The 57,113-nt window shown below is 63.4% G+C and carries 49 protein-coding genes and 1 tRNA gene (2 of these 50 cut by a window edge); 22 read left to right on the top strand and 28 right to left on the bottom strand.

What is annotated here, in order from left to right; translation table 11 throughout:
- On the bottom strand, positions 1 to 607 hold the 5' portion of the coding sequence (locus DDE20_RS09650) for an IclR family transcriptional regulator (RefSeq protein ID WP_116558262.1). The gene continues 191 nt to the left of window position 1, outside the view; only the first 607 of its 798 coding nucleotides appear in the window; the start codon lies at positions 605 to 607; the stop codon falls past the left edge of the window.
- Positions 608 to 804: 197 nt separating this feature from the next.
- Here DDE20_RS09650 and DDE20_RS09645 point away from each other — a divergent pair, with 197 nt between their 5' ends.
- A complete protein-coding gene (locus DDE20_RS09645; RefSeq protein ID WP_205961645.1) occupies positions 805 to 1,926 on the top strand; it encodes an FAD-dependent monooxygenase in 1,122 nt (373 codons plus the stop codon).
- A 135-nt stretch (positions 1,927 to 2,061) separates the two neighbouring features.
- Here DDE20_RS09645 and DDE20_RS09640 read toward each other — a convergent pair.
- A tRNA-Arg gene (locus DDE20_RS09640) sits at positions 2,062 to 2,138 on the bottom strand.
- A 221-nt stretch (positions 2,139 to 2,359) separates the two neighbouring features.
- On the opposite strand from DDE20_RS09640, the gene DDE20_RS09635 reads away from it, so the two are divergent.
- Complete coding sequence (locus DDE20_RS09635; protein WP_116558261.1) at positions 2,360 to 3,394, top strand: LacI family DNA-binding transcriptional regulator; 1,035 nt, start codon at positions 2,360 to 2,362, stop codon at positions 3,392 to 3,394.
- 73 nt (positions 3,395 to 3,467) lie between these two features.
- On the opposite strand, the gene DDE20_RS09630 is transcribed toward DDE20_RS09635, so the two are convergent.
- Positions 3,468 to 4,796 carry an ammonium transporter gene (locus DDE20_RS09630; RefSeq protein WP_116558260.1) on the bottom strand — a complete coding sequence of 443 codons (1,329 nt, stop codon included), beginning with the start codon at positions 4,794 to 4,796 and terminating at the stop codon, positions 3,468 to 3,470.
- Between the two features lie 22 nt (positions 4,797 to 4,818).
- Complete coding sequence (locus DDE20_RS09625; protein ID WP_116558259.1) at positions 4,819 to 5,157, bottom strand: P-II family nitrogen regulator; 339 nt, start codon at positions 5,155 to 5,157, stop codon at positions 4,819 to 4,821.
- 348 nt (positions 5,158 to 5,505) lie between these two features.
- On the opposite strand from DDE20_RS09625, the gene DDE20_RS09620 reads away from it, so the two are divergent.
- Entirely contained in the window at positions 5,506 to 7,719 is a 2,214-nt protein-coding gene (locus DDE20_RS09620; RefSeq protein ID WP_116558258.1) for a transglycosylase domain-containing protein, read from the top strand.
- Between the two features lie 291 nt (positions 7,720 to 8,010).
- On the opposite strand, the gene DDE20_RS09615 is transcribed toward DDE20_RS09620, so the two are convergent.
- Together DDE20_RS09615 and DDE20_RS09610 are read right to left on the bottom strand one after the other, a co-directional pair.
- Complete coding sequence (locus DDE20_RS09615) at positions 8,011 to 8,622, bottom strand: MlaC/ttg2D family ABC transporter substrate-binding protein (protein ID WP_116558257.1); 612 nt, start codon at positions 8,620 to 8,622, stop codon at positions 8,011 to 8,013.
- Positions 8,603 to 9,406, bottom strand: a complete 804-nt coding sequence (locus DDE20_RS09610) for an MlaA family lipoprotein (protein ID WP_116558256.1) — start codon at positions 9,404 to 9,406, stop codon at positions 8,603 to 8,605. The genes DDE20_RS09615 and DDE20_RS09610 overlap by 20 nt, the downstream gene beginning before the upstream one ends.
- 135 nt (positions 9,407 to 9,541) lie before the next feature.
- Here DDE20_RS09610 and DDE20_RS09605 point away from each other — a divergent pair, with 135 nt between their 5' ends.
- The 7 genes from DDE20_RS09605 (at position 9,542) to DDE20_RS09575 (ending at position 16,010) form a co-directional block, all read left to right on the top strand.
- Positions 9,542 to 11,260, top strand: coding sequence for a type I secretion system permease/ATPase (locus DDE20_RS09605; RefSeq protein ID WP_165814471.1), 1,719 nt, complete (start codon positions 9,542 to 9,544; stop codon positions 11,258 to 11,260).
- Positions 11,257 to 12,543, top strand: a complete 1,287-nt coding sequence (locus tag DDE20_RS09600) for an HlyD family type I secretion periplasmic adaptor subunit (protein ID WP_116558254.1) — start codon at positions 11,257 to 11,259, stop codon at positions 12,541 to 12,543. The genes DDE20_RS09605 and DDE20_RS09600 overlap by 4 nt, the downstream gene beginning before the upstream one ends.
- A gap of 81 nt (positions 12,544 to 12,624) precedes the next feature.
- Positions 12,625 to 13,089 (top strand): RidA family protein, encoded by a 465-nt coding sequence (locus DDE20_RS09595; protein WP_116558253.1) that lies wholly within the window; start codon positions 12,625 to 12,627, stop codon positions 13,087 to 13,089.
- Positions 13,089 to 13,868: a glycerophosphodiester phosphodiesterase family protein gene (locus tag DDE20_RS09590; protein ID WP_116558252.1), complete on the top strand. Its 780-nt coding sequence runs from the start codon at positions 13,089 to 13,091 to the stop codon at positions 13,866 to 13,868. Before DDE20_RS09595 ends, DDE20_RS09590 begins: the two co-directional genes overlap by 1 nt.
- Before the next feature lie 63 nt (positions 13,869 to 13,931).
- Positions 13,932 to 15,098, top strand: a complete 1,167-nt coding sequence (locus DDE20_RS09585) for a GNAT family N-acetyltransferase (RefSeq protein ID WP_116558251.1) — start codon at positions 13,932 to 13,934, stop codon at positions 15,096 to 15,098.
- Between the two features lie 11 nt (positions 15,099 to 15,109).
- Entirely contained in the window at positions 15,110 to 15,718 is a 609-nt protein-coding gene (locus tag DDE20_RS09580; protein WP_116558250.1) for a glutathione S-transferase family protein, read from the top strand.
- Entirely contained in the window at positions 15,708 to 16,010 is a 303-nt protein-coding gene (locus tag DDE20_RS09575) for a 4a-hydroxytetrahydrobiopterin dehydratase (protein WP_240607955.1), read from the top strand. The genes DDE20_RS09580 and DDE20_RS09575 overlap by 11 nt, the downstream gene beginning before the upstream one ends.
- Positions 16,011 to 16,070: 60 nt before the next feature.
- Here the strand turns inward: DDE20_RS09575 and DDE20_RS09570 are convergent, their stop codons facing one another.
- Positions 16,071 to 16,556 (bottom strand): peroxiredoxin, encoded by a 486-nt coding sequence (locus DDE20_RS09570; protein WP_116558248.1) that lies wholly within the window; start codon positions 16,554 to 16,556, stop codon positions 16,071 to 16,073.
- 108 nt (positions 16,557 to 16,664) lie between these two features.
- Between DDE20_RS09570 and DDE20_RS09565 the strand changes: the two genes are divergently transcribed.
- Both DDE20_RS09565 and rsmD read left to right on the top strand, forming a co-directional pair.
- Entirely contained in the window at positions 16,665 to 17,867 is a 1,203-nt protein-coding gene (locus DDE20_RS09565) for an NAD(P)/FAD-dependent oxidoreductase (protein ID WP_116558247.1), read from the top strand.
- The gene (gene rsmD / locus DDE20_RS09560; protein ID WP_116558246.1) at positions 17,867 to 18,427 is read left to right on the top strand and encodes a 16S rRNA (guanine(966)-N(2))-methyltransferase RsmD; all 561 of its coding nucleotides are present in this window, start codon (positions 17,867 to 17,869) and stop codon (positions 18,425 to 18,427) included. The genes DDE20_RS09565 and rsmD overlap by 1 nt, the downstream gene beginning before the upstream one ends.
- An 88-nt stretch (positions 18,428 to 18,515) precedes the next feature.
- Here the strand turns inward: rsmD and DDE20_RS09555 are convergent, their stop codons facing one another.
- From DDE20_RS09555 to DDE20_RS09530, 7 genes are all read right to left on the bottom strand, one after another.
- Complete coding sequence (locus DDE20_RS09555) at positions 18,516 to 20,744, bottom strand: xanthine dehydrogenase family protein molybdopterin-binding subunit (protein WP_116558245.1); 2,229 nt, start codon at positions 20,742 to 20,744, stop codon at positions 18,516 to 18,518.
- Complete coding sequence (locus DDE20_RS09550; RefSeq protein WP_116558244.1) at positions 20,741 to 21,211, bottom strand: (2Fe-2S)-binding protein; 471 nt, start codon at positions 21,209 to 21,211, stop codon at positions 20,741 to 20,743. Before DDE20_RS09550 ends, DDE20_RS09555 begins: the two co-directional genes overlap by 4 nt.
- 271 nt (positions 21,212 to 21,482) lie before the next feature.
- Complete coding sequence (gene kynU, locus DDE20_RS09545) at positions 21,483 to 22,679, bottom strand: kynureninase (protein WP_116558243.1); 1,197 nt, start codon at positions 22,677 to 22,679, stop codon at positions 21,483 to 21,485.
- Between the two features lie 157 nt (positions 22,680 to 22,836).
- Positions 22,837 to 22,974, bottom strand: coding sequence for a hypothetical protein (locus tag DDE20_RS19000; protein ID WP_165814470.1), 138 nt, complete (start codon positions 22,972 to 22,974; stop codon positions 22,837 to 22,839).
- 186 nt (positions 22,975 to 23,160) lie between these two features.
- Positions 23,161 to 23,559: a (deoxy)nucleoside triphosphate pyrophosphohydrolase gene (locus tag DDE20_RS09540; protein ID WP_116558242.1), complete on the bottom strand. Its 399-nt coding sequence runs from the start codon at positions 23,557 to 23,559 to the stop codon at positions 23,161 to 23,163.
- Positions 23,560 to 23,668: 109 nt separating this feature from the next.
- Positions 23,669 to 24,955, bottom strand: coding sequence for a bifunctional glutamate N-acetyltransferase/amino-acid acetyltransferase ArgJ (argJ, locus tag DDE20_RS09535; protein WP_240607967.1), 1,287 nt, complete (start codon positions 24,953 to 24,955; stop codon positions 23,669 to 23,671).
- A 169-nt stretch (positions 24,956 to 25,124) separates the two neighbouring features.
- Positions 25,125 to 25,973, bottom strand: coding sequence for a peptidylprolyl isomerase (locus tag DDE20_RS09530; protein ID WP_165814469.1), 849 nt, complete (start codon positions 25,971 to 25,973; stop codon positions 25,125 to 25,127).
- Positions 25,974 to 26,151: 178 nt separating this feature from the next.
- On the opposite strand from DDE20_RS09530, the gene secA reads away from it, so the two are divergent.
- Together secA and DDE20_RS09520 are read left to right on the top strand one after the other, a co-directional pair.
- The gene (gene secA, locus DDE20_RS09525; RefSeq protein ID WP_116558240.1) at positions 26,152 to 28,872 is read left to right on the top strand and encodes a preprotein translocase subunit SecA; all 2,721 of its coding nucleotides are present in this window, start codon (positions 26,152 to 26,154) and stop codon (positions 28,870 to 28,872) included.
- A gap of 114 nt (positions 28,873 to 28,986) precedes the next feature.
- Positions 28,987 to 30,168 carry a hypothetical protein gene (locus tag DDE20_RS09520; protein WP_133240334.1) on the top strand — a complete coding sequence of 394 codons (1,182 nt, stop codon included), beginning with the start codon at positions 28,987 to 28,989 and terminating at the stop codon, positions 30,166 to 30,168.
- Positions 30,169 to 30,445: 277 nt separating this feature from the next.
- Here DDE20_RS09520 and radC read toward each other — a convergent pair whose 3' ends face one another.
- The 8 genes from radC to DDE20_RS09480 all read right to left on the bottom strand — a co-directional run bounded on the left by radC (position 30,446) and on the right by DDE20_RS09480 (position 39,990).
- Positions 30,446 to 31,228, bottom strand: a complete 783-nt coding sequence (gene radC, locus DDE20_RS09515) for a RadC family protein (RefSeq protein WP_116558238.1) — start codon at positions 31,226 to 31,228, stop codon at positions 30,446 to 30,448.
- Between the two features lie 92 nt (positions 31,229 to 31,320).
- Positions 31,321 to 32,472, bottom strand: coding sequence for a molecular chaperone DnaJ (dnaJ, locus tag DDE20_RS09510; RefSeq protein WP_116558237.1), 1,152 nt, complete (start codon positions 32,470 to 32,472; stop codon positions 31,321 to 31,323).
- Between the two features lie 71 nt (positions 32,473 to 32,543).
- Positions 32,544 to 34,463: a molecular chaperone DnaK gene (gene dnaK / locus DDE20_RS09505; RefSeq protein ID WP_116558236.1), complete on the bottom strand. Its 1,920-nt coding sequence runs from the start codon at positions 34,461 to 34,463 to the stop codon at positions 32,544 to 32,546.
- 223 nt (positions 34,464 to 34,686) lie between these two features.
- Positions 34,687 to 35,613 carry an AEC family transporter gene (locus tag DDE20_RS09500; RefSeq protein WP_116558235.1) on the bottom strand — a complete coding sequence of 309 codons (927 nt, stop codon included), beginning with the start codon at positions 35,611 to 35,613 and terminating at the stop codon, positions 34,687 to 34,689.
- A gap of 104 nt (positions 35,614 to 35,717) precedes the next feature.
- A complete protein-coding gene (locus DDE20_RS09495; protein WP_116558234.1) occupies positions 35,718 to 37,106 on the bottom strand; it encodes a TRAP transporter large permease in 1,389 nt (462 codons plus the stop codon).
- A 5-nt stretch (positions 37,107 to 37,111) separates the two neighbouring features.
- Complete coding sequence (locus tag DDE20_RS09490) at positions 37,112 to 37,663, bottom strand: TRAP transporter small permease subunit (protein ID WP_116558233.1); 552 nt, start codon at positions 37,661 to 37,663, stop codon at positions 37,112 to 37,114.
- 137 nt (positions 37,664 to 37,800) lie between these two features.
- On the bottom strand, positions 37,801 to 38,907 hold the full coding sequence (locus DDE20_RS09485) for a TRAP transporter substrate-binding protein (protein WP_116558232.1): 1,107 nt from the start codon (positions 38,905 to 38,907) through the stop codon (positions 37,801 to 37,803).
- Between the two features lie 204 nt (positions 38,908 to 39,111).
- Positions 39,112 to 39,990, bottom strand: coding sequence for a DMT family transporter (locus DDE20_RS09480; protein WP_116558231.1), 879 nt, complete (start codon positions 39,988 to 39,990; stop codon positions 39,112 to 39,114).
- A gap of 174 nt (positions 39,991 to 40,164) precedes the next feature.
- Here DDE20_RS09480 and DDE20_RS09475 point away from each other — a divergent pair, with 174 nt between their 5' ends.
- Positions 40,165 to 41,040, top strand: a complete 876-nt coding sequence (locus DDE20_RS09475; RefSeq protein WP_116558230.1) for a phosphate acyltransferase — start codon at positions 40,165 to 40,167, stop codon at positions 41,038 to 41,040.
- Between the two features lie 20 nt (positions 41,041 to 41,060).
- Here DDE20_RS09475 and xsc read toward each other — a convergent pair whose 3' ends face one another.
- Both xsc and pdxR read right to left on the bottom strand, forming a co-directional pair.
- On the bottom strand, positions 41,061 to 42,836 hold the full coding sequence (xsc, locus tag DDE20_RS09470) for a sulfoacetaldehyde acetyltransferase (RefSeq protein WP_116558229.1): 1,776 nt from the start codon (positions 42,834 to 42,836) through the stop codon (positions 41,061 to 41,063).
- Between the two features lie 119 nt (positions 42,837 to 42,955).
- Positions 42,956 to 44,431 (bottom strand): MocR-like pyridoxine biosynthesis transcription factor PdxR, encoded by a 1,476-nt coding sequence (gene pdxR, locus DDE20_RS09465; protein ID WP_116558228.1) that lies wholly within the window; start codon positions 44,429 to 44,431, stop codon positions 42,956 to 42,958.
- A 159-nt stretch (positions 44,432 to 44,590) separates the two neighbouring features.
- Between pdxR and DDE20_RS09460 the strand changes: the two genes are divergently transcribed.
- Positions 44,591 to 45,970 carry an aminotransferase family protein gene (locus DDE20_RS09460; RefSeq protein ID WP_116558227.1) on the top strand — a complete coding sequence of 460 codons (1,380 nt, stop codon included), beginning with the start codon at positions 44,591 to 44,593 and terminating at the stop codon, positions 45,968 to 45,970.
- A gap of 157 nt (positions 45,971 to 46,127) precedes the next feature.
- Positions 46,128 to 46,955 (top strand): alpha/beta hydrolase, encoded by an 828-nt coding sequence (locus DDE20_RS09455; protein ID WP_116558226.1) that lies wholly within the window; start codon positions 46,128 to 46,130, stop codon positions 46,953 to 46,955.
- A 100-nt stretch (positions 46,956 to 47,055) separates the two neighbouring features.
- Here DDE20_RS09455 and DDE20_RS09450 read toward each other — a convergent pair whose 3' ends face one another.
- The 3 genes from DDE20_RS09450 to DDE20_RS09440 form a co-directional block, all read right to left on the bottom strand.
- On the bottom strand, positions 47,056 to 47,961 hold the full coding sequence (locus DDE20_RS09450) for a LysR family transcriptional regulator (protein ID WP_116558225.1): 906 nt from the start codon (positions 47,959 to 47,961) through the stop codon (positions 47,056 to 47,058).
- 162 nt (positions 47,962 to 48,123) lie between these two features.
- The gene (locus DDE20_RS09445) at positions 48,124 to 49,035 is read right to left on the bottom strand and encodes an AEC family transporter (protein ID WP_116558224.1); all 912 of its coding nucleotides are present in this window, start codon (positions 49,033 to 49,035) and stop codon (positions 48,124 to 48,126) included.
- A 3-nt stretch (positions 49,036 to 49,038) separates the two neighbouring features.
- A complete protein-coding gene (locus tag DDE20_RS09440) occupies positions 49,039 to 51,054 on the bottom strand; it encodes an NADPH-dependent 2,4-dienoyl-CoA reductase (RefSeq protein ID WP_116558223.1) in 2,016 nt (671 codons plus the stop codon).
- 116 nt (positions 51,055 to 51,170) lie between these two features.
- Here DDE20_RS09440 and DDE20_RS09435 point away from each other — a divergent pair, with 116 nt between their 5' ends.
- Both DDE20_RS09435 and DDE20_RS09430 read left to right on the top strand, forming a co-directional pair.
- Positions 51,171 to 52,067, top strand: a complete 897-nt coding sequence (locus DDE20_RS09435; protein WP_116558222.1) for a DMT family transporter — start codon at positions 51,171 to 51,173, stop codon at positions 52,065 to 52,067.
- A 136-nt stretch (positions 52,068 to 52,203) separates the two neighbouring features.
- Positions 52,204 to 53,427, top strand: coding sequence for a bifunctional alpha/beta hydrolase/OsmC family protein (locus DDE20_RS09430; protein WP_116558221.1), 1,224 nt, complete (start codon positions 52,204 to 52,206; stop codon positions 53,425 to 53,427).
- A gap of 15 nt (positions 53,428 to 53,442) precedes the next feature.
- Here DDE20_RS09430 and DDE20_RS09425 read toward each other — a convergent pair whose 3' ends face one another.
- On the bottom strand, positions 53,443 to 54,066 hold the full coding sequence (locus tag DDE20_RS09425) for a hypothetical protein (RefSeq protein ID WP_116558220.1): 624 nt from the start codon (positions 54,064 to 54,066) through the stop codon (positions 53,443 to 53,445).
- Between the two features lie 669 nt (positions 54,067 to 54,735).
- Here DDE20_RS09425 and DDE20_RS09420 point away from each other — a divergent pair.
- The 3 genes from DDE20_RS09420 to DDE20_RS09410 all read left to right on the top strand — a co-directional run.
- Positions 54,736 to 55,935: an aspartate aminotransferase family protein gene (locus DDE20_RS09420; RefSeq protein ID WP_116558219.1), complete on the top strand. Its 1,200-nt coding sequence runs from the start codon at positions 54,736 to 54,738 to the stop codon at positions 55,933 to 55,935.
- A gap of 92 nt (positions 55,936 to 56,027) precedes the next feature.
- The gene (gene argF / locus DDE20_RS09415; RefSeq protein WP_116558218.1) at positions 56,028 to 56,954 is read left to right on the top strand and encodes an ornithine carbamoyltransferase; all 927 of its coding nucleotides are present in this window, start codon (positions 56,028 to 56,030) and stop codon (positions 56,952 to 56,954) included.
- Between the two features lie 154 nt (positions 56,955 to 57,108).
- Positions 57,109 to 57,113, top strand: partial view of a M3 family metallopeptidase gene (locus tag DDE20_RS09410; RefSeq protein WP_116558217.1) — the 5' portion only. 2,002 nt of this gene lie beyond the right edge of the window; only the first 5 of its 2,007 coding nucleotides appear in the window; the start codon lies at positions 57,109 to 57,111; its stop codon lies off the right edge, out of view.

The following is a 57,113-nucleotide window of genomic DNA, read 5'->3' as shown; positions in this document are numbered from 1 at the left end:
TCCCCTCGCTCCAGGCATAGCCCGCGGCGCGGTCCTGCTGCGCCTGCGCCAGCACCGCCTCGATGCTGGGCGGGGTTTTCTCGGTGACCATCTCGATTGTCACATCCGAGAATAGCCCGCGAATCGCCACCTCATCCATCTCGGCCAGTATCGCCCGCCCGCCCGAGGATGAATGCGCCGGTAGCCGCGAGCCCGAGCGCATATTGCTGACCAGATGCGTGTTCGGGGTTTCACGGCTCAGATAGACCAGATCGGTGCCATCCAGAATGCCCAGATGCGCCGACATGCCGGTGCTTTGCGCCAGTTCCGCCAGCAGCGGTTGACAAACCTGCACAATATCGCGGCCATGGATCGCCTGCGCCGCAAGGCTGATCATCCCCGCGCCCAGCCGGTATCCCGCGCCCTCGTCGATCTCTTCGATCATCCGGTTGGCCTCAAGCGTGTGGATCAGCCGGATCAGCGTGGTGCGGTTGATGCCCAGCTCTTTCGAGGTGCGGCTGAGATTGCGGCATTTATGGCCGTTGCCGATATGACGCAGCAACCGCAGCGCGCGCTCGACCGGCGGCACGGAATAGGTGGTGATCTCGGTTTTCGCTGCGTCTGCCATGATGCCCTCCGCTGTTGCTTCGTCAAAATAGAACAGTTTACGCTAATTTGAACAGTCCCTAGTTCTGAATCCAGTGGAAACCTTGAAGAATTATCGCCGCAACGCGATTTCCTCAGCATTTTCTTGACCCGTTCTCACTGCGCTCCTATACTATGAACATATAGTTCAAAATAGAACGGGATGTGGCGATGGTTGGGTTGAAGATTGGAATCTCCGGCGGCGGGATCGGCGGGTTTAGCGCTGCTATCGCGCTGCGCAAGGCCGGACATAAGGTCGAGGTTTTCGAACGCGCACCGGCCTTCAACCGTGTCGGCGCCGATATCAACCTAACGCCCAACGCGGTTTTCGCGCTCGATCAACTGGGCGTTGGCGAATATCTGCGCAAGACCGCCGCGCGCCCGACCTTCCGCATCAGCCGCGACGGTGTCAGCGGCGAGGAAACCTCGCGCCTGCCGATGAGCGCCGCCGCCGAAGAGAAATACGGCGCCCCGCAGCTGACCATCCACCGCGCCGATCTGCTCAATGCTTTGCAAGACCAACTGCCGAAAGAGACGGTGCATTCGGGCATGGCCACTAGTGATGTCGAGCTGAATGACAGCGGTGCAACGCTGGTCTTTGAAGATGGCAGCCGCCGCGACTTCGATCTGGTGATCGGCGCCGACGGTATCCATTCGGCGGTGCGCACGGCGCTGTTCGGCGCGGATGATCCCAAATTCACCGGCATTGTATCCTATCGCGCGGTGTTCCCGCGCAGCAAAGCGCCCAAATCCGGCGAGAGCGACGCTTTCACCAAATGGTGGGGCGAAGTGCCGGAAAAGCAGATCGTGACCTTCCCGCTGACCCTCGGCGAAGAGATTTTCGTCTTTGCCACCACCCCGCAGCAGGGCTGGACCGAAGAGGGATGGACCCTGCCCGGTGATGTCGAAGAACTGCGCGCCGAATACAGCAATTTCCACCCCGATGCGCGCGCGCTTCTCGACGCCTGCGAGAGCGTGACCAAATCGGCGCTACATGTGCGCGAACCGATGGAGGTCTGGTCGAAGGGCCGCGCCACGATCCTTGGCGACGCGGCGCATCCGATGGTGCCCTTTATGGCGCAGGGCGCCTGTATGGCGATCGAGGATGCGGTGATCCTGTCGCGCGCGCTGAACGGTGTCGAGGCGCAGGGCGTCGAGGCAGCTCTGGCGCGCTATGAAGCAGCGCGCAAACCGCGCACGGCACAGGTGCAGGCGAATTCGCTGGCCAATGACTGGCTGAAAAAGGGCGGCAATGCCGATTGGGTCTATGGCTATGACGCCTGGTCGGTGGCCTTGGGCTGAGGCGCCAAGCTGGGTAACATGCACCAAAAGCTAAACCACCGCCGCGATCTCGCATGACCATGCAATGAACGGGGTGAGCCGCGCCGCGTGGTCGTGCCTGCAATCAAATGCGCGCCGATAGGCTGCCGTTCAAAATGGTGACCCCGGCAGGGTTCGAACCTGCAACCTGCCCCTTAGGAGGGGGCTGCTCTATCCAGTTGAGCCACGGGGCCAATACTGCCGCTTTCGACGTCGGTGACGTTGAGGCAGACGCCCTTCTATCGGGCAAAACCACCGGGTATGGCAAGCCCGTGTGCGCGTTTTCTGCATCCGAACCCTACCGCCTGCGCTTGCGCTTTTGCGGCGGCGCGGGCTAGGATGATATGGCTAACATTTTTGAATCACCGTATTGGGCGCACGGCCGCTGTGCTGCCTGCAAGGAGCGCTATTTTTCATGAGTCACACGCGTCCAACCGACCTCCGCCGCCCGTTGACCCTGCGCGACGTGTCCGAAGCCTGCGGCGTCAGCGAAATGACCGTCAGCCGTGTGTTGCGCAATCGTGAAGACGTCTCGCCCGCGACCCGCGAAAAGGTGCAGACCGCCGCCCGCGCGCTGGGCTATGTGCCGAATAAAATCGCCGGTGGTCTGGCCTCGCAGCAGGTCAATCTGGTGGCGGTGATCGTGCCGTCCCTCTCCAATATGGTGTTTCCCGAGGTGTTGAGCGGGATCTCGGCGGCGCTGGGGGATACCGGATTGCAGCCGGTCTTTGGGGTCACCGGCTATAAGGCGGAAAAAGAAGAAGAAGTGCTCTATGAGATGCTCTCGTGGCGGCCTTCGGGGGCGATCATCGCCGGGCTCGAGCATACCGATGCCTCCCGCGCGATGCTGGAAAATGCCGGCATCCCAATTGTCGAGATCATGGACAGCGACGGCACCCCGATTGATTCGGTGGTGGGGATTTCGCACCGCGCCGCGGGCATGCAGATGGCCGAGGCGATTGTCGCCGCTGGCTACCGCCGCATCGGATTTCTGGGCACCAAGATGTCCGACGATCACCGCGCGCGCAAACGCCTGCAGGGGCTGACCGACGGGCTGGCCGAACACGGGCTGGAGTTGATCGACACCGAATTCTACACCGGCGGCTCGGCGCTCAAAAAGGGCCGCGAGATGACCGAGACCATCCTTGCGCGCAATCCTGATCTGGATTTCCTGTATTATTCCAATGACATGATCGGCGCGGGCGGTTTGCTCTATTGCCTTGAGAAAGGCTATGACGTGCCCGGCAAGCTGGGACTGGCGGGATTCAATGGCGTCGATTTCCTTGAGGGTCTGCCGATGCAATTGGCGACGATTGATGCCTGTCGCTATGAAATCGGTGTGCAGGCGGCCAATCTGATCGCGGGTAAGGAAACCGGCGGTTTGATCGGTGGCCACCGGATCGAACTGACGCCGGAACTGGTGCCGGGCGATACCATTCGCAAGGCCTGAACTCACCGGTTTTCGCAGACAGAAAAAGGCCCCGAGGCATCCCTCGGGGCCATTGCGTTTTCTAGGATCAGCCTCAGGTATTGGCGAACTCGGGATAGGCTTCCATGCCCAGTTCGGCCTTGTCCAATCCGGCGATTTCATCATCCGCCGAGACCCGCAGGCCCATCACCGCCCGCAGCAACAACCACAGCGCCGCCGAGGTGCCGAAGACGAAGGCACCGACGATCGCGACCGAAGCCAACTGGCCGAACAGCGTCGCTTCGGGGTTGGTGATCGGGACCGCCAGCGTGCCCCAGATGCCGGCCATCAAGTGCACCGGAATCGCGCCGACCACATCGTCAATCCGCAGCTTGTCGAGGAAGGGCACCGCAAAGACCACAATCGCGCCGCCGATCATGCCGATCAGCGTGGCACTGCCCAGCGAGGGCATCAGCGGCTCGGCGGTGATCGACACCAGACCGGCCAGCGCACCATTCAACACCATCGTCAGGTCGGGCTTTTTATAGAGCAGTTGCGTCAGCAGCATCGCGGTCAGCGCGCCACCCGCGGCGGCGGTGTTGGTATTGGCGAAAATCCGGCTGATATCGGCGATATTGCCCGCCGTATCCATGTAGAGCTGCGAGCCGCCGTTAAAGCCGAACCACCCCATCCACAGGATGAACGTGCCCAGCGTCGCCAGCGTCAGATTGGAGCCGGGGAAGGGGTTCACACGGCCATCCTTGGTGTATTTCCCGATCCGCGGGCCAAGGATCAGCGCACCGGCCAAAGCCGCCCAGCCGCCGACCGAATGCACCACGGTGGAGCCGGCGAAATCCAGAAAGCCGAAGTTGGTGTCCAGAAACCCTGCGCCCCATTTCCACGAGGCCTGGATCGGATAGATGAATCCGGTCAGCACCACGGTGAAAATCAGGAACGGCCAGAGCTTGATCCGCTCGGCCAGAGTGCCCGAGACGATCGAGGCGGTGGTGGCGCAGAACATCAGCTGGAAAAAGAAGTCCGAGCCGACCGAGGCATAGGTCAGATCGGGTTCGGCTCCGGCCAGACCGACCGGCTCCATCGTGGCGGTGCCAAAGGCGCCCAACACATTGGAAATCGTCCAAGCATCGCCCGGATACATCAGATTATAGCCGACGAGGTAATACATCAGCGCCGCCAGCGAAAACAGCGCGATATTCTTCATCAACTGCATGGTGACATTCTTTGACCGCACCAGACCCGCTTCGAGCATCGAGAAACCGGCGGCCATCCAGAACACCAGAAAACCGGTGACCAGAAACATGAAGCTGGTGAAAATAAAGCCGACATCCTGCGGCGGCGGCGTCAGATCGGCCTCTTGGGCGAGCACCGCGACGGGAAGCACCGTCAGGGCCAGCGCGAGGGGCGTGAGTTTTTTGAAAGTCATGCGTTTTATCCTTTGTGAGCGCTTAAATCGCGTCTTCGCCGATCTCGCCGGTGCGCACCCGCACCGCCTGTTCCAGATCCAGCACGAAAATCTTGCCGTCGCCGATCTTGCCGGTGCGTGCAGCCGTCGCCAGAACCTCGGTGATCTGTTCGGCCAAAGCGTCCGGCGCGGCGATCTCCAGCTTGAGTTTCGGCACGAAACTGATCGCGTATTCGGCGCCACGGTAAATCTCGGTATGACCCGATTGCGCGCCGAACCCTTTGATCTCGGAGACCATCAATCCGCGCACGCCCAATTGCGTGAGCGCGTCTTTGACCTCGTCGAGCTTGAAGGGTTTGATCGCTGCTATGATGTATTTCACCTCGTTATCCCCTATGCGATGTTCGGACGGCGACCTAGCAGGCGCCGATGGGGATATTGCGAATGCTGCAGGTGCAAAGCGCAACGCGGCAGGCGCGCAACTGGCGCGAAAAACCGCAATCGCCGCGAATTTAGGGGGATTTGCCGGCGGTTGCTCACGAATTAATCATTTCACAAAGGCAAACCGTGAGGGTTGCGCACTCCACAATTGAACGGTTGCGCTTTATGCTGCATGCAAGACGCAGCGAGATTGACGGCGATTTCGGCTGCGAAACCGACCGCGACCCACGAGATACGCACCGCAAAAGCGACACGCACGGCATACACGACAGACAGGGCAGAGACAGGCATGGCTTCCACGGGCAATCGGCGACCGCGCTTGGTGGCGGACCGGCGCACTCCGGCACCCCGCACGCAGGCATCGCGCGCGCGGTCTGGCGGCGGTGGCAAGGGCGGCGGCAAAGGTGGTGGCGGGCGTGGTCCGAACGGGCGCAAACCGGCCAAGCGGCGTCAGGTGAAAAAGACCGGCAATTGGTTCACCCGTTTCTTTGGCGGTATCCTGCGGTTTATCTGGCGCGTGGTCTGGGGCGTGTTCTGGCGGGTGACGGCGATTGCCACGCTGGTGATGGCCGCCGCGACATTCTATTTCTACACCACCATGCCCTCGGATCTGACCGAGATGCTGGACGGGCGGGCGCGTGGCTCGGTGACGATGCGCGATGCCGATGGCGAGGTTTTCGCGTGGCGCGGTGAGACTTTCGGCGGCTACACCAGTTCTGACTCCGTCTCGCCGCATCTGCGCAACGCGATTGTTGCCACCGAGGACCGGCGGTTCTATTGGCACTTCGGGGTCAGCCCGCGCGGCATCGCCGGTGCGATCCGCTCGAATCTGGCGCAAGGGCGCGGCCCGTTCAGCGGCGCTGGCGGCTCGACGATCACCCAGCAGGTGTCGAAGCTCCTGTGTCTTGGCGTGGCCTTTGATCCCGAGGTTTGGGATTCCGAGGCCGATTATGAAAGCGACTGCCGCGAGGGCACGATCTGGCGCAAAATTCAGGAACTGCCCTACGCCTTCGCGCTGGAACTGCGCTTTACCAAGGCGGAAATCCTGACGATCTATATCAACCGCGCCTTTCTCGGGGCCGGTTCGCGCGGGTTCGAGGCCGCCGCCGAGCGCTATTTCGGCCATTCCGCCGCGCAGGTGGATGCCGCCGAAGCCGCGATGCTGGCCGGATTGCTGGTCGCGCCTTCCTATTACGCGCCGACGCGCAATCTGGGGCGCGCGCAGGAGCGGGCGAATATCGTGCTCGGGCTGATGGCCGAGGAAGACTATCTCACCGATGCCGAATTGGCCGAAGCGCGCGCCAATCCGGCAGAGCTGCATGAGGCCGCCGAAACCTCGACCGGCGGGTTTTTCGCCGATTGGGTGATGCAATCCGGCCCCGCATGGCTGACCCGCGACACCACCGAGGATGTGCTGATCCAGACCACGCTGGACCAGCGCGTGCAACTGGCCGCGCAAGACGCTTTGCAACAGGTGTTCATGGAACGGGTGCGCGACGATTCCGTCGCTGAGGCCAGCGTATTGGTGATGTCGGCGGATGGCGCGGTGCGGGCGATGGTCGGCGGGCGCAGCTATACGGTCGGCGGTTTTAACCGCGCGACACAGGCGCGACGGCAAACCGGCTCGGCGTTCAAACCCTTCGTCTATGCGCTGGCGATGGATGTCGGCTATCAGCCCTATGATCTGGTTGAGGATGCGCCGCTGACCATTAATGTGCCCGGCTCCGGCCCGTGGTCGCCGCGCAATTACTCGCGGCGCTATCTGGGCTTCATGACCCTGACCGAGGCGCTGGCACGGTCGCAAAACGTTCCGGCGGTGCGGATTTCCGAGGCGATGGGCCGCGAGAATGTGCGGCAGGCGGCGAATGCCTTTGGCTTGCACTCGGATCTCGCCGAAGGTCCGGCCTTGGCTCTCGGCGCCTCCGAGGCGACCCTGCTCGAGATGACCGCCGCTTTCGCCGGTATCCTCAACGGCGGCAGTTCGGTGCAGCCCTACGGGTTCACCTCATTGACCCTTGCCGGTGAGCGCGAGCCGCTGTTGCGCATCGGCAGCGGTATCGGCGAGCGGGTGATCTCGGAGGAAGCGGCGCAGCAATTGATCTGGATGATGTCGCAGGTGATCGAAGCGCCCTATGGCACCGGTCGCCGCGCCGCACTGCCCGACGGGCGCGAGGCGGCGGGCAAGACCGGCACCACACAGGGCGCGCGTGACGCTTGGTTTGTCGGGTTTACCGCCGATTACGTGGTCGGCGTCTGGATGGGCAACGACGACAATTCACCGCTGAGCGGGGTGACCGGTGGCGGTCTTCCGGCGGAGATCTGGCGCGAGACGATGGTGCGGATCCACGACGGTCTGCCGCAGCGCCCGCTGCCGATGGTGGTGCCCGAACGTCCCGAACTCGACCCGCCGACCACGCGCGATAGTGGCGGCGGTCAAAGCGGCGGCGGCTCGCTGTCGGATTCGATCATGGGCGTGCTCAACGGTATTCTGGGCGGGAATTGAGCCGCGGGATGATTGCGGAGGTATAGAACCCTTGCGCCTTCGACTCTTCGAGCATTGCGCTAAGGGCCGCGCCCGACCCTGGGAGGGCGCTTCCAGCCTTTGAATAGCGCGCTGCGCTCAAAAGCACGCATGTCGGATGTGCTGTGAAGGCCATCGCCAGTGCGCCCTCCCGGGGGGAGGGTCGGGCGCGGCCCGGGCTGATGCCCGTGCCTGACGGGGTTCAAGGTTGGGAGAGATGAACTCCCGTGTTTGCATCTGGAGGTTTCAACGAGGGAGGTTAGCGAGCCCCCCTCACCCCGACTGCTGCAAATCTTGTATCATCCGGTCCAGATTGCCGCCGCGACGCTCCAGCATGGTGCCGATTTCCTGCCGCTCGGCGGCCAATACATTCACCCCTTCGATGATCAGGTTGAAAAACCGCGCCCGTCCGCTGCGGTCCGAGACATGCCAGCGCACCTCGAAAGGGGCACGCCCGCGCAGGGTCATCGTCGACTCGACCTCCCAGAAGCTTTGCACCTGCCGCGCGGTATCGACCTGCACCGTGGCGCCGATGAACTGGCGGAACTGCCCGCCGTATTTGCGCGACAGATAGGCGCGAAAGCCGGCGGTGAAGGCCTGCATCTGGCTGGCGCTGGCGCTGCGCGCGGGCGGGCCAAGCACCGAACGCGCGATGATCGGCACATCACCATATTGATCGAACAGCCCTTCGAACCGCGCGATCATCTGCCCCTCGGAGCCACCGGAATTGATGATCCCGTGGATGTCGGCCATCACACTGTCAATCAGGCTGCGCGCCTGCCCCTGGGTGAGGGCGGCGGCGGGCAGCACCGGCAGCAGCGCAGCACCACCGGTTGCGGCGATACCCAGCAAGACGCGGCGGCGGTCAATCATATAGATCGGCATAGGGGTCAATAATCTCGTCCTCGATTTCCACCCCCAGATGATAGCGCCGGGTTTGCAAATAAAGAAGCCTCGCCTGCGCATAGGGATCGGCGGTGTTGATCACATTCGCGTCGAGTATTTCGGCGTATTCCGCGCGATCCGCAAAGCGCGCGGCACCCCTCGCCACCAGCGTGCCGCCGAACTCGCCGCGGGGCAGGGCAAAGCGCAAGGGATCAAGCACCAGATCGACGGCCAGCCCGAGCGCATCGCGTTCGGTCGAGGGACCGAGGAGCGGCAACACCACATAGGCGCCCTCGCCAACGCCCCAACGGTGCAGGGTTTCGCCGAAATCCGAGCGCCGCCCGTGAATGCCGATGCGGCCCGCCGGATCAAACAGCCCGCCCAGCCCGACGGTCGAATTGATCACCAAGCGCAGGGTGTTTTCCGCCGCACGGTCGGGTCGGATCTGCAAGAGATCATTGGCAATCGTCGAGGGCAGTCCCAGATTTGCGCCAAAATTACTGACAATGCGACGCAAAAATGAACCACGCTGCGGCGTCACCGCATCCGGCGCCACAACGGTTTCGCCCTCATCATCCAGAGCGACCAAAGCTGGATCTGTCTCTGCCTCGGTATCGCCGGACAGCGCCTGATCCAGTGCTAAGTTATTGTTAAACCACGCACGATTGACCGATTCGTAAGGGTCATTTGTGCCCGAAGGTAGCGGCGCCTGCGCGCAACCCGCCGCCAGAGCGCCGATCAGCAAGACTGCAACGATTGATCTCGCACGGCGCGGTGCGGGCATTCTGGTCTCCTGTATCGTTTACCGAATACTAGCAAGTTGCAGGCTATCACCTTCTTTATAAGGAGCGCTGAAGCAATGGCAACCACGAGGCACCGCAGGCAGGGAGGGCAAGCGAGATTCGATGAAGCAGCGCGTGTGCATTGGCATGCGCGGCGGCTCTGGCTGGCGGTGTTGCTGTTCAGCGGCTTGATGAATCCGCTGATGCTGACCGGCCCGCTGTTCATGCTGCAGGTCTATGACCGGGTGATCCCCTCGAACTCCAGCGCGACGCTGGCGGTGCTCTTTGCGCTGGTCGTGTTCATGTATGCGATGATGACGCTGCTGGATTCGGCGCGTATCCGCATTCTGGTGCGCATTGCCGCGCAGTTCCGGCTGCGCGTCGAGGCGCCGGTGTTCGAAGCGCGCACCCGTGCCCTGACGCTGGATCGCAACAACCCGATGGCGCTTTCGGCGCTGCAGGATATCGACGTGGTGTTCCGAGCGATTTCCTCACCCGCGATGCTGGCGCTTCTGGATACGCCCTGGGCCTTCGGGTTCTTCATCCTGATGTTCTTTCTGCATCCGCTTCTCGGCGCTTTGGCACTGATTGGCGGGGTGATCATGGTTGCAATTGCGCTTTGGGGCCAATGGCGCACGCGGCCCTATCTGGGGCAGGCGCAGGCCAGCGCGCGCACCGCCGATACCATCGCCCGCCTGACCGCCGAGGATGCGGATACGATGACCGCGCTGGGCATGGATGTTACCGCCTCGAAACTGTGGAACGCGCGCCGCAAAGAGGCGCTGAGCGCGACTTTGGCGGTGCAGGACCGTGTCGGCATCGACGGCGCGGCGGCGCGCGCGTTTCGGATGCTGATGAATTCGGCAATGCTGGGCGCGGGCGCGTGGCTGGTGCTGCAGGGCAGCCTCTCGCCGGGGTTGATCGTCGCCGCCTCGATCATCACCGGCCGCACCTTGGTCCCTATTGAACTGCTGGCCACCCAATGGACCGATATGCGCGCCGCGCTGGCCGCCGACCAGCGGCTGAAAAAACTGGTGTTGATGAATGCCGAGAAACCGCTGACCGTTGCCAGCGCCGACCAGCCAAGTGGCGCGCTTGAGGTGCAGCAGTTGGTGATCACCCCGCCGGGTGGTGGCGTGCCCTTGCTGCGGGTGCAGGGGTTCAAGATCCAGCCGGGGCGCGCGATGGGGGTGATCGGGCCCAGCGGTTCGGGCAAGACCACTTTGGCGCGGGCGCTGATTGGCTCGGTGACGGTTGCGGTGGGCACCATGCGGCTGGGCGATGATGTGCTGCCGCTGACCCCGCCGGTGGACACGAGGCTGGGTTATCTGCCGCAGCGGATCATCCTGCTTGATGGCACCATCGGGCAAAATATCTCGCGGTTTCGCCGTGATGTGCCGATGAGCGCGATCGAAGCCGCGGGGCGGGCGGCGGGCGTCCATAACCTCGTGGTGTCGCTGCCCAAGGGCTATGACACGGTGATCGAGAGCCACGCGCACCGTCTCTCGGGCGGGCAGACGCAGCGTATCGGGTTGGCGCGGGCGCTGTTTGACGACCCGCTGCTCCTGATCCTCGATGAGCCGATTGCCAATCTTGATGCCGAGGGCTCGGCGGCGCTGAACCGTGCGGTGCGTATGGCCAAGGCCCGCGGCGCGGTGGTGGTGGTGATGGCGCACCGGCCCGCCGCGATCACCGAATGCGAGGATTTGCTGGTCCTCGACAATGGCGCGCAGGTTGCCTTCGGGCCGCGCGACCGCGTGCTGCGCGATATGGTGCGCAACCGTACCGCCGTGGTGCGTTCGATCGCGCCGCAGCAAGGGGTCGATCCGCGCGCCGATAATGAGGCGGGCAGATGAAGAACGTCGAAGGTCTCAACCCGCAGGGTGCGATTATGATGGGCGCGGTCACCGCGATGGTGATGGTCTTCGGCTTTGGCGTTTGGGCCGCCTTTGTGCCGATAGACGGCGCGATCATCGCCAGCGGTGAGATTGACGATGCCGCCTATCGCCATGTGATCCAGCACGCGCAGGGCGGCGATGTCGCCGAACTCGCGGTCGCAGAGGGGCAGCAGGTCGAGATGGGTGACCTGTTGTTCCGGCTCGATGATTCGGCGCTCGAATCGGAATGGGCGCTGGTGTCCTCGCAGCTGATCGAGGCGCAGGCGCGCAGTCTGCGGCTGCTTGCCGAACGCGATGGGGTGCCGATGGGGCGGCTGGTCGCCGCGCCCGGAGGCGGCGATGACATGCGCAGCGCGGTGGTCGCGCAACGCCGCCTGTTCGAAGCGCGACACCGCACGCAGGACCGCCAGCTGGCGCAATTGGAGCAGCGCAATCTGCAACTGGCGGCGCAATTGGTTGGGCTGCAGGCGCAGATGGAGGCACTACAACAAGAGCAGGCGCTGCTGGAGGACGAGATTGAGACCCAGACCGAATTGCAAAGCCGCGGGCTGACACAAGCGTCGCGGGTGGCGGTGCTGGCACGCGAGGCGGCGCGGCTGGACGGCAGCCGCGCCTCGGTGGTGGCGCAGATCGCCGAAGCCCGCGGCCAGATTGTCGAGATCGATCTACAGGCGGAAGCGCTGACCGCAGCGCGGCGCGAAGAGGCCGAGCAGCAACTGGCCGAGAATAACGCACTGCTTCTGGAACTGACCGCGCGGCGCACGATCTTGGCCGACCGGCGGGCGCAGATGGTGTTGCGCGCGCCGGCCAGCGGGCGGGTGCATGGTATGGCAGCCATCGAGAATGGCGGCATCTTGCAACCCGCGACCACCGCGATGCAGATTGTCGAGCGTCCCGACCAGCCGGTGATCGCGCTGCTGGTCAGCCCCGGTGATATCGACCATGTCTATGTCGGCCAACAGGTGCAGGTGCAATTCCCCGCCCTGATGCCCGAGGTCAGCAGTCTCGAGGCACAGGTGACACTCCTGTCGGCCGCACCGTTTCTGAATGAAAGCAGTGGTGAGCGTTATTACCGTGTCGAGGCCGCGCTGAGCGCTGCGGCGCTGGATACGGTCGGTGCAAAATCCCTGCTGCCGGGGCTGGCGGTGCAGGCGTTTCTGCGCACCGGCGCGCGCACCCCGTTGGCCTATTTGCTATCGCCGATCACCCAATATCTGCATGGCGCGATGCGCGATCCATAGACAGGGATTTTCAGCCGCTCCGGGGCTTTTCGTTGCCGCCTAAACATGATTTGGTTCGCGCAACACAAAAGGAGTTACCCGATGCCTCACGCCCTCGAAACCCGTCTCGCCGAATTGGGCCTCTCGCTGCCGGACGCACCGGCACCGGCGGCCAATTATGTGCCATGGATCATCAGCGGCAATCAGGTGTTTGTCTCGGGGCAGATCAGCCAGAATGATGCAGGCTTGATCCGCGGTAAACTCGGCGGCGATATCAGCACCGAACAGGGCGCCGAGGCCGCCTCGCATTGCGCGCTCTCCTTGCTCGCGCAGTTGCGCGCGGCGCTGGACGGTGATCTGTCGCGGCTGGTGCGGTTGGTCAAACTGACCGGTTTCGTCAATTGCACGCCCGATTTCACCGACCAGCCGAAGGTGATCAACGGCGCCTCTGACCTGATGGTCGAACTCCTCGGCGATGCCGGACGCCATGCGCGCTCGGCGGTCGGCGCGCCGTCGCTGCCCTTCGGCGTTGCGGTTGAAATCGAGGCAATTTTCGAGATTTCCTAATGCTCCCGACGCTGCATGAGACGTTTTTGACCCGACCGCTGGCGCATCGCGCCCTGCATGATGCCAGCGCTGGAAGACCGGAAAACTCCCTTGCGGCGGTGCGCCATGCCGTCGCGCTGGGCTATGGGATCGAGATTGATCTACAGCCCAGCGCCGACGGGCAGGCGATGGTGTTCCACGATTATGATCTTGGGCGCCTGACCCATGCCACGGGGCAGGTGAAGGCGCTGGATGCGGCGCAATTGCAAGCGCTGCAGGTGCGCGGCGGCGATGCGCCGATCCCCACTCTGCCCGAGGTTCTGGCCGAGGTCGCAGGCCAAGTGCCGCTCTTGATCGAGCTCAAGGACCAGTCGCGGGCCTTAGGTCATGCCCAATCGGTGCTCGAAAGTGCCACCGCGCAGGCGCTACAGGGGTATGACGGGCCGGTCGCGCTGATGTCGTTCAATCCGAAAATGATCGGCAATCTGGCGCAGATGGCGCCGCATGTGCCGCGCGGGTTGACCACCTATGCGTTCCCCGAGCGTGACGTGCCGCCGGACACTCCGCCCGAGATGCAGGTGCACCGCGAGACCTTGGCGCAGATTGCCGCCTATGACGCGGTCGGCGCCTGTTTCATCTCGCATGACTGGCATGATTTGAACCGCCCGCGGGTGGCCGAACTCAAGGCACAGGGGGCGGCGATCCTCAGCTGGACGATCCGCACCCCCGCCGAAGAGATGATCGCCCGCCAGATCGCGCAGAATATCACCTTCGAGAGCTATCTCCCCGAACGGCCTTGATATTCCCGCTTTGGTGAACAGGTCATTGGGTCTAGCTGTCGGGCAGGTTGAAAAGGGGCCGGAATGGAGATCGCTGTCATCGATGCCATTGCCGAGGTGGAGGCACAGGCTTGGGATGCGCTGGCTATGGATGGTGCCTCTGATCAGGCCCTGCGCCCGATTGATCCCTTCACCAAGCACCGGTTTTTGCACGCGCTCGAGGCTTCGGGCTCGGTTGGCCCCGGCACCGGCTGGGAGGCCAAACATCTGACCGTGCGCCAGAATGGCACCCTGCTGGCGGCAATGCCGCTTTACGCCAAATCGCACAGTCAGGGCGAATACATCTTTGACCATGCGTTTGCCGAGGCATGGCAGCGTGCGGGCGGCGATTACTACCCGAAATTGCAATCCGCCGTGCCCTTCACCCCGGCCACCGGTCCGCGGCTCTTGGGTCCGCCCGAATTGCGCCCGATCCTGCTGCGAGCATTGCGCGAAATTACCGATGGCAACCAATTGTCCTCGGCGCATATCACCTTTTGCACCGAAGACGAGGCGGCAGCAGGGCGCGCCGAAGGCTATCTGCACCGCACCACCCAGCAGTTTCACTGGCAGGATGACGGGTTCGGCGATTTCGACGGGTTCCTTGCCGCGCTCTCGTCGCGCAAACGCAAGGGCATTCGCCGCGAGCGGGCGCAGGCGCAGGCATTCGGCGGGCAGATCCGCGCGCTCACCGGCGATGCGCTACAGCCCGAGCATTGGGATGCCTTCTGGCAGTTCTATCAGGACACCGGCAGCCGCAAATGGGGCCGCCCCTATCTGACGCGGGCATTTTTCGACCTCGTGCAGGAATATATGCGCGACGATACGCTGCTGATTCTGGCCGAGATCGACGGCGCGCCGATCGCCGGTGCGTTGAATTTCATCGGTCGCGAGACGCTGTTCGGGCGCTATTGGGGCTGCGTGCAGGATCATCCCTGCCTGCATTTTGAACTGTGTTATTATCAGGCGATTGACTGGGCGCTGGCCAACGGGTTGTCTCGGGTCGAGGCCGGTGCGCAGGGCGAGCACAAACTGGCGCGCGGCTATTTGCCGACGCCGGTGCATTCGCTGCATTGGTTCTCGGACCCGCGCTTTACCCGCGCGGTCGAGGATTATCTGCAGCGCGAATCGCAAGCGGTGGGTGACGAGATGGAGTTTCTGGGCCGTTTCACCCCGTTTCGCCGCGGGGATACTGGCCCCAAGGGCGTGTGACTGGAGGGCAGATGATCGATTTCTATACCAACCCGAAATCGCGCGGCGTGATTACCCGCTGGATGCTCGAGGAGATCGGCGCGCCCTACACCACGCATCTGCTCGACTACCAGAGCACGATGAAATCCCCCGAGTATCTGGCGATCAACCCGATGGGCAAAGTGCCCGCGATTGTCCATGACGGGCAGGTGGTGACCGAGGCCGCGGCGATCTGCGCGCACCTCGCCGACGCCTTTCCCGAGGCCGGTCTTGCGCCAGCACCCGAACAGCGCGGCGCCTATTACCGCTGGCTGTTTTTCGGCGCTGGCCCGTTTGAGGCGGCGATCAGCAATGCGGGGTTCGGTTTTGTCGTGCCCGAGGGGCGCGAGCGGGCGATTGGCTACGGGCGGCTTGAGGATGTGCTCGACACTCTCGAGGGGCATCTGAGCGAGCGTCGCTATATTCTTGGCGAGAAATTCACCGCGGCGGATGTCTATCTCGGCAGCCAGATCGGCTTCGGCGCGGAATTCGGCCTGTTCCCGATGCGCGCGGGGCTTTCCGCCTATTGGGAGCGGATCAAAGACCGGCCGGCACGGGTGCGGGGGATGCAATTGGATAAAGAGGCAGATGATGAAAACTGAAAAACTCGAGGGCGCTGCCCGCACGGCTGCGCTCGCTGACCTGACCGCCGCCGGCTGGGAGCATGACGCCACCCGCGATGCGATTGCCAAGACCTTCCGGTTCAAATCCTTCAACGCCGCTTTTGGCTGGATGACCCGCGTTGCCATCGAGGCCGAGAAACGCAATCACCACCCTGAATGGCGCAACGTCTGGAACCGTGTTGAGGTGGTGCTGACCACCCATAGCGCCGACGGGCTGACCCATCTCGATGTGGTGCTGGCCGAGGCGATGGACCGTTTCGCCAAAGACTAAGCCAAACACAAAGGGGGCGCGATCCGCACCCCCTTTGACATGGTACATTGCACTGGGGCTTTACAGCGCCTCGACCATCGCCGCGCCGCCCGAGATTTCGCAGCCCGAGGTTGTCTCGGGGTGCCAGACCGTCACCACACCATCCTCGGCGGCCATCGCATAGCGCTTGGAGCGCCCGAACAGCCCGACCGGCGGCGCGTCAAACACCATGTCGATGGATTTCGCAAAGGCACCGTCGCCATCCGACAGCAGGGTGATCCCGGCTTTCGACGCGCCGGTGGCCTCGGCCCAGCTGTGCATCACAAAGGCATCATTCACCGCCACGCAGATGATCTCGTCGACACCCTTGGCCTTGAGCTGGTCCTTGGCGTCAATGAAACTTGGCATATGGGCCGAATGGCAGGTCGGGGTAAACGCGCCCGGCACGGCAAAGATCACCACTTTGCGGCCCTTGGTCAGCGAGGACAGCGTGACCTCTTCGGGGCCATTCGCACCGATCCGCACGAAGGTGGCTTCGGGCAGTTTGTCGCCTACGGAAATGGACATGGAATGGTCTCCTGTTATGGGGAAAAACTCTGGGATTGATCAATCCCATGAGATATATAGCCCGAAACGCTCCGGTTCCAGTGGGCGTAGGGCAAGAGGGGAGAAACCATGGCAGGAATAGTTGTGATCGGCGCCGGACAAGCCGGGTCGTCGCTGGTGGTGAAGCTGCGGGCGCTGGGCTATGCGGGCGATGTTACGCTGGTCGGCGATGAGCCGGTGCCCCCCTATCAACGCCCGCCGCTGTCGAAATCCTATCTCTTGGGCAAGATGGACCTCGACCGTCTGTTCCTGCGCCCGCAGGCTTTCTATGACGACCAGAATATCACCCTGCGCCTGAACACCAAGGTCAGCCGGATCGACGCCGCCGCCAAAACCGTCTGGCTTGGCGATGAGGCACTGCCCTATGACCAGCTCGCATTGACCACCGGCGCCGAGCCGCGCCAACTGCCCGCCGCGATTGGCGGTGATCTTGCCGGTGTCTATGCCGTGCGCCGCCTCTCCGATATCGACGCGATGGCCGCCGAGTTCACCGAAGGCCGCCGCGTGTTGATCATCGGCGGCGGCTATATCGGGCTCGAGGCGGCGGCAGTGGCGGCGCAAAAAGGGCTGAATGTGACCCTGATCGAAGCCGCGCCGCGCATTCTGGGCCGCGTGGCTTCGCCTGAGACCGCCGATGTGATGCGCGCCCTGCACCAGAGCCACGGGGTGACGATCCGTGAGGGGCTCGGCCTGACGCGGCTCACCGGCGACAGCCGTGTGCAGGCGGCAGAACTTGCCGACGGTTCGGTGCTGGAGGTGGATTTCGTCATTGTCGGCATCGGCATCAGCCCCGCCGCCGATCTGGCGCAGGCAGCAGGCGTGACGCTTGAGAACGGCATCGCAGTGGATGATTTCGGCCGCACCTCGGACCCGTCGATCTGGGCCGCGGGGGATTGCGCCTCCTTCACCTATCAAGGCACGCGGCTGCGGCTGGAAAGCGTGCAGAACGCGATTGATCAGGCCGAGGCGGTGGCGGAGAACATGCTCGCGGCAGATAAAGCCTATGCGCCGATGCCGTGGTTCTGGTCGGATCAATACGACATGAAACTGCAGATCGCCGGGCTCAACAGCGGCTATGACCGGATCGTCACCCGCGAGACCGGCACCGCGCGCAGCCATTGGTATTTCCGCGAGGGGCAGTTCATCTCGGTCGATGCGATGAATGATCCGCGCGCCTATATGGTTGGCAAGCGCTTGTTGGAACAGGGAAAAACCCCCGCCGCCGAGGCCGTGGCCGACCCGGATACCGAGCTGAAAGCCTTGCTGAAGTAATGCGCATTGTCGGCGGCAGCCACCGTGGCACGCAATTGGCCAGCGTGGGTCAGGGCGATGCCGCCGCGCATCTGCGCCCGACGCCTGACCGCGTCCGCGAGGCGCTGTTCAACGCGCTCTGCCAAGGCCGATGGGGCGATCTGGTGCGCGGGCAGCGGGTGCTTGATCTCTTTGCCGGCACCGGCGCGCTCGGGCTCGAGGCCCTGTCGCGCGGCGCCACGCAGGTCACATTGGTTGATGACGGCGCCGCCGCGCGGGCGCTGATCCGCAGCAATATCGAGAAACTGCGCGCAATGGGCCACACTCGCCTGTTCCGCCGCAACGCCATCGATCTCGGCGCCAATCGCGGGGCTGCCTTTGGGTTGATCTTCCTCGATCCGCCCTACGGCCTCAATCTCGGCGCCAAAGCCCTCGCTTCGGCGCAGGCGGGTGGCTGGATCGCCCCCGAGGCCACCGTGGTCTGGGAGGAAAACACCCCGCAAGCCCCGCCCGAAGGCTTCACCCCCCTCGACCAGCGCCGCTACGGCGAGACATGGATCACCTTGCTGCGCGCGCCCTGACCCGACTCGCCCACTTTATGCGTCAAATATCCTGCGGGGGCGGACCGCAGGTCCGGCGGGGGTGCAAAGCCCCCGTCCAACGGCAATCCTAGAGGATGAAGTCGAACTGCCCCTCCAAGGGTAATTCCCGCGCCCGCACGCCGGTCAGATCATAGAGAGCATTGGCCAGCGCCGCCGCCGCAGGCGGCGTGCCCGGCTCTCCACCGCCACCCAAATGCGGGTTATTCGACAGCATCCGCGTCTCCAGAACCGGCGCGCCCGACATCCGCAGCGCGTCGTAATCGGGGAAATTCTGCTGCTCGACCATCCCGTCGGCGAATGTGATCTTGCCGTGCACCGCCGCCGAGAGGCCAAAGATCATCCCCCCCTCCATCTGCGCCTGCAAAATGCCGGGGTCGAGCACAATACCGGTGTCGCAAGCGATCCAGCCGCGCGCGATGCGGATACGCCCGCCCTCGTCACGCACTTCGACAACCTGCGCGACCGGCGTGCCAAAGGACCAAGTCATCGCCACGCCCAGTCCGGTGCCAGCGGCTCGCTCGCGGTCCCAGCCCGACATCTCCCGCACCGCCTCCAACACCCCCGCCGCGACGGTGCTTTCGGGGCGCACATGCTCAAGCCGGAACTCCAGCGGGTCTCGCCCAGCCGCAATCGCCATCTCGTCGATGAAGCTCTCATGGACAAACCCGTTATGGCTGGCCCCGACCGAGCGCCAGAATCCCACCGGCAGATCCATCACCGCATTATAGCCGCGCACACGGTAGCTGGGGATCGCATAGGGCTGGTCAAACGCGCCTTCGACCAGCGTGCGATCCGGCCCGGGGGGCGCCATCCCGAACATCCGCTGGCCCACCTGCCCCGAGATCCCCTGTCCGGCAATCCGCGCGTCAAACAGCTTGGCCTGCCCGTCCGCGACGACGCCGCGCATCCGCGCAATCACCGCCGGGCGATAGAAATCATGGGTCATATCCTCTTCGCGCGACCAGATGACCTGCACCGGCACATCGGGCATCTGCCGCGCCACGCGGGCGGCGAGTTCCGAGTAATCGCTCTCGCCGCGGCGCCCGAACCCGCCGCCCATCACCGTGGTGTGCACGGTCACCGCCGCCTGATCCAGCCCCGCGCCGCGCGCTGCAGCCATCCGCTGCACCAAGGGCGCCTGATTGGGCGTCCAGATTTCCAGCGCATCGCCGGTAAACAGCGCGGTGGCGTTCATCGGTTCCATCGGCGCATGCGCCAGATAGGGCAGGCGGTATTCGGCGCTCACCTCGGTGCCGCTCTGCGCCTCCGGCCCGTCGCTGCGCATTTCCGAATTCGCACTCTCGTCAAACGCCTCGGCGATCCGCGCAAATATCGCGTCGCTGCTCGCCGGATAGGGCGCCGGGCCCCAGTCGATATCCACCGCCTGCGCGCCCTGCATCGCCGCCCAAGAGTTGCGCGCGACCACGGCAATGCCACCGCCGATGTCGAGAACCTGCTCGACACCGGCCATCGCCAGCGCCGGTGCCGGATCGAATGACAACATCTCGCCGCCGAGCCGTGGCGACATCCGCACCGAAGCAAACTTCATCCCCGGCAAACGCATGTCGATCCCGTAGGGCGCCCTGCCGGTGACCTTTGCGGGCATATCGGGGCGCGGCAAGGCGGTTCCCAACAGCCGCCACTCGGATTGCGGGCGCGGCTCGACCTGCGGCGCCTCGATCCGCGCCGCTTCCTCGGCCAGTTCCGCATAGCTCAATCTTGTGCCGTCCGGTGTCACCACAAAGCCGCCCTCGGTGGTCAGCCCCTCGACCGAAACCTGCCAACGCGCTGCCGCCGCCAGTTTCAACGCCTCGCGCGCGCTCGCCCCCGCCAGCCGCAGCTTGTCGAACCCGTCGCGCATGCTGGTCGAACCGCCGGTGATCTGCGTGCCAAAGAGCTTGCCGACCTCACCCAAGGCCGCGCCGAGACTGCGCTGCCACGAGGACAGCGCATAATCCGCGCCGCCCACGACGCTCTCGGCCAAAGCGCGGTTGTAATAGGCCGCCGACGCCGGGCCATGCGCCACCCGCACGCGCTCCCACGGCACATCCAATTCCTCAGCCGCCAAAGCCGCCAAAGTGCCCTGCGCGCCTTGCCCCATATCGGCGCGGCCCGAGACCACGGTGACGCCCTCCTGGTCGATCACCAAAAACGCGTTCATTGCCGCACCGGCCTCGGGGTTCAACGGGTTCGGCACCGGTTGCCGCACTTTATAGACACCAAAGGCCACGCCGCCGGTGATCGCCACCGCGCCAACCAGAAAACTGCGGCGGGTGATCTTGCCGATCCGGCTCATAACGCGGCCTCCTGCAACTCGGCGGCGGCGTCATGGATCGCCGCCCGTATCCGCCCATAGGTGCCACAGCGGCACAGGTTGCCCGCCATCGCCTGATCAATATCCGCGTCGCTTGGCGCAGGTATTTCGGCCAATAGCGCCGCTGCCTGCATGATCTGCCCGCTCTGGCAATAGCCGCATTGCGCAACCTGATGGCGTAGCCACGCGGCCTGCAAAGCATGGGGCGCGTCGGGCGTGCCCAATCCTTCAATCGTGGTCACCTGCCCCCAAACATCCGCCAGCGCCACTTGGCACGAGCGCACCGCTTCGCCATCCACATGCACCGTGCAGGCGCCGCAGGCGGCGACCCCGCAACCGAATTTCGTGCCGGTCTGGCCGAGTTCATCGCGCAACACCCACAGTAGCGGCGTGTCTTCCGGCGCGTCGATCACATGCTCTGCGCCGTTAATTGTCAGGGTGGTTGTCATGGGGGCTCCGCATTTCGCAGTTACCCTTTAAACATAGCGCAGAGCCGCCAAATGTCACCCGCCACAGTAAATTTACCCACGCGTCAACCGGCAGAGGGCAGGTGTTTTGCCTGATAACCCGCCCCACTTTATGCCCGAAATATCCTCAGGGGTGAATTTGGCGGCAGCCGAAGAGGGGGCAGACAGCCCCCAGCACCGCAGGTGCCGAAGGTTCGCCACCGCCCGCAGGGCGACCGTTTGATAGCTCAGGTCACGCTGTTACGTCACGCGGTTAGGTCACACGGGCGCGGGTTTTGTATTCGGGGCGATCCCACGCGCCGGTTTCAAGGATCTCGGCAAGGATTTCCACCGCTGCCGCCACATCCTCAAAGCTGGTGAACAGCGGGGTGAAGCCAAAGCGGATGATATCTGGCGCGCGGAAATCACCGATCACGCCGCGGGCGATCAGCGCCTGCATGATCGCATAGCCCTCGGGGTGGCGGAAGCTCACCTGCGAACCGCGCAGCGCATGCGCGCGTGGGGTCGCCAGCACCAGATCGGGGCAGCGCGCCTCGACAGCGGCGATGAAGGCATCGGTGAGTTCCAGCGAGCGGGCGCGCAGATCGTCGATCTCGACCATGTCAAAGACATCGAGCGCCGCATCCAATGCCACCATCTGCAACACCGGCGGCGTGCCGACGCGCATCCGCTCAATGCCACTGCCGGGGCGGTAATCGAGATCAAAGGCAAAGGGCGCCTCATGGCCCAGCCAGCCCGACAGCGCGGGGCGCACCTTCTCGGCATGGCGCGGCGCAACATAGATGAAGGCGGGGCCGCCGGGGCCGGAGTTGAGGTATTTATAGGTGCAGCCAATGGCGAAATCGGCACCACCTTCGGCGACGCGCACATCGGTGGCACCGGCCGAATGCGCCAGATCCCAGACCGCGAGCGCGCCATGTTCATGGGCTTTGGCGGTCAGCGCCGGCATATCGTGGCGGCGGCCGGTGCGGTAATCGACCTCGGTCAGCATCAACACCGCGACCTCATCGGTGATCGCTTCCATCACCGCTTCGGGCGCCACAGTGCGCAATTCATAACCGTCGCCGAGCATCTGGCACAGGCCCTGCGCCATATAGAGGTCGGATGGGAAATTGCCGTCATCCGAGAGGATGATCTTTTTGCCGGGGTTCAGATCCAGCGCCGAGGCCAGTGCCTGAAAGACCTTGATCGACAGCGTGTCGCCAAGCACCACATGGCCGGTCTCGGCGCCGATCAACCGCGCGATCCGGTCGCCGATCTTGGTCGGCAGTTCCATCCAGCCGGCCTTGTTCCAGCCGGTGATCAGCATCTGCCCCCATTCCGCATGAATGGCCTGCGACACCCGCGCGCTCACCCCGCGCGGCAGCGGGCCGAGCGAGTTGCCATCGAGATAGATCACCCCCTCGGGCAGGTCGAATTCGGCGCGGGTCTTGGAGAAGTCACTTTGCATCGGGGTTCCGGCGTTCAAGGTAAATGTCACGGGATGTTAGACGCGCATTACGGGGACGACAAGCCGCGGCGTCGGGGCATCCTGAACGGCAAAAGGCGCCGACCTCTGGAGGGGTCGGCGCCCTGTCACTGGCGTGTGAGCAAGCGCGGCTGACGGGTCAGGCGGCGGTCTTTTTGACCGGACGTCCGGCATAGGTCTCGTCGCCGATCCGCACAACCATCAGCCCGTTCGGTGTGGTGCGGATGAATTGTCCTTGGATGCTCAGGTAACGGCCGATCATGATTGTCTTAAGCATGGTGTCCCTCAGATTTTGTAGCGTCTTCAGTGCCATATTTTACGCGGCATTTCTAGCAAATTGACAAGAAAAAGACATAATTAACAGCAAGTTAATGGGGGTTTGTTTCCGAATTGAGCGCAGTCCTGATAACGGGGTGCGATTGTATCTGGAGGGCCAACAATTTCGACCGGTGCTGCCACAATCTCACAGCCAGTCGCGCAGGATGGGAATCAGGGGCAGATCGGCGGCGGGCATCGGATAGCTGCGCAGGTCCTTCGGGCGCACCCATTTGAGCTCTTGGCCTTCGCGCGGGGTCACCATCCCCTCCCATTTGCGGCAGGCGAACAAAGGCATCACAAGATGGAAGTCCTCATAACTGTGGCTGGCAAATGTCAACGGCGCAAGGCAGGAGGTCCAGGTCTCGATGCCCAATTCCTCGTGCAACTCACGGATCAGCGCCGCCTCAGGGGTCTCGCCCGCTTCGATCTTGCCGCCCGGGAACTCCCAAAGACCGGCCATCGGCTTTCCCTCGGGCCGCTGCGCCAAGAGCACCCGCCCGTCGACGTCGATCAGGGCGACGGCGGAGACATAGACAATTTTCATCAACACTTGGCCTTTGTTCAGGGAAGGGCAGGGGGCTTTGCCCCCTCGCCGCAAGGCGGCTCACCCCCAGGATATTTAACGCATAAAGTGGGGGTGAGAGGGGGCGAGATCAGGAACGGTAGTCGGCGTTGATCTCGATATAGCGGTGGGTCAGGTCGCAGGTCCAGACTTTGGATTTACCATCGCCAAGCCCCAGATCGACGCCGATCTCGATCTCTTCGCGCGTCATATAAGCGGCGCCATCGGCCTCGCGGTAAGCGGGATCGACCATGCCTTTGGTGGCGACGCTGATACCGCCAAAGCTGATCGCCAGCCGGTCACGGTCAGCAGCGGCGCCGGATTTGCCGATTGCGGCGACGATGCGCCCCCAGTTCGGATCTTCGCCGGCCACGGCGGTTTTCACCAGCGGCGAGTTTGCAATCGACAGGGCGCAACGTTTGGCGTCCGCGTCATTGGTCGCGCCGGTGACGGTGATGCCGACGAATTTCGTCGCCCCCTCGCCGTCGCGGATCACCTGATGCGCCAGATCCAGCATCACCCCGTCCAGCGCCTCGGCAAAACCGCGGCCCTCTGGTGAGCGCAGATCGGTGATCTCCGCCGCGCCGCTTTGTCCGGTGGCGGCGACCAGCAGCGTGTCGGAGGTCGAGGTGTCGCTATCAACGGTGATGCAGTTGAAGCTGGTGTCGGTCAACCGGCTGACCAGTGATTGCAACTGGGTCTGGCCGATCGCCGCATCGGTGAAGATATAGACCAGCATCGTTGCCATATCCGGCGCGATCATCCCCGAGCCTTTGGCGATACCGGCGATGCGCACGGGTTTGCCACCGATCTCGATCTCGGCCGTGGCGCCTTTGGGGAACGTGTCGGTGGTCATGATCGCCTGCGCCGCGCCGGTGATCCCATCGGCGGCGAGATTGCCGGCGAGTTCCTCAAGGCTGGCGATAATCCGGTCGTGGGGCAGCGGCTCGCCAATCACACCGGTCGAAGAGGTAAATACCCGCGACAGCGGCAGGTCGAGGAGTTGCGCGACATTCTGGGTCAGCGCCTCAACGGAATCGCGGCCACGCTGGCCGGTGAAGGCGTTGGAATTGCCCGAGTTCACCAAGATTGCCGCGCCCTGATCCGCTTCGGCATTGGTGCCAATCTTGGCCTGGCAATCGAGCACCGCCGCCGAGCGGGTCGCCGAACGGGTGAACGTGCCCGCGATCACGCTGCCCGGCGCCAGCCGCGCCAGCATCACGTCATTGCGGCCCTTATAGCGCACACCGGCCTGCGCCGAGGCAAAGTCGACACCGGCAATTACCGGCAGTTGCGGAAAGCCGCCCTTGGGCGCCAGTGGCGAGACCTTGGGGGCCTTGGGCTTCTCTGCGGTCAGCGCCTCAAGCTCCTTGGCCAGCGATTTGGCGCGGGATTTCCACTTGGCCACGCGCTTTTCCAATTTGGCGCGTTTCGGTTTACTGGAGGTGTCTTTATTCTGTTTGGCCACGGCGCGTGTTCCTTCAACGCAAAAGACCCGCACCGGTGCGGTGCGGGCCGGGGTGGCGCGGAAGTTACGCCGAGTTTTCTTATTCGTCCAGCAAATCGCGCTGGCTGAGCAGGGCCGGTTCCAGATCTTCCGAGAGGTTCTCGATCTCGGCACCCTCACGCAATTCGGCGATCATCGCACGGGTCGCTTCGCGCTGGAGTTCGGCGGCCAGTTCCTCTTGCACTTCGGCCAGCGGCGGGGCGCTGGCGTCGCGCACTTCGATCAGATTGATCACATGCCAGCCGAACTGGGTTTCCACCGGCTCGGAAATCTCGCCGGGCTCAAGCGCCTCGACCGCCTCTTGGAAGGTCGGGATCATCATTCCGGCCGAGAACCAGCCAAGGTCGCCGCCCTGCTGCGCCGAACCATCGACCGAGAACTCCTGCGCCACTTCGGCGAACTCGCGGCCTTCGGCCAAAGCAGCGACAACCTCGTCGCGGGCCTCTTCTTCGCGCACCAGAATATGCGCGGCGTTATATTCGGTGACCGGCTCGCCCTCGGAAAACGCGGCGACATAGGCCTCATAGGCGGTGTTGATCGCCTCTTCGGTGACCGCCGCATTGGCGACACCGGCCAGCGCGGTATTGGCGATGAAATTGCGGTTCTCGTTTTCCAGCATCAGGCGCTCGCCCAGCGTCAGCTCCGGCGCATGGGTCTGCGCCAGCAGCTCTTGCTCGATCAACTGCTCGATCAGCGCCGGAAACAGGGTCTCGTCGGGGATCTGGGCGAATTGCTGCGGCAACTGTCCGCGCAGCACAATCGCATGGCCCAGAGTGATCTCGGCATCGCCCACCCGCGCGACCACGGTCGAGGCGTCTTGCGCCAGCGCGGGGGCTGCGAAACTCGCGAAAATCGCGGTTGCAGCGACAAATGATGCGTTTTTGAACATGCAGGGCTCCTGAATTGCCCCCATTCGGGGGCCTGAGATTGACACTAACTAACCCGCCCCTTACATGCCAAAATGGACCTAGAGACAGGTGACTACGGCGCCTGTTTAGGATTGCAGCCGCAAACCGGCAACCCCGTCGGTGTTAACAAGCGGTCACACAACGGCGAGCGGAGATAACATGTTGGGCCTTGGGACGATTAGCCGGAAGGTGTTCGGCACCGCAAACGATCGCAAAGTTAAGGCCGTGCGCCCGCTTGTAGCAAAGATCAGCGCGCTGGAAGACGAGTTCAAAGCGCTCGACGACGCCGGGCTGATCGCCCGCACCGAAGCGCTGAAAGAGCGCTACCAGAATGGCGAGCGGCTGGATTCGCTGCTGCCCGAGGCTTTCGCCAACTGCCGCGAGGGGGCGTTTCGCGCGCTCGGGTTGCGCGCCTTTGACGTGCAGTTGATCGGCGGCATTTTCATGCACCAAGGCAATATCGCCGAAATGAAAACCGGTGAGGGTAAAACCCTTGTCGCGACCTTTCCCGCCTATCTGAATGCGCTGACCGGTGAGGGCGTGCATGTGGTGACGGTGAACGACTATCTCGCCCGCCGCGACTCCAGCTGGATGGGCAAGGTCTTTGCCAAACTCGGTATGACCACCGGCGTTGTCGTGCCGCATCAGCCCGACGAGGAAAAGCGCGCCGCCTATGCCGCCGATGTGACCTATGCGACGAATAACGAGCTGGGTTTCGATTATCTGCGCGACAATATGAAGAATGACCTCGGGCAGATGATGCAGCGCGGCCATAACTTCGCGATTGTCGATGAGGTCGACTCGATCCTGATCGACGAGGCGCGCACGCCCCTGATCATCTCGGGCATGTCCCAAGAGCGCGGCGATCTTTATGTCATGGTCGACAAGCTGATCCCCAGCCTTACCGATGAGGATTTCGACCTCGACGAGAAAGCCCGTCAGGTGACCTTCACCGACGAAGGCAACGAGCATATGGAGCAACTGCTGCAAGAGGCAGGCATCCTGCCCGAGGGCCAGTCGCTCTATGATCCTGAGTCGACCACTGTTGTGCACCACGCCAACCAAGGCCTGCGCGCGCATAAGATGATGCACAAGGACCAGCATTATATCGTCCGCGACGGGAAAATCGTATTGATTGACGAGTTCACCGGCCGGATGATGCTGGGGCGGCAATTGTCCGAGGGTCTGCATCAGGCGGTTGAGGCCAAGGAAGGGCTGCAAATCCAGCCCGAGACCGTGACCATGGCGTCGATCACCTTCCAGAACTATTTCCGCCTGTATAACAAACTCGGCGGGATGACCGGCACCGCCTCGACCGAGGCCGAGGAATTCAAGGAAATCTACAATCTCGGCGTGGTGGAAATCCCCACCAACCGCCCGATTGCCCGCGAAGACGAACACGATCAGGTCTATAAAACCGCCACCGAGAAGTTCAACGGTGTGGTTGAGGCGATTCAGGAAGCGCATGTCAAGGGTCAGCCGGTTCTGGTCGGCACCACCTCGATTGAGAAATCCGAGGAACTGGCGGCGCTGCTCGATGGCGCGAAGATCAGCTATAACATCCTCAACGCCCGCCAGCATGAGCGCGAGGCGCATATCGTCGCCGAGGCCGGACGTCTGGGCGCGGTGACCATCGCCACCAATATGGCCGGTCGCGGCACCGACATCCAGCTTGGCGGCAATATCGACATGCAGGTGATGGACGCGCTTGAGGCTGATCCCGAGGCTGATCCGGTCGCCACCCGCGCGCGGATCGAGGCCGAGGTCTCGGCCGAGCGCGAGAAGGTGCTGGCGGCGGGCGGTCTGTTCGTTCTGGCCACCGAGCGGCATGAGAGCCGCCGCATCGACAACCAGCTGCGCGGTCGTTCGGGTCGTCAGGGAGACCCCGGCAAATCGGTGTTCTTCCTCTCGCTCGAAGACGATCTGATGCGCATCTTCGGCTCGGAACGGCTTGAGAAAGTGCTCTCGACGCTGGGCATGAAGGACGGCGAGGCGATCGTGCATCCTTGGGTGAATAAATCGCTGGAGAAAGCGCAGGCCAAGGTCGAGGCGCGCAACTTTGACATCCGCAAGACGCTGCTGAAGTTCGACAACGTGATGAACGACCAGCGCCGCGTGATCTTTAACCAGCGGCTGGAAATCCTTGAGGCCGAGGATCTGTCCGAGATCGTCGAAGACATGCGCCACGCCACGGTTGACGAGCTGGTCGCGCAGGCGATGCCGCAGGGCAGCTATGCCGATCAGTGGGACGTCGAGCTGCTGGCCACCGAGATCAAGGACAAGCTGAACCTTGACCTGCCGGTCGCCGAATGGGCCGAGGAAGACGGTGTCGATCAAGAGGTGGTGCGCAACCGGATCACCGAGGCCGCCGATGCGATGATGGCCGAGAAAGAGGCGGCGTTTTCCTCCGATACGATGCGCAACATCGAGAAACAGCTTCTGCTGCAGGTCATCGACGGCAAATGGCGCGAGCATATCGTGACGCTGGAACATCTGCGCTCGGCGGTGAATTTCCGCGGCTTGGCGCAGCGCGATCCGCTCAATGAGTATAAATCCGAAGCCTTCGTCCTGTTTGAGCATATGCTTTCGGCCCTGCGCGAGGATATCACCCACCAACTGGCGCGTATCCGCCCGCTGACGCCCGAAGAGCAGGAACAGATGGCTGCGCAAATGGCGGCGCAGAACCCGACGGGTGATGCCGGCGGGCGGCTGCAAACGCCGACCGATCTGCCGCGGATCACCCCACAGGCCGACCCCGAGGCGGCGCTGCCCGGCTTTGACGAGAACGATCAGTCGACATGGGGTAATCCGGGCCGCAACCAGAATTGCCCCTGTGGCTCGGGCAAGAAATTCAAGCACTGCCACGGCCGTCTGGCCTAAGGTTAACAAGGGTTTCGGGGTTAACCATGCCCCGAAACCACCCGAGGGGCGCCCCAAAGCTGCCCCTTTCTACGGGCAGAACTGGACTTGTATTTAAACGAGTCGGAGTTCGCCATGAACAGGGTTCGCGTTGTTGCCATTTCGGCAGTCGTGCTTGGGGTTGCTGTGGTTGCAGGCACCCAATTCCAGAAGTCGCAAGAGATCGCAGCGCTGGGCGAGGCCTCGCAGAGCGTGGCGCAAGCGCCCGAGCCGGAAGTGCGGGCCGAAACCTCGGTGGCCTCTCTGGTCTCTGTCGCGGATTCCGAGCCGGTGAATGACCTGCAGGTCGAGGCGCGCGCCGCGGATGTGGCGCAAGACAGCGCCCCGCAAGCGCAGGTGAGCACCCCGCAAGCAAGCAGCACCGAAGATAGCAACACGCCAGCCGCCCCGCTGACCAGCGCCAGCATCCTGCCCGCGGTTGAACTCGCCGCGCGCGATGCAGATGCCGCTGAGACGCCGCGCGACACCCAAGCCGCCCTGAACGATGATATGGGCGAGGGGGGCGACGCGACGGACATGGCCAGCACAGACACCGCCCTGCCGGTGAGCGAGATTGACGAAGACCTCTCGGCCGAACTTGCTGCCTGTGCGGTCTGGCTGGTGGTCACACCCGCCGAGGGCGCGATGCTCGAGGCTAGCGTCTACGCGCCCTGCGACCGTGATGCGCGGGTGCAGGTGGAACACGCCGGGCTGACCTTTGACACGCAAATCGATCAGGACGGGCAGTTGATGCTGATGGTGCCAGCCTTGATCGACGACGCCACGCTGAACGTCACCTTCCCCGATGGGCGCGTGCAATCCGACAGCACCTTTGTCGAGGAACTGGACCAGATCGAGCGCGTGGCGCTGCAATGGGAAGGACCGGCGACGCTTTTGCTGCATGCCTATGAATTCGGCGCGGAATTTGGCGCCAACGGCCATATCCATGCGGGCAACCCGCAAGAGCCGAATGTCGAGGACCACGGGTTTTTGACCGTGCTCGGTGATCCCGAACTGGCGGATGGCCATATGGTGCAGGTCTATTCCTTCCCCTCGGGCCAATCCTCGCGCAGCGGCTCGGTAACGCTGGAAATCGAAGCACCGGTGACCGCGGCAAGCTGTGGCCGCCCGCTGGTCGCGGAATCGATCGAGATGCGCGGCGACGCGGCGGCCCGCACCCGTGCCATCCATCTGGATATGCCGGATTGTGACGGCACCGGCGGCTTTGTGGTCCTGCCGGGCGTGCTGCCCCCGCTGCAAATCGCCGCCCTGCGCTAAGCGCTGACAATAAATGCTCAACGGCCGGGGTCATCCCGGCCTTTGGCCGTTCCAAGGGTGCCAACTCATGCCTGCTTTGGCATCGCTCAGGCCCGTGCCCTGCACGGGCAGCGCCGGTCCCTACCCCCGGCAGGGCGCCTTAGCGATGTCACCTGCGGCCCAACCGACATCCATGCTCCAATGCGCGCGATGTGGCGCGGGTCCGCGCGCCCACCCATAGTCACCCGCGGCCCTTTTCGCTTGGAGGTTCCGGCGCTGCCGCCTGTCAGTGACTAGCTCACAACAACCCGTTGGCGCGAAAGCTATATTCCGCTGAGGCACCGATGATCAGATGGTCATGCAGCACCAGCGAGAGCGCCTCGGCGCCCTGCCTGATGCGCTCGGTCATTGCGATATCCGCCTGACTGGGGGTCGGATCGCCCGAGGGATGGTTGTGCACCAGTATCAACGCCGAGGCACCGAGTTCCAGCGCGCGGCGCAGGATTTCCCGCGGATAGACCGGCACATGATCGACGGTCCCGCGGCCCAATTCCTCATCGGTAAGCAGGCAGTTCTTGCGATCCAGAAACAGCACCCGCACATGTTCGACATCGCGGTGCGACATTACCGTGTGACAATACTCCAGCAGCGCGTCCCAACTGGAGATCACCCGCCGGTTCAGCACCCGTGAGCGGGCGGTGCGCGCGGCAATCGCGCCCGCCAGATGCAGCGCGCAGATCACCGAAGGGCCGACCCCCTCTTGCTGCGCCAGTTTCGGCGCAGGCGCGGCAATGACGCTGGCGAGGTCGTTGAATTCCTCCAACAAGGCCCGCGCCAGAGGTTTGACATCGCGGCGCGGGATCGCCCCCATCAGCAGTAATTCCAGCAGCTCGTAATCCGGCATTGCATCGGCGCCACCCTCCAGAAACCGGCTGCGCAGGCGCTTGCGGTGGTCGCGCAGGTATGACGGCGGTTTGGGGGCAGAAGCGGCGCCAGCGCGCGTCTCTGCGGGCGCTGAGGGCAGGAACAGCGGCAGAGACATCTCGGACATCGAATCGATCTGGACCTTGGCGCGTGACATGGCCCCAGCCTGCCGAGAACTGGTTGCCAAATATTTAACGCGCGCAGACCCATCAGATCTGCGCGCGCCAAAGTCTTACCAAGAGCCTGAGATCAGCTCTTCATTCCGTCCCAGAAACTGCGGACCTTGCCAAAGAAGCTCGAGCCCTCGGGATGGTTGTTCTCGCCCAACTCGTCGAACTCGCGCAGCAATTCCTTTTGCCGCGTCGACAGGTTGACCGGCGTCTCGACGGCCAGTTCGATCATCATATCGCCCACACCGCCGCCACGCAGCGCCGGCATGCCCTTGGCGCGCAGGCGCATCTGCTTGCCCGACTGCGCACCGGCGGGCACTTTGACCCGGCTGCGGCCGCCGTCGATGGTCGGCACTTCGACCTCGCCGCCCAAGGCCGCGGTGGTGAAGCTGACCGGCACCAGGCAATAAAGATCCATCCCGTCGCGTTGGAAGATCTGGTGATCTGCCACCTCGATGAAGATATAAAGATCGCCCGCTGGCCCGCCGCGCATACCGGCCTCGCCCTCGCCCGAGAGGCGAATACGGGTGCCGGTTTCCACGCCTGCCGGAATGTTTACCGACAGCGAGCGCTCTTTTTCTACGCGGCCCGCGCCTTTACAGGATTTGCACGGGTTCTTGACGATCTGGCCGAGACCGGCACAGGTCGGGCAGGTGCGCTCGACGGTGAAAAACCCCTGCTGGGCGCGCACTTTGCCCATCCCCGAACAGGTCGGGCAGGTGACCGGCTCCGCGCCGCCTTCGGCACCGGTGCCCGAGCATTCGTCACAGGCCGAGAGGGTGGGCACGCGGATCGATTTCTGCGAGCCCTGATGCGCCTCTTCAAGCGAAATGCGCATATTATAGCGCAGATCCGACCCACGGCTGGCGCGTTGACGGGCCGTGCCGCCACCGCGACCGCCCATGAAGTCGCCGAACAGATCCTCGAACACATCCGAGAAGGCCGAGTTGAAGTCACCGCCGGGATGGCCGCGCTGGCCGCCACGTGGTGCACCGCCCATGCCGCCCTCGAAGGCCGCATGACCATAGCGGTCATAGGCGGCCTTTTTATCGGCGTCCTTGAGCACCTCATAGGCTTCGTTCGCTTCTTTGAACAAGGCCTCAGAGTCAGGGTTGTCTTTGTTGCGGTCGGGATGAAGCTCTCTGGCCTTGGTGCGATAGGCTTTCTTCAACTCGTCCGCCGATGCCCCGCGCGAAACGCCAAGAACATCGTAGTAATCGCGCTTAGCCATTATGGACCTCGCTTTCATGGGCAGAGCCCCGGTCCGGCGAAACCGGCCGGGGCCCTACGAAGTGTGAAGCGTCAGTCGCGCTTGTTGTCGTCGAGGTCTTCGAAGTCGGCATCTACGATGTCGTCATCGACCGGGCGCGGCTCGTCTTCGGCGCCCTCGGCCTCGGGGGCTTCGGCGGCTTCGGCCTGCGCCTTATAGATCGCCTCACCCAGTTTCATCGACGCGTCGCGGACGTTGTTGGTGCCCGATTTGATCTTTTCGGCGTCGTCGCCTTCAAGCGTGTCCTTGAGCGCGGCAATTGCCAGTTCGATCGCCTCGGCGGTCGTCGGATCGACCTTATCCTTGTATTCCTCAAGCGATTTCTCGGTCGAGTGGATCAGGCTTTCCGCTTGGTTGCGGGCTTCGACCAACTCTTTGCGGGCTTTGTCGCCCTCGGCGTTGGCTTCGGCGTCCTTGACCATTTGATCGATGTCGGCATCCGACAGACCACCCGACGCAGCGATGGTGATCTTCTGCTCTTTCTCGGTGGCCTTGTCTTTGGCCGAAACGTTGACGATGCCGTTGGCGTCGATGTCAAAGGTGACTTCGATCTGCGGCATGCCACGCGGTGCCGGCGGAATGCCCTCGAGGTTGAACTGGCCGAGCATCTTGTTGTCGGCCGCCATCTCGCGCTCACCCTGGAACACCCGGATGGTCACCGCGTTCTGGTTGTCGTCCGCGGTCGAGAACACCTGGCTCTTCTTGGTCGGGATCGTGGTGTTGCGGTCGATCAGACGGGTGAACACGCCACCCAGCGTTTCGATACCCAGCGACAGCGGGGTCACATCCAGCAGCACAACGTCTTTCACGTCGCCCTGCAGAACGCCGGCCTGAATTGCGGCACCCAGCGCCACCACTTCGTCGGGGTTCACACCTTTATGCGGCTCTTTGCCGAAGTATTTGGTGACCTCTTCGATGACGCGCGGCATGCGGGTCATACCGCCGACCAGAACCACCTCGTCGATGTCGCCCTTGGTCAGACCAGCGTCTTTCAGAGCCTGCGTTGCGGGCTTCATCGAGCGCAGAATCAGGTCGCTGACCAGCGATTCCAGCTTGGCGCGGGTCAGTTTCATGACCATATGCAGCGGCTGACCGGTGTTCTTGTCCATCGAGATGAACGGCTGGTTGATCTCGGTCTGCTGGCTCGACGACAGTTCGATCTTGGCCTTTTCCGCAGCTTCTTTCAGACGCTGCAGCGCCATTTTGTCGAGCGACAGGTCAACGCCGTTCTCTTTTTTGAACTCATCAACCAGATAGTTGACGATCCGCATGTCGAAGTCTTCACCACCGAGGAAGGTGTCGCCGTTGGTCGATTTCACTTCGAACAGACCGTCGTCGATTTCCAGAATGGTGATATCGAAAGTGCCGCCACCAAGGTCGTAAACGACGATGGTTTTGGTTTCTTTCTTGTCCAGACCATAGGCCAGAGCGGCGGCGGTCGGCTCGTTGATGATGCGCAGCACCTCAAGACCGGCGATCTTGCCGGCGTCTTTGGTGGCCTGACGCTGGGCGTCGTTGAAATAGGCGGGCACGGTGATCACGGCCTGGGTGACGTCTTCGCCCAGATACGACTCAGCGGTCTCTTTCATCTTTTGCAGAATGAAGGCCGAGACCTGCGACGGGCTGTATTTTTCGCCGCGCACGGACACCCATGCGTCGCCATTGCCGCCGTCGACGATCTCATAAGGGACCAGTTTCTTGTCTTTTTCGACTTCGGGCTCGCCCACACGGCGGCCGATCAGGCGCTTAACAGCAAAGACGGTGTTGGTCGGGTTGGTGACCGCCTGACGCTTGGCAGGCTGGCCGACCAGACGCTCGCTTTCGGTGAAGCCGACGATCGACGGCGTGGTGCGTGCGCCTTCTGCGTTCTCGATAACACGGGGCTGCGAGCCGTCCATGATAGCCACGCAGCTGTTGGTTGTCCCCAGGTCAATCCCGATGACTTTAGCCATGATGCTTTTCCTCTTCCTTCGGCGATGTTTTGGCACGGCGATCCCGTAAGGCTTCGTCGCGCCGATCCCAATTCCCGGAGCCTCTCCTGATCGGAGCGTCTCTCCGGCTTCGATGGCTATATAGGGAGCGGCTAGAGGCCCTGCAAGCGTCCCAAGGGGGGCATTTTTGCCCCTTTCGCATGATTATTTGCGCAAACCGGCGATATCGGCGGGTTTTGGCGTTTCAGCCGGTGAATTGGGCCAGCACAATCGGCACTGTGATCACACTCAGCACCGTGGAGATCAGGATCGCCGCCGAGACACGGGCCACCGCGACGTTGAAATGCTGCGCCAGAATATAGACGTTGCCCGCCACCGGCAGCGCCGCCGCCGAGATCAGCACACCGGCGGCAAAGGGATCGGCGCGGAAAATCCAGATCGCGGCGATGGCAACGGCGACGGGATGCAGGACCAGCTTGGCGAAACTCAGCCAACCGGCCACGGTCAGCCGCTCGGCGCTATTCGCGGTCAGGCTGGCGCCAATGGCAAACAACGCGCCCGGCGTGGCGGCAGCACCTAAGAGGTCGGTGGTCGCGCGCACCGGCTCGGCCAATCCCAAGCCGGTTGCCGACCACACCAATCCGGCAGCCATCGAGGCAACCATCGGGTTCTTGATCAACCCAAGGCCGATGATCCGCGGTAGTTTGGGCGACAGCCGCCCCTCGTTGGCGGCGGTGATCACGATGGTCAGCAGGCTGGAAAATACGATCAGGTCGATCACCAAGACAAGGATCACCGTCGCCGCCGCCTCGGGGCCGAGCAGCAGCACCAGCATCGGCACGCCCAGAAAGCCGGTGTTGCCAATGATCGCGGTCTGCGCCTCCATCACCGCCTCGGTGATCGGACGGCGGCGCAGCATCGCCACCCCCAGCGCGATGGCATAGATCACCATGCAGCCCAGCAGATAGGCCGCCGCCGAGCGCGGCTCGAAAATATCCGCCAGCGACATCTGCGCGGCAAAGCCGAACAACAGCGCCGACAGCGCGAAATAGAACACGAATTTGGTCAGCCATGCGGTGGCTTCAGGCGGGAACATCCCGATTTTCCCCGCCCCGTAGCCAAGGCCGATGATCGCGAAAAACGGAAGCGTTTGCAGGAAAACCGCCAGCATGGGGGAACTCATTCTTTGCGCCAATCCGCAGTGGCGCAGGGCAGGAAGGCCCGCATCTTATCCGCAAGGCCAGCGGCCCGCATCATGCGGACCGCCAGAGTGTATCAATACAGCTGATCCGGCAGCCAGGTGACAATACCGGGGAAGATGAACAGCAGCACGATGGCGATGATCTGCAGGATCACGAAAGGCACCGCCCCGCGATAGATCATCCCCGTCGATACGCTCGCCGGAGCCACCCCGCGCAGGTAGAAGAGCGCAAAGCCGAAGGGCGGTGTCAGGAAGCTGGTCTGCAGGTTCACCCCGATCATCACTCCCAGCCAGATCGGATCGACGCCGAGCAACAGCAGGGTCGGCGCGGTGATCGGCAGCACGATGAAGATGATCTCAAAGGTGTCGAGGATGAAGCCGAGCACGAACATCACGATCATCACCGCGATCATCGCGCCCATCGCGCCGCCGGGGATGTTCGAGAGGAACTCATGCACCAGATCATCGCCGCCCATCTGGCGGAACACCACCGAGAACACCGAGGCGCCGAACAGGATCACGAACACCATCGAAGTGATCTTGGCGGTCGCATGCGCGGTGTGCTTGAGGATCGCGAAGGACATCTTGCCGCGCAGCGTGGCCAGCAGGGTCGCGCCCACCGCGCCCACCGATGAGGCTTCGGTCGGGGTGGCAATGCCGCCAAGGATCGAGCCGAGCACCGCGATGATCAACAGCAGCGGCGGCACCAGCGCGACGATGATCTCGCGCGGCAGGTCCTTGCGCTCGTCTTCGGGCACCGGCGTGGCCGGGCAGCTTTCGGGCCGCACCACTGCCATGAACAGCATATAGGCGATATAGATGCCGACCAGCAGCAGACCGGGAAAGAACGCACCGGCAAACAGATCGCCCACCGACACTGCACTGGGGGCGAAATTGCCCATCTGCATCTGCGCTTGGCTGTGCATACCGGCGATCATATCGCCCATGAAGATCAGCACCGTCGAGGGCGGGATGATCTGCCCCAAAGTGCCCGAAGCGCTGATCGTGCCGCAGGCAAGCTTAGGGTCATACCCCGCTTTGATCATCGCTGGCAGCGAGATCAGCCCCATGGTCACCACGGTAGCGCCGACAACCCCGGTCGAGGCCGCCAAGAGCGCGCCGACGATGATCACCGAGATGCCCAGCCCGCCGCGCATATTGCCAAACAGCTTGCCCATCGTGGTCAAGAGTTGCTCGGCGATATTCGACCGCTCGAGCATCACGCCCATAAAGATGAACAAGGGCACCGCGACCAGCACTTCGTTGGTCATATAACCGGTATAGCGACCGGCCAGCGCGGCCATATTGGAAAAGTCGAAAACACCCAGCGACAGGCCGATAAGCCCGAAGATGATCGAGGTGCCGGCCAGCGTAAAGGCGACCGGAAAGCCCAGCATCAGCATGCCGATGACGCCGAGGAACATGGCTCCGGCCATAATCTCGCCGATAAGAGTCAAATCCATCGTATCTATCCCATCAGCGTTTCATAGCGGTAATCATGCGGCACCAGATCCTCGCGGCCCCTCAGGATCAGGATCGAGCGGATCAGCATCGAGATCCCTTGCAGGGCCAATGTCGCGGCGAACACCAGAATGAAGCCCTTGACCAGGAACAGACCTTCGGCGCCGCCCGGATTGGCCGAGCCCTCGCGCAGCCCCCAAGAGCGCGCCACGAAGGTGTAGCAATAGATCGCCACGACATAGGTGAACGGCAGCAGGAAGACCAAAACCCCGATCAGGTCCATCCAGGCTTTGTTGCGGCTCGAGGTCGGGCGGTAGAAAATATCGACGCGCACATGGTCGTTGTTGAGCAGCGCGTAGCCGGCGACAGCGGTGAACATCACGCCGCTGAGCCAAGGGTAGAGATCCTGCATCCACAGGCGGGTGTTGCCGAAGAAGTAGCGCTCGATAACCACCCAGAAGCAGACCACCACGATGGCGACCGAGAGCCAGGAAAAGATGCCGCCGATCAGCCGGTTGAGCCCGTTGATCGCGCGCATGATGACAGACAGGCTATGCATGGGAAGCTCCCGAATGGATGCCTAGGATGAAAAAAGCCCGGTGCGATTGCTCGGACCGGGCTCCAAGAATGTGTCTCGGAATACGCAGTTTGTGCGCGCCGTCAAGGATTTTGGCGCGCACGTGGCGTATCTTTGGCTTACAGATCCGAGTAATCCAGATAGCGCTGGCGTGCCAGAGCATAGGTCAGATCGGTGGCCTCGGTACGGGTGCGGGTCAGGTTCATCGAATCGATGAAGCTGCGCGCCACACGACGGGTCAGATCGTCGTCCGAGTTCAGGATGCCGCCAATGATTTCCTTGGCGGCACCGGCTGCGGCTTCGACCACGTCATCGGGGAAGGCGTTGTGCAGGGTCACGCCATGCTCGTTGACCAGCGTGTTCAGCGCGCGCGGATCATTGGCATAGAAGTCCGACGCCACTTGGTCGTATTCCGCCTGCGAGACATCGCGGATGATCGCCTGCAGGTCATCGGGCAGGGCCTGATATTTGGCCTTATCGACAACCAGTTCGGTGGCCAGACCCGGCTCGACGAAGGACGAGGTGTAGTAGTGGTTGCACACCTGATAGAAGCCCAGCGCCAGATCGTTATAGGGGCCAACGAATTCTGCGGCATCCAGCGTGCCCGACTGCAGCGACTGGAAAATCTCGCCCGCGGCCATATTGGTGACGCTGACGCCCAGCGCCTGCCAGACCTGACCGCCCAGACCCGGGGTGCGGAAGCGCAGACCCTGCAGGTCGGACAATCCGGTGATCTCGTTCTTGAACCAGCCGCCGGTCTGGGTGCCGGTGTCGCCGGACAGGAAGCCCTGCACGCCGAACTGGTCGTAAACCTCGTCCCAAAGCTCTTGGCCGCCCATATAGCGCACCCATGACGCCATCTCGCGCGAGGTCATGCCGAAGGGCACACCGGTAAAGAACGACAGCGCGACGGATTTATTCTGCCAGTAATAGGCGGCACCGTGGCTCATCTCGGCCGTGCCGTCGATCACCGCGTCCAGCGACTGCAGCGGCGGCACCAACTCACCAGCCGAGTAAACCTCGACGGTCAGACGGCCACCCGAAGCGGTGGTGATACGGTCGGCCAGACGCTGTGCGCCGACGCCCAGACCGGGGAAGTTACGCGGCCAGGTGGTGACCATGCGCCAGGTGATATTGCCCTGCGCGATTGCCGGAGCCGCCAGAGTTGACGCAGCAGCCGCCGCGCCCCCGATGGTCGAGGTCCGCAAAAAAGAGCGACGATCCATAGTAGTGCCTCCCAAAGGTGTTGGATTCGGCCCTATTTTTGAGCCGATAGCCGAAGTTAAAGCACAAGTGCATAATCCATGCAAAGCCGTTTTGACGATCCGGTCAGATCGTGGCGTCAGGTCGGGCGAATTTTTTCTGCACGGAACCCAGAGCTTAGCCCCTCGCCGCGCCGCCTTGGCGCGCTGCGCCGCGCCTGCTTCACCCTAGGCGCGGCTGCGGATTCTTGCGCCGCGCATATTCCAGAAATTCGCCGAGAAAATGATCGCCGCGCCAAGGAACACCATCGGGTCCAGCGCCTCGGCATAGACCACCATCCCGACCAGCGCGATGATCGGCAGGCGGGCAAATTCCATCGGCGCGACCAGCATCGCCGGTGCCAGCCCCAGCGCCGAGGTCAGCGAGTAATGCGCGGTCAAGCCGGTGATCGCGATGATCACCAGCCACGGCGACAGCGCCAGACTGGGCCATGTAAAGCCGCTGGCCAGTGACAGGCCAAGCCCCATCACCGTCTGGCTGAGGGTCATCCAGAACAACACGCAGAGCACCGCGTCATGCAGCATGATCTTGCGGGTGAATATCAGGTTCACCGCAAAGGCCACCGCCGCCAATATCCCCGCCGCATGGCCGCTGCTCAAGGGTTGCACCCCCGGTTGCGCCACCACCAGCACGCCGATAAAGCCGATCAGCGCGACAATCAGTTTGCGCCGCGTCAGCACCTCGCCCAAAAACAGCGGCGCCAGCAGCAGCACCCAGATCGGCATGGTGAACTCCAGCGCCACCAGTTGCGACAGCGGGATCACCGCGATGCCGTAGAACCACATGTTCTGGCCGAAAAAGTGGAAGATATTGCGCGTCAGATGCAGCCCCCAATGGCGGGTGCGGATCGCCGCGAACTCGCCGGTGCGCCAGCGGATGATCGCCAGCACAATCAGCATGCCAAGGAACGAGCGCCAGAACATCAGCTCGAAGGTGTTGAGCTCGGTCTGCACCGTGCGTCCGGCCACCGCCATAAAGGTGAAGGAGGCAATCGCCCCGCACATCCACAGAGCCGCTTTGAACGGCTGAGACTGCCCTTGTTCCATCCAACATTCCTCACCGTCACCACTCCGCCTCAATACGCTGCGGCGTTACACAAGTGCAAGGTTCCTTGCGATGCCGCTGGTGGCAAGCTGCCTCGGGCCCTCTGGCGGTGCCGGTTGCGCTTGACCGTCTGCGCTATATCGGCAGTCTGCATCAAGCAGGAAACGGAGGGCAGGATGGATGTAGTAGGGCGCGCATTTGAGGCTGCGAAAACACGCGGCGCGCGGGTGGTCCTGCCGGAAATGGAGGATCCGCGCATTGCCGAAGCCGCCGCGCGGCTGCGCGCCGAGGGGTTGGCCGAACCGCTGACACTGGAGGCCGCGCGTCCTGCCGAGGCTTATGTCGACCTGCTGCTGGTCAACCGCCCCACGCTGAAGCCTGCGCTGGCGCGGCGGATGCTGGAAAAACCCCTGATCCGCGCCGCGGCGATGGTCGCGGCGGGCGAGGCCGAGGCGATGGTTGCCGGTGCCACCCATCCCACCCGCCGCGTGATCGAAGCCGCGTCGCTGGCCATCGGCATGGCCGAAGGCGTCACCACGCCCTCCAGCTTTTTCCTGATGTTGATGCCCGCCCGCGACGGTGCACCCGCCCGCCCGCTGGTCTTTGCCGATTGCGCCGTCAACACCGCGCCGGACGCCGCACAACTCGCCGATATCGCCCGTGCCAGTGCAAGATCCGCCCGCGCCCTGCTCGGCGAGGCGCATGTGGCGCTCTTGTCGTTTTCCACCGGCGCATCGGGGCAGGGGGCCTCGGTAGACATCGTGCGCGCGGCTTGCGAGGCCAGCGGATTTGCGGGGCCAGTGCAGGCCGATGCGGCGCTGAACGCGGTGATCGCCGCCAAGAAGGGCTACGCAGGCGGTGTCGCCAATACACTGATCTTCCCCTCACTGGATGCGGGCAATATCGCCTATAAACTGCTGCAGGAACTGGCTGGCGCGCAGGCGCTCGGCCCCTTCCTGCAAGGCTTCCGCTGCCCCGTCTGCGACCTGAGCCGCGGCGCCTCTGTTGCCGATATCGTCAGCGCCACCGCGATCACTCTGGCGATGGGCTAAACTCGCACAGCCATGACCGCTTAGGCCTCCTGCGCCCGCATATCAGCGGCATCAATCCCCGCCACTTCCACCGGCTTTTTCATCGCGTCACGGCGGAACGGCTCACCGAGTTCCTGATTGATCATCGCCTCAATCAGCGTGGTAATCCCCGCCTTCTGGTCCTTGAGCGCCTGATCCAGCGCCTCGGTCAGTTCCGCCATCGTCCGCGCGACCACGCCCTTGAGGCCGCAGGCTTGGGCGATCCCCGCATAGCTAACCTTTGTATCCAATTCGGTGCCGACGAAATTATCGTCAAACCACAGCGTCGAGTTGCGCTTTTCCGCGCCCCATTGGTAGTTGCGGAACACCACCTGCGTCACCGCCGGCCATTCTTCGCGGCCAATGGCGGTCAACTCATTCACCGCGATGCCAAATGCCCCGTCACCGGCAAAACCGACCACCGGCACATCGGGGCAGGCGATCTTGGCGCCGACAATCGCGGGCAGCCCGTAGCCGCAGGGGCCGAACAACCCCGGCGCCAGATATTTGCGCCCCGTCTCGAACGACGGATAGGCATTACCGATCGCGCAATTGTTGCCGATGTCCGAGGAGATGATCGCTTCGACCGGCAGCGCCGCCTGTATCGCCCGCCACGCCATGCGCGGGCTCATCCACGCGGGCTTATCGGCGCGGGCGCGCTGGTTCCAATCGGTGCCGGGATCGTCGTCTTCGTGATCCATTGAGGATAGCTGCTGCGCCCAAGCCGATTTCTTCTGAGCAATCTTCGCCTTGCGCGCCGCGCGCCCCGCGTCTCCTGCCGTCACCGACAGTTGCGCCAAGATACCCGTCGCAACCTTGGCCGCATCCCCGACAATACCAACGCTGACCGTCTTGGTCAGCCCGATCCGGTCGGGATTGATATCCACCTGAATGATCTTGGCCTTATCGGGCCAATACTCCATCCCGTAGCCCGGCAGCGTCGAAAACGGGTTCAACCGCGTGCCCAGACAGAGCACCACATCAGCCTCGGAAATCAGCTCCATCGCTGCTTTCGAGCCGTTATACCCCAAGGGTCCGGCAAACAGCGGATGCGAGCCGGGGAAGGCGTCGTTATGCTGGTAGCCGACGCAAACCGGCGCATCCAAGCGCTCGGCCAGCGCCATCGAGGCGGCGATCCCGCCCTTGGCTAACACCACACCTGCACCGTTCAGGATCACCGGATTCTGCGCCCCCGACAGCAGTTCCGCCGCCTGCGCCACCGCCGCTTCGCCACCCGCGGGACGCTCGAATTCCAGCACCTGCGGCAGGTCCACATCAATCACCTGCGTCCAGTAATCGCGCGGGATGTTGATCTGCGCCGGCGCACTGGCGCGTTTGGCGTTGAGGATCACCCGGTTGAGCACTTCGACCACCCGCGAGGGATCACGCACCTCCTCTTGATAGGCGACCATATCCTCGAACAGCTTCATCTGCTCGACCTCTTGGAAACCGCCCTGTCCGATGGTCTTATTCGCCGCCTGCGGGGTCACCAGCAGCAGCGGCGTGTGGTTCCAATAGGCGGTTTTCACCGCGGTGACGAAATTGGTGATACCGGGGCCATTCTGCGCGATCATCATCGACATTCTGCCACTGGCGCGCGTGTAACCATCGGCCATCATCCCCGCGCTGCCCTCATGCGCGCAGTCCCAAAACATAATCCCCGCCTTCGGGAACAGGTCCGAGACCGGCATCATCGCCGAGCCGATAATCCCGAAGGCATGCGCGATCCCATGCAATTGCAGCGTTTTGACAAAGGCTTCTTCGGTGGTCATTTTCATCGCGGTGGTCCTTGCAATTGGATGGTGTCGGGGCTTTGGCGGGTCGGATCGCGCAAAGCTGCGTTGGCTCTGATCTATCCGCTATGGCCGGAAAGTTTAGGGCCAAAACCTGCGCATATCTAGGTCCAGTTTCCGCTGCGCAACCGGCGGGCAATGCGGGCGATCCCCTCGGGGATACGCTCTTCGGTGATCGAGGAGTAGGCGATGCGGTAATAGCGGTCGCCCTCCTCGGGCCGGTCGAAAAACCGCGCGCCGGGCTCAATCAGCACGCTGTCCTCATGCAGATCGCGCGCCAAGGTCTCGGCGCTGACGCCCTGCGGCGTGCGCATCCATAGGCTCGAGCCGCCAACATCCACCGCGCCGCCTATCGTCAGCCCTTCGGCCTGTGCAGCTTCCAGCAGAACCGCGCGGCGTTGCGAGAAACTGCGCGTGAGACGGCGCAGCATCGCGTCGTAATAGCCCAACGAGAGAAAATGCGAGGCGGCGCGCTGCAACAGGCCGGGCGGGTGGCGCAGCACCGTCGCACGCAATGCCCGCGCCTCGCGGATGAACGGCGCGGGGCCGACCAGAAACCCCAGCCGCAGCCCCGGAAATAGTGATTTCGAGAAGCTGCCGACATGGATCACCCGCCCCTCGCGGTCCAGCGATTTCAGCGCCGGCAGGGGCGCGCGGCCATGGGTGATCTCGAATTCATAATCATCTTCGACAATCAGCGTGTTGCGCGCGGCGGCCTCGTGCAGCAGCGCGTGACGCGCCTCCAGCGGCAGAGTCGCGCCGGTCGGGCAATGGTGGCTCGGCGTGCAAAACAGGATGTCGGTGCCTGCAGGCACGCGCGCGGGCTCCAGCCCCTGCGCGCCGACCGGCACCGGCACCACGCGGCAACGGGTCTGGCGCAGGATCTCGCGCAACCCGGGATAGCCGGGGTCCTCAATCGCCGCCGTGCGCCGCTGGTTCAGCAAAAGTTGCGCGGTCAGCCAGAGCGCGTTCTGCGCGCCCAGCGTGACCAGTATCTCATCAGGCGCGGCCAGAATTCCCCGCCGTGGCAGCGTGTGGCGGGCGATATATTCGACCAGCGCGGGGTCATCATGGTCGAAATTATCATCGGTCATCAGGGCGAAATCCTTTTGCCCCAAAGCCTGCAACATACAGCCGCGCCAATTGGCGTGATCAAACAGCGTCGGATCGGCCTGCCCGTAGACGAAAGGATAGCGGAAATCGCGCCAGTTGCGCGGCTTGCCAAGGCTCATCGGCACCGACTCCGGCCGATGGCCCAGCATCCGCCCCCAATCCACCGCATCCCCGCCGCTGGCCCGCGCGGGCGGGTGGTCGCCGGGTTCGGGCGCACCCTCGGACACGAAATACCCCGAGCGCCCCTCGGCACGCAGGTAATCATCGGCAACGAGATCGGCGTAGGCCAGCGTCACGGTGATCCGGCTGACCCCCAGATGCGCAGCCAGTTTGCGGCTCGAAGGCATGCGCTCACCGCGCCGCATCCGCCCGGACAATATCCCCTGCGCGACCATCTGCCGGATACGGCTTTGCAGCGTGCCATCGTGATGCGGGTCCATCAGGAAGCTTTCCACCGAAACACTCATCCCGCACGCCCTTCCTGTTCTGCCGCCCCGCTCAACTTCACTTTAGCGGGTTCTGGCGATATGAATAGGGTATAACTGGCGCTATCGAAGGTGCTAGGAAAGGGCGAGTGTCAGGCGATAGTTTCGGCCCGGCATTTGCCGGCAAAAGGGGGTTGCGCCATGGATACGTCAAACATCAACGATCTGAGCGAGGTGGTCGAGGCTGACCGCATTCACGTCTGGCACCATTTGAGCCAGCACAAACAATATGAAGCCGTCGATCCGCGGGTGATTGTCGAGGGCAAGGGCCTGCGGGTCTGGGATGCTACCGGCCGCGAAACGCTGGACGCGGTTTCGGGCGGGGTCTGGACGGTCAACGTCGGCTACGGGCGCGAAAGCATCGCCAATGTGGTGCGCGATCAACTGCTCAAGATGAACTATTTCGCCGGGTCCGCAGGCTCGATCCCCGGCGCGATGTTCGCCCAGCGTCTGATCGAGAAAATGCCCGGTATGACGCGGGTCTATTACTCGAACTCCGGCTCCGAGGCGAATGAGAAAGCCTATAAGATGGTGCGCCAGATCGCCCATCAGGTGCATGGCGGCAAGAAGTGGAAAATCCTCTACCGTGAGCGCGACTACCACGGCACCACCATCGCCGCGCTGGCCTCGGGCGGGCAGGAAGAGCGTAAATCCTTCTACGGCCCCTATCCCGAAGGCTTTGTGCCGGTGCCGCATTGCCTCGAATACCGCAGCCAATGGGGCGAGGTTGAGGACTACGGCTTGCGCGCCGCCAACGCCATCGAAGAGGTGATCCTGCGCGAGGGCCCCGATACCGTCGGCGCGATCATTCTCGAGCCGGTGACGGCAGGCGGCGGCGTGATCACCCCGCCCGAGGGCTATTGGCCCCGCGTGCAGGAAATCTGCAAGAAATACGGGCTGCTGCTGATCATCGACGAGGTGGTCTGCGGCGTCGGGCGCACCGGCAAATGGTTCGGCTACCAGCAATACGGCGTGCAGCCCGATATCGTCACCATGGCCAAGGGCGTGGCCTCGGGCTATGCGGCGATCTCCTGCACCGTAACCACCGAAGCGGTGTTCGAGATGTTCAAAGGCAACCCGAATGACCCGCTGGACTACTTCCGCGACATCTCGACCTTTGGCGGCTGCACCGCCGGTCCGGCGGCGGCGCTGGAGAATATGCGGATCATCGAGGACGAGGGGCTGTTGGAGAACACCACCGCCATGGGTGAGCGGCTGATGGGCAATCTGAACGCCTTGATGGAGAAGCATCGGGTGATCGGGCAGGTGCGCGGCAAGGGGCTGTTTATCGGCGCCGAACTGGTGTCCGACCGCACCTCACGCGAGCCACTGGCCGAAGCCACCGTCGCGGCGGTGGTCGGCGCGGTGATGAAACGCGGCGTGCAGATCGGCATGACCAACCGCTCGGTGCCCGGTTTCAACAACACGCTCTGCCTGTCACCGGCACTGATCTCGACGGCGGATGATGTCGACCAAATGTCCGACGCCATCGACGGCGCGCTGGGCGAGATTTGCGGGTAAACCGCGCCTGCACCTGACGTCGCGGCCCTTGCCCCTATGTGGCGGGGGCCGTTTTTCATTGCCGCACCGGCAATCCCCCGCCAGCGGCACAGCAGCAAAGATTGATCCGCAGAACATCGCCGCCTATCCTTCGGCTTTTTCACCGAAAGGATACCCGATGCGCTTTGCTTTTCCCCTGATCGCGGCGCTGGCCGCAGCTCCGGCTCTGGCCGAGGAAACGCCGCTGACCCTCTCTGAGGGGATCGCCGCGACGTTGAACATGCCCGAGGGCGAGGGCCCGTTTCCGGCGGTCTTGATGCTGCACGGGTTCGGCTCCAGCCGCGATGAGGTTGGCGGCATGTTTGCGATGGAAGCGGCGGCGCTGGCCGAGGCGGGGATCGCGTCACTGCGGATTGATTTCCGCGGTTTCGGCCAGTCGGGCGGGGACACCGGCCACCATACGGTTGACCGGCAGAACGAGGATGCCGAGATCGGCCTCTCGGCGCTTCTTGCCACCGACGGCGTCGATGCCGAGCGCATCGGCGTGCTGGGCTTCTCCTTTGGCGGCGGCGCGGCGATCCAGCTGGCCGCGGCACGGTCCGAGGTGAAATCACTGGTCACATGGTCGTCGGTGGGTGATTACGACACCGATTTCCTGCAGAGCATGGGGCAGGAGACCTTTGACCGCGCGGCGGATGAGGGGATCGTCGGGCTGGATCTGGGCTGGCGCACCATGGCGTTGAAAGACACGTTTTTCACCAGCCTCTCGCAGCACAATATCCTCGCGGCACTGGCGCAATACAGCGGCCCGTTTCTGGGCATCACCGGTTCCGAGGATTACTATACGATGTATTCCACCCCGATGGCCGGCGCCGCAGCGGGTGCGGATGTCGAAGCGGTGGTGATCGATGGCGCGGATCATATTTTCAACGTCTTTGACGCCGATGCCACCTCGGCCGAGCAGGTGATCACCCTGACCACCGAGCGTTTCGCAAGCACGCTCTAAGCGCAAAAAAGAACTGACCGGCCCTCACGGGTCGGTCAGTCTGCACCTGAGGGCCGGAGGGAAAACGGCCCGAGGTTTCGCGTTACCAGTCGCCTAGGCCTTACCAGTCGTTCGGGCCTTTCTCGGCAAAGCGTTCGACCAGAAAATCAATGAAGGCGCGCACCTTGGGCTGGGTAAATCGGCCCGGCGGGTAGACCGCATAGATGCCCAGCGTGGTTTCCGGCAGTTCGGGGATCACATCCTCGACCAAGCCGCTGGCCATCGCCTCATGATACAGAAAGCTCGGCAGATAGGCGATGCCCATGCCCTTGATCGCGGCGTTGAGCAGTGATTGCCCGTCATTGACCGTCAGCCAGCCGGTGCCGCGCACCTGCCGCATCTCGCCGGAAGGGGCGGCGATTTTCCAGACATTGGCGCTGGCCTGATTGGAGTAATGCAGCAGCCGGTGATCGCTGAGTTCGTCAATCCGCGTCGGGCGTCCATGCTGTTGGAAATAGCGCGGCGCGGCGATCAGACGTTGCGTGCAATGCGAAATCCGGCGGGCGCGCAGACTGGAATCCTCCATCTCGCCGACGCGGATCGCCATGTCGAACCCTTCCGAGATCAGTTCCACATAGCGGTTCTTGAGCACCATATTGACGCTGATATCGGGAAATTCATTGAGAAATTCATCAAGCACCGGCGACAGCAGGCTAACCCCGAAATCGGTCGCCACCGACATCCGCAGCACGCCCGAGGGGGCCGATTGCATGGCGCTGACGATGCTATCCGCCTCACCGGCGTCATTGAGCACACGGCGCGCGCGGTCGTAATAGACAAGGCCGATTTCGGTCGGGCTGACCCGCCGGGTCGTGCGGTTGAGCAACCGCGCCCCGAGCCGCGCCTCCAGCGAGGAGACATGTTTCGAGACAGCGGATTTTGAAATCCCCATTTTGCGCGCGGCGTCGGTAAAACCACCTTGGTCCACCACCGTGGCAAAGGCTTCCATTTCCGTTAAACGATCCATTCTCGCACCTGTCACACTACAAAAGCTGTGTTTCCTTTACACAGGGAAAATGCGGCGGGATTAGGACAGTGCTGCGGTGAACAAGGGACAATTGTTCGCAATGTTGCATCAATCACCTGCCCGCAGCTTGAGTGTCGCGAGACAGGCAAGTGATTGTTTCCGTTATACAAGTGCCTCGATGGCCACGATCCAAAGCGGCAAAGTCAGCGCCGACAGCAGGGTGATCTGCGCCACAACCGTGGCACTTAACATCCGGTCTGCGCCAAAACCTGCGGCCAGCACATGCGCCGCCGAGGCGGTCGGCAGCGCCGCGAACATCGTCAGAATCGAGGTGATCGCAGGGTCAGCGCCGAGCATCAGACAGCCTACCAGCGTCGCCGCGGGCAGCAGCAGCAGTTTGACCCCCGCAAGGATGCCGCTGAACGGGGTCAGCCGCGCCAGCGCCCGCCAGTCCATCGTCGCGCCGACCGAGATCAGCGCAATCGGGATCGCCGCCTGCGCCAGCAATTGCAGTGGCGCCAGAATCAACACCGGCACGCTCAGGCTGGACAGGCCGACGATCACCCCGCCCACCGAAGCCAGCAGGAACGGGTTCAGCGCCACCTTCTGCACCGTCGCCCAGAGCCCCAGATTGCCGCCGCGCGACAGCACTGTGACCGCGAAAATATTCGCCACCGGCACCGCCATCCCTGCGACCACCGCCATCATTGCCGCATCGGCGCGGCTTACCGCAGCAACGGCGACAAAGCCCATCGCGGTGTTGAACCGCCACGCAGTCTGCCATGCGCCGGCAAAATCCAGAAACCGCTCGGGCCCAAAGCGCCGCGCCGCATAGCCTGCCACCAAGCCCAGCGTCAGGATCGCCCAGACCGCGGGGCCGATCACCACCACCCGCGACACATCCATCGGGCGCGAGGCGGCGGCGGTGAACAGGAGCGCTGGAAACAGGATCTCGAAGTTCAGCTTATCCAGACCGGTCCATGCGTTTTCGGACAGACGCCGCCGCACCAGCCCGCCCAGCCCCACCAACAGGAAGCTGGGGATCAATCCGGCAAGAATAGGCCAGAAGATCATGAATTATAGCGAGGCCGCCAGCCGCGCTCCTTGGTCAATCGCCCGTTTCGCATCGAGTTCCGCCGCCACATCTGCACCGCCAATGACATGCACCGAAGTGCCGCTGCCCGCAAGCGCATCGGCCAGATCGCGCATCGGCACCTGTCCCGCGCACAGCACAATGGTATCGACTTCCAGCAGTTCTTGGCCCTGATCGGTGCCCAGCATCAGCCCTTCGGGGGTGATCGCGTCATAGGTGACACCGCCGCGCATCTCGACATCGCGCGCGGCGAGGCTGGCACGGTGAATCCAGCCGGTGGTTTTGCCCAGCCGTTTGCCCAGTTTCTCGGCCTTACGCTGCAGCAAGGTGACCTCGCGCGCCGGAGCGGGCGGGTTCGGCTTGACCAGACCGCCGGGCACCTTGGCGGGGTCGCCCACGCCCCATTCTTCCTTCCATTCGGACAGGTTCAGCGTCGGGCTCTCGCCCTGATGGGTGACAAATTCCGACACGTCAAAGCCGATACCACCCGCGCCGATCACCGCCACGCGCTGGCCGACCTCGGCCCCATGACGCAACACGTCGATATAAGACAGCACATTCGGCCCGTCCTGCCCCGGAATCGCCGGATCGCGCGGCACCACGCCGGTGGCAATGATCACCTCGTCAAACCCTGTCAGCGCCTCGGCGCTGGCCTTGGTGTTCAGCTTCACCTCGATCTTCGAGCGCGCAACGCGGGTCTCGAACCATTCGACCAGCCCGTGGAACTCCTCTTTGCCCGGGATCACCCGCGCCATATTGAGCTGCCCACCCAGCCGGTCGTCTTTTTCAAACAGCGTCACCTTGTGGCCGCGCTCATCCGCCACCATCGCCGCCATCAGCCCAGCCGGACCGGCGCCAACCACGGCCACGCTCTTCGGCGCATCGGTGGGCGTATACTCCAGCTCGGTTTCAAAACAGGCGCGCGGATTGACCAGACAGGTCGAGATTTTGCCCGAGAATGTGTGATCGAGACAGGCTTGGTTGCAGGCGATACAGGGCGCGATATCGGCGGCGCGCCCCGCGGCGGCCTTGTTGACGAAATCGGGATCGGCCAGAAACGGTCGCGCCATCGAGACCATATCGGCGCAACCCTGTTCCAGCAGCTTCTCGGCGGTGTCGGGGTTGTTGATCCGGTTCGAGGTGATCACTGGAATGCCGACATGGCCCATCAGCTTCTGCGTCACCCAGGCAAACCCCGCCCGCGGCACCGAGGTGGCAATCGTCGGCACCCGCGCCTCATGCCAGCCGATGCCGGTGTTGAAGATCGTCGCGCCCGCCGCCTCGATGGCGCTGGCCAGTTGCAGGATCTCGTCAAAGGTCTGGCCGTTGGGCACCAGATCGAGCAGGGAAATCCGGTAAATGATGATGAACTCTGGCCCCACCGCCTCGCGCACACGGCGCACCGCCTCGACCGGCAGGCGCATGCGGTTTTCATAGCTGCCGCCCCAGCGATCCTCGCGCTTGTTGGTGTGCAGGCAGAGGAACTGGTTGAGGAAATACCCCTCGGACCCCATCACCTCGACCCCGTCATAGCCCGCCTCTTGCGCCCGCGTGGCGGCGGTGACGAAATCATTGATCTGCTTTTCAATCCCAGCCTCGTCCAACTCAATCGGCGGGAAGGGCGAGATCGGCGATTTGACCGGCGAGGCGCTGACGCATTCCGGCCCGTAAGCATAGCGCCCCGCATGCAGGATCTGCATGGCGATCTTGCCGCCATTCTCATGCACGGTTGCGGTGACCTTTCGGTGGTTCTCCATATCCTGATCGGTGAACAGCCCCGCAGCCCCCGGATAGACGCCGCCCTCGACACTTGGCGCCATGCCGCCGGTGACAATCAGACCGGCGCCACCCTTGGCGCGCTCGGCGTAATAGGCCGCGACACGGTCCCAATCGCCGCGCTCTTCCAGTCCGGTGTGCATCGAGCCCATCAGCACGCGGTTTTTCAACGTGGTGAAACCCAGATCAAGCGGGGCGAGCATATTCGGGTAGGGGTTGGTCATGGTGCGGGCTCCTGACGGCTGGCATTTGGCGCCAAAGTAAAGCGCTGAGGCGGATTGTCATCCGAAACCTTGCGTCAGCGGTCGACCTTCCGCGGGGTTCATGGGACAAGCCCGCCATGGATGCATGGGTGATCATATCGGTTCTGGCGGCAGCGGTGCAAACCCTGCGCTTCATGCTGCAAAAGCAGCTTAAAGGCTTGGGCCTGTCGACCGGCGGCGCCACCTTCTCGCGGTTCCTATTCGCCGCGCCACTGGCGGTTGCGGCGCTCTTGGCGCTGCTGCTCGGCCTCGGGCAAAGCCTGCCCTCGGTGAATGCGTGGTTCTTTATCTATGCGGTGATCGGCGGGCTGGCGCAGATCCTTGCCACCTTCTGCACTGTGGCACTGTTCTCCAAGCGCAGTTTCGCAGTCGGAATCGCCTTCACCAAAACCGAGACGATTCAGGTCGCGCTCTTGTCTGTGCTTTTGCTGGGCGAAGGGGTCTCACTGCTCGGCTGGATCGCAATCATCATTGGCACCCTTGGCGTGTTGCTGCTGTCGCGGCCGCCCGAGGGCTGGCGCAGCGGCAGGTTCCTCAACGCCGCCACGGGTCTGGGCGTGCTGGCAGGCGCGCTCTTCGGGCTGGCGGCGATTGGCTACCGCGGTGCCACGCTGCAGGTGGATAGCGAGCTGGCGGTGCTCCGCGCGGTCACCGCCTTGGCGCTGGCGACCAGTTTTCAGGCACTGGCGATGACCCTCTGGCTGGCATGGCGCGAACCCGGCGAGGTTGCGCGCGTGGTGCGTTCATGGCGCAAAACCGCATTGGTGGCGCTGACCGGCGTCATGGGCAGCGCTGGCTGGTTCATCGCCTTCTCTTTGCAAAACGCCGCCTATGTGCGCAGCGTCGGGCAGATCGAATTGATCTTTTCGATCCTCGTCTCGGTGCTGGTGTTCCGCGAACGGCCCAGCCTGATCGAGGTCATCGGCATGGGGCTTCTGGCTGCGTCGATCATCGCGATCATCCTCTTGGGCTGAGCGCCTCACTTCGGTTTCATAAGGCGTGCACCGCCCCCGCTTGCGTCACCTTCCCGTGACGCCGCCGCCAAAGGGCTTGCCGAACGCGCCGCGCCAGAACAGCTTTGGTGCAGAGATGAAACCGCAAGGAGCCGCCATGCCGACCGAGAAAATCACCTTTACCGGACACGATGGCAGCACTCTGGCAGCGCGGCTTGATCTGCCCGAGGGCCCGCATCTGGCCACCGCGCTCTTTGCCCATTGCTTCACCTGCGGCAAGGATATCCACGCCGCGCGCCGCATTGCCGCGCGACTGGCGGCAATGGGGATCGCGGTGCTGCGGTTTGATTTCACCGGATTGGGGCATTCGGGCGGCGAGTTTGAAAACACCTCCTTCACCTCGAATATCGCCGATCTGGGGGCCGCGGCGCGCTATCTTGAAGGGCGGGATATGGCGCCCGGCCTGTTGATCGGCCACTCCTTGGGCGGTGCGGCTGTGCTCCGCGCGGCCGATAGCATGGCCAGCGTCAAAGCGGTGGTGACCATCGCCGCCCCCTTCGACCCCGATCATGTGACCAATAATTTCGCCGATGCGTTGCAGAAGATCGAGGTCAAAGGCGCCGCCGAAGTCACCCTTGGCGGGCGCCCCTTCCGCATCACCCGCGATTTCGTCGAGGATGTCAGGGCGGAGAAACTCGCCCCCGCGATCGCCGGATTGCACCGCGCGCTACTGGTCATGCATGCGCCGCGCGATATGTCGGTGGGCATTGAAAACGCGACCAAAATCTTCCTCGCCGCCAAACACCCCAAGAGTTTCGTCACCCTTGATGACGCTGACCATCTGATCACGCGCGCCGAGGATGCCGCCTATGCCGCCGAGGTGATCGGCGCTTGGGTCGGGCGCTATCTCGACATGCGCCAGCCCGCCCCACCGCCCGGCGCGCCCGAGGGCATCGTCCGCGTCACCGAGGTTGATCCCGACGGCTTCCTGCAAGACGTGATCCACGGGCCGCGGCATCACACGCTGGCTGACGAGCCCGAATCCTACGGCGGTAGCAATCGCGGCATGTCGCCTTACGGCTTCCTCGCGGCGGGGCTGGGCGCCTGCACTTCAATGACCATCCGCATGTATGCGCGGCGTAAGAAATGGCCGCTCACCGGCATCAGCGTTGATGTCACCCATGACAAGGTCCACGCGCAGGACGCCGATGGCCGCAGCGGGCCGGGAAAGGTCGATCAATTCAACCGCGTGATCACGCTCGAGGGCGATCTCGACGCCGAGCAGCGCGCGCGGTTGCTGGAGATCGCCGATAAATGTCCGGTGCACCGCACGATGGAGGGCAGCGCGCATATCACCACGAAACTGCGCGGCGACGACTAGGCGCTGGGCGCGGCCTCAACCGGCGTTGGCACGGCGCATGCGCGTGACGAAGCGGCGTAATGTCGCTAGCGCGCTGCCACTATCCACCGGATGTTCGCTGGCCGACAGCACCGAGAGCGTCACGATCCGCCCGCCAATCGGCAGGATCGCGCGGCGGTAGGTCGGATCAAAGCCACTTGGATTGCCGCTATCCTCGATCAGCAACCAGATCGCCGAATTGGCATAGGTCGCCTCATGCACGGTCACATCCGAGGGATCGCCAGTGCGGCTGAGTTGTGCGCGTCCGGCGGTGGTCGCCAGAAACCCGGCCAGCCGCTGCAGCGAACCGGGATCATCGCTCGCGGGGGCAGGCAAGCCGGTGATCGTCGCCGAAAGCACCGGCGCTGGCCGCAAAGTGCCGCGACAGCGCACCAGCAGCACGAAGGCCTCGATGTCGCTCTCGCGCGTCGCCTGTGTGTCGGCGCAATAGCCCACCGGTCCGGTCACCGTCACCGCACCGTCAAGCACGGACAATTGCGTCGGCCCGGCGGTCGGATGCAGCCCGCGCCCCGAGGCATCCTCAAGCGGTTCGGTCTCGACACAGGCGGCCAGAAACGCCGCGGCGGCGAAGAATGCGCTGGCGGCACGCAGACGGATCATCGCGCTACCCGAAGGATGCGCAGCGGGGCTGGCACCGCCGCAAGCGGCTTGGCTGCCGCGGATCTCGGCATCAGAAGGTCAGATTGTAACGGCATCAAAGGGTTCCCACACATCCGGTCGAGAAATAGAGATTGCAGCGCGGCGGGGCAAGTCGCCAAATTGCGTGAGTTTGCCGCAGCTCCAACGACTTGCGCGCCCCCTGCGGTGTCTTTGGAACGCCACCTCGAACGACTGCTGACGCTTTGAAAAACTGAAGCCACGCTCACCAAAACCGCCACGGCGCGCGCCCTGCGCCAGAAATCGCCCCGCACACCAGACCGCAACCCACGCTTTCCCCACCGGTCATCGCGACCCCAACAGGCACCACCTTTGGCCAATAGCCGCCCCGCAAAACGGCCAAGCGCGCCCGCAGAAAACCCAGCATTGCGGCAGCGCCCCCCATAAAACGCGCGAAATCCTCTCGACAGGTCGGTTTTTTCACGCTACCTCGTCGATATGACCAACGTGATCACATCCTCATCTGATCTGCGACGCCGACGCTGACCGCGTCCGCTTGGTTGTGCCTGCGCGTCAGGCCCCACTCCCCCATACGATACCACACCACTGAACAAGATTGACTCGGGTCCATGGCTTCGGCACGAATGGGCTTCGTTTTCCAAGGGAACTCTTATGATTTCGTCTGTCCTGCCCACCTATTCGCGCGCGCCCCTGTCCTTTGTGAAGGGCGAAGGCTCTTGGTTGATCGAGGCAGATGGCCGCCGCTTTCTCGATCTCGGCTCGGGGATCGCGGTGAATGCGCTGGGCCATGCCAATCCGGCGCTGGTCGAGGTGCTGACCGAACAGGCGCAGAACCTCTGGCATGTGTCGAACCTCTACCAGATCCCGCAGCAACAGGCGCTGGCCGATCTGCTGGTTGACCAGACCTTCGCCGATACGGTGTTTTTCACCAATTCCGGCACCGAGGCGCTGGAACTGGTGATCAAGATGGCGCGTAAATACTGGTATGACCGCGCGCCCGAGGGCGAGACCCCGCGGCATAAGATCCTGAGTTTCGAGGGCTCCTTCCATGGCCGCTCCACCGCCGCGATCGCAGCGGCTGGCTCCGAGAAAATGACCAAGGGCTTCGGCCCCTTGATGCCGGGGTTTGAAACCCTGCCTTGGGGCGATAGCGCGGCCTTGGCGGCGGCGCTCGATGACAGCGTCGCAGCGGTGATCGTCGAGCCGATTCAAGGCGAAGGCGGTATCCGCCCGCTGCCCGAGGCCGAGCTGAAAGCTCTGCGCGCCGCCTGCGACAAGACCGGCGCGCTGCTGGTGCTTGACGAGGTGCAATGCGGTATGGGCCGGACCGGCAGGCTCTTTGCCCATGAATGGGCGGGGATCATTCCGGATATCATGATGGTCGCCAAGGGTATCGGCGGCGGCTTCCCGCTGGGCGCGGTGCTGGCCACGGCCGAGGCCGCCTCGGGCATGGGGGTTGGCACTCATGGCTCGACCTACGGCGGCAACCCTTTGGGCTGCGCGGTCGGGCTGAAAGTCACGCAGATCATCTCGGATCCGGCGTTTCTGGATGAGGTCAACCGCAAGGCAGGTCTCTTGCGGCAAAAGCTCGAAGGTCTGGTCGCGGCGCATCCCGAGGCCTTCGAAGAGGTCCGCGGCTCCGGCCTGATGCTGGGGATCAAATGCCGCGCGCCGAACACTGAACTGGTGCTCGCGGCCCGCGACGCCGGTCTCTTGCTGGTGCCCGCCGCCGATAATGTGCTGCGTCTCCTGCCCGCGCTGACCATCAGCGACGATGAGATCGCCGAGGCCGTCACCCGCCTCGAGGCCGCCGCCACTGCGCAGACCGCCGCCCCTAAAGCCGCTGGTTAAACCCACTTTATGCGTTAAATATCCTGGGGGTGAGCAGCTTTACTGCGAGGGGGCAAAGCCCCCTGACCCGCCCCGACATGAAAGCCGAACCTATGCCCCATTTTCTCGACATCCACACCACCACCCCTGCTGACCTGCGCCAGATGACCGATCTCGCCGCGCAGATGAAATCCGGCCGCACCGGGCGCAGCAAGGGGGCTGCGGACGACGAGTTGCCGCTGGACGGGCGTATGGTGGCGCTAATTTTCGAGAAACCCTCAACCCGCACGCGCGTGTCTTTTGACGTTGGCGTGCGGCAGATGGGCGGGCAGACGATGGTGCTCTCGGGCTCGGAAATGCAACTCGGCCACGGCGAGACCATTGCCGACACCGCGCGGGTGCTCAGCCGCTATGTCGATCTGATCATGATCCGCACCTATGAGGAAACCGTGCTGCAGGAACTGGCGGAATTTGCCAGCGTGCCGGTGATCAACGGGCTGACCAACCGCACCCATCCCTGCCAGATCATGGCCGATATCCTGACCTATGAAGAGCATCGCGGCCCAATAGCCGGCAAAAAGGTGGTCTGGGCTGGCGACGGCAACAACGTCTGCGCCTCTTTGTTGCATGCGGCGGGGCAATACGGGTTCGATATGACCTTCACCGGCCCGCCAACGCTGAACCCCGAGGCCGAATTCGTCGAATTCGCCCGCAGCAAGGGCAGCAAGGTCGAGATCATCCGCGATCCGCTCGAGGCGGTGGCGGGCGCCGATCTGGTGGTCACCGACACTTGGGTATCGATGCATGACAGCCAGTCGACCAAAGAGCGCCGCCACAACCAGTTGCGCCCCTATCAGGTCAACGAGCGGCTGATGGCAGCGGCCAAATCCGACGCATTATTCATGCATTGCCTGCCCGCACACCGCGAAGACGAGGTGACCAGCGCGGTGATGGATGGTGCGCAATCGGTGATCTGGGACGAGGCGGAAAACCGTCTGCACGCGCAAAAAGCAGTTATGCGCTGGTGCTTGGGTGTGTGATCCCAAGGCAGCGGCGGAATTATAGGGGGCGTGGCTTGGGGGCATCGAGCCCCCGCGCCCCGCGCGGGCTGCCGCCCTGCACCTGCCCAAAGGGGCGCACGCGCCCCCTTGGAACCCCCGTGGATATTTTAGGACAGATGAAAGGGGCGATGCGGTGAG

This window comes from Pararhodobacter oceanensis (assembly GCF_003076755.1).
Classification (GTDB): domain Bacteria; phylum Pseudomonadota; class Alphaproteobacteria; order Rhodobacterales; family Rhodobacteraceae; genus Pararhodobacter; species Pararhodobacter oceanensis.
This window is presented reverse-complemented; position numbering and strand designations above follow the sequence as displayed.

What these genes read in the sequence shown, in the direction of transcription:
- radC (WP_116558238.1), bottom strand. Translation starts at nt 31,228, where the DNA reads ATGTCACGCGCCAAGGTCCAGATCGATTCGATGTCCGAGATGTCTCTG.
- DDE20_RS09500 (WP_116558235.1), bottom strand. Translation starts at nt 35,613, where the DNA reads ATGCTGGCGGTTTTCCTGCAAACGCTTCCGTTTTTCGCGATCATCGGC.
- DDE20_RS09530 (WP_165814469.1), bottom strand. Translation starts at nt 25,973, where the DNA reads ATGTTCAAAAACGCATCATTTGTCGCTGCAACCGCGATTTTCGCGAGT.
- DDE20_RS09570 (WP_116558248.1), bottom strand. Translation starts at nt 16,556, where the DNA reads ATGTCCATTTCCGTAGGCGACAAACTGCCCGAAGCCACCTTCGTGCGG.
- DDE20_RS09575 (WP_240607955.1), top strand. Translation starts at nt 15,708, where the DNA reads ATGAAAACTGAAAAACTCGAGGGCGCTGCCCGCACGGCTGCGCTCGCT.
- DDE20_RS19000 (WP_165814470.1), bottom strand. Translation starts at nt 22,974, where the DNA reads ATGCTTAAGACAATCATGATCGGCCGTTACCTGAGCATCCAAGGACAA.
- DDE20_RS09520 (WP_133240334.1), top strand. Translation starts at nt 28,987, where the DNA reads ATGAACAGGGTTCGCGTTGTTGCCATTTCGGCAGTCGTGCTTGGGGTT.
- DDE20_RS09485 (WP_116558232.1), bottom strand. Translation starts at nt 38,907, where the DNA reads ATGGATCGTCGCTCTTTTTTGCGGACCTCGACCATCGGGGGCGCGGCG.
- DDE20_RS09440 (WP_116558223.1), bottom strand. Translation starts at nt 51,054, where the DNA reads ATGACCAACCCCTACCCGAATATGCTCGCCCCGCTTGATCTGGGTTTC.
- rsmD (WP_116558246.1), top strand. Translation starts at nt 17,867, where the DNA reads ATGCGCATTGTCGGCGGCAGCCACCGTGGCACGCAATTGGCCAGCGTG.
- DDE20_RS09580 (WP_116558250.1), top strand. Translation starts at nt 15,110, where the DNA reads ATGATCGATTTCTATACCAACCCGAAATCGCGCGGCGTGATTACCCGC.
- DDE20_RS09630 (WP_116558260.1), bottom strand. Translation starts at nt 4,796, where the DNA reads ATGACTTTCAAAAAACTCACGCCCCTCGCGCTGGCCCTGACGGTGCTT.
- dnaJ (WP_116558237.1), bottom strand. Translation starts at nt 32,472, where the DNA reads ATGGCTAAGCGCGATTACTACGATGTTCTTGGCGTTTCGCGCGGGGCA.
- DDE20_RS09480 (WP_116558231.1), bottom strand. Translation starts at nt 39,990, where the DNA reads ATGGAACAAGGGCAGTCTCAGCCGTTCAAAGCGGCTCTGTGGATGTGC.
- DDE20_RS09540 (WP_116558242.1), bottom strand. Translation starts at nt 23,559, where the DNA reads ATGAAAATTGTCTATGTCTCCGCCGTCGCCCTGATCGACGTCGACGGG.
- DDE20_RS09430 (WP_116558221.1), top strand. Translation starts at nt 52,204, where the DNA reads ATGCCGACCGAGAAAATCACCTTTACCGGACACGATGGCAGCACTCTG.
- pdxR (WP_116558228.1), bottom strand. Translation starts at nt 44,431, where the DNA reads ATGAGTGTTTCGGTGGAAAGCTTCCTGATGGACCCGCATCACGATGGC.
- DDE20_RS09595 (WP_116558253.1), top strand. Translation starts at nt 12,625, where the DNA reads ATGCCTCACGCCCTCGAAACCCGTCTCGCCGAATTGGGCCTCTCGCTG.
- DDE20_RS09610 (WP_116558256.1), bottom strand. Translation starts at nt 9,406, where the DNA reads ATGCCCGCACCGCGCCGTGCGAGATCAATCGTTGCAGTCTTGCTGATC.
- DDE20_RS09445 (WP_116558224.1), bottom strand. Translation starts at nt 49,035, where the DNA reads ATGATCTTCTGGCCTATTCTTGCCGGATTGATCCCCAGCTTCCTGTTG.
- xsc (WP_116558229.1), bottom strand. Translation starts at nt 42,836, where the DNA reads ATGAAAATGACCACCGAAGAAGCCTTTGTCAAAACGCTGCAATTGCAT.
- secA (WP_116558240.1), top strand. Translation starts at nt 26,152, where the DNA reads ATGTTGGGCCTTGGGACGATTAGCCGGAAGGTGTTCGGCACCGCAAAC.
- DDE20_RS09585 (WP_116558251.1), top strand. Translation starts at nt 13,932, where the DNA reads ATGGAGATCGCTGTCATCGATGCCATTGCCGAGGTGGAGGCACAGGCT.
- DDE20_RS09635 (WP_116558261.1), top strand. Translation starts at nt 2,360, where the DNA reads ATGAGTCACACGCGTCCAACCGACCTCCGCCGCCCGTTGACCCTGCGC.
- DDE20_RS09425 (WP_116558220.1), bottom strand. Translation starts at nt 54,066, where the DNA reads ATGATCCGTCTGCGTGCCGCCAGCGCATTCTTCGCCGCCGCGGCGTTT.
- DDE20_RS09435 (WP_116558222.1), top strand. Translation starts at nt 51,171, where the DNA reads ATGGATGCATGGGTGATCATATCGGTTCTGGCGGCAGCGGTGCAAACC.
- argF (WP_116558218.1), top strand. Translation starts at nt 56,028, where the DNA reads ATGCCCCATTTTCTCGACATCCACACCACCACCCCTGCTGACCTGCGC.
- DDE20_RS09550 (WP_116558244.1), bottom strand. Translation starts at nt 21,211, where the DNA reads ATGACAACCACCCTGACAATTAACGGCGCAGAGCATGTGATCGACGCG.
- DDE20_RS09600 (WP_116558254.1), top strand. Translation starts at nt 11,257, where the DNA reads ATGAAGAACGTCGAAGGTCTCAACCCGCAGGGTGCGATTATGATGGGC.
- DDE20_RS09455 (WP_116558226.1), top strand. Translation starts at nt 46,128, where the DNA reads ATGCGCTTTGCTTTTCCCCTGATCGCGGCGCTGGCCGCAGCTCCGGCT.
- DDE20_RS09460 (WP_116558227.1), top strand. Translation starts at nt 44,591, where the DNA reads ATGGATACGTCAAACATCAACGATCTGAGCGAGGTGGTCGAGGCTGAC.
- DDE20_RS09565 (WP_116558247.1), top strand. Translation starts at nt 16,665, where the DNA reads ATGGCAGGAATAGTTGTGATCGGCGCCGGACAAGCCGGGTCGTCGCTG.
- dnaK (WP_116558236.1), bottom strand. Translation starts at nt 34,463, where the DNA reads ATGGCTAAAGTCATCGGGATTGACCTGGGGACAACCAACAGCTGCGTG.
- DDE20_RS09615 (WP_116558257.1), bottom strand. Translation starts at nt 8,622, where the DNA reads ATGCCGATCTATATGATTGACCGCCGCCGCGTCTTGCTGGGTATCGCC.
- DDE20_RS09490 (WP_116558233.1), bottom strand. Translation starts at nt 37,663, where the DNA reads ATGCATAGCCTGTCTGTCATCATGCGCGCGATCAACGGGCTCAACCGG.
- DDE20_RS09475 (WP_116558230.1), top strand. Translation starts at nt 40,165, where the DNA reads ATGGATGTAGTAGGGCGCGCATTTGAGGCTGCGAAAACACGCGGCGCG.
- kynU (WP_116558243.1), bottom strand. Translation starts at nt 22,679, where the DNA reads ATGCAAAGTGACTTCTCCAAGACCCGCGCCGAATTCGACCTGCCCGAG.
- DDE20_RS09450 (WP_116558225.1), bottom strand. Translation starts at nt 47,961, where the DNA reads ATGGATCGTTTAACGGAAATGGAAGCCTTTGCCACGGTGGTGGACCAA.
- DDE20_RS09555 (WP_116558245.1), bottom strand. Translation starts at nt 20,744, where the DNA reads ATGAGCCGGATCGGCAAGATCACCCGCCGCAGTTTTCTGGTTGGCGCG.
- DDE20_RS09420 (WP_116558219.1), top strand. Translation starts at nt 54,736, where the DNA reads ATGATTTCGTCTGTCCTGCCCACCTATTCGCGCGCGCCCCTGTCCTTT.
- DDE20_RS09495 (WP_116558234.1), bottom strand. Translation starts at nt 37,106, where the DNA reads ATGGATTTGACTCTTATCGGCGAGATTATGGCCGGAGCCATGTTCCTC.
- DDE20_RS09590 (WP_116558252.1), top strand. Translation starts at nt 13,089, where the DNA reads ATGCTCCCGACGCTGCATGAGACGTTTTTGACCCGACCGCTGGCGCAT.
- DDE20_RS09620 (WP_116558258.1), top strand. Translation starts at nt 5,506, where the DNA reads ATGGCTTCCACGGGCAATCGGCGACCGCGCTTGGTGGCGGACCGGCGC.